Here is a 57,671-nt window from a genome sequence, read left to right as displayed (position 1 = left end):
TGCCAAGACGCCGCTTGTCGGCGGCCAATGGCGGCTGAAACAGGGCGGCAAGGGGTATGATCTCGTTATCGTCGAGAATGCCACGGCACCCAACATACCGACCGGCGGGAAAATGGAGCCGATCGCCTGAGCGCGTCAGCTCTTGTCGGAAGAGCAGGGAGCCGTGGAGGCGGCTCCCTAAGTGGGAGAGGATTTATGCCAATATTGGAACTGGAAGGTGTCTCGAAGAAGTTCGGCGCGTTGACCGTCGCCCAACAGATTTCCTTTGCCGTGGACGACGGCGAGGCGCTCGGCATCATCGGCCCCAACGGCGCCGGCAAGTCGACCCTGTTCAATCTGATCACTGGCAACATCTCGCCAGAGAGCGGCGCGATCCATTTCATAGGCTCCGACGTGACCAATACCCCGCCGATGGCGCGGTGCTTGGCCGGAATGGGCCGGACATTCCAGATTCCGCAGCCCTTTGATCAACTCACCGTGTTTGAGAACCTGCTTGTGGCCGGATCGTTTGGCGCGCGGAAGCGGGAAGGGGAGGTCGCCGATCGCTGTGCAGAAATCCTGATCGATACAGGACTGATTGACAAAGCCAATGCAATGGCCGGCAGCCTCACGCTGCTGCAGCGCAAGCGGTTGGAACTGGCGCGTGCGATGGCAACCGATCCGAAGCTCCTGCTGCTCGACGAGATTGCCGGTGGGCTGACGGAAGGCGAATGCCGGGCGCTGGTAGCGACTATCCGCGGCCTCCACGGCAAGGGCATTACGGTGATCTGGATCGAGCATGTCCTGCATGCGTTAAACGCCGTGGTCGGACGTCTGCTCGTCCTGCACTTCGGTCGCGTGATCGGCATCGGTAAGCCCGACGAGATCATGAACTCGAAGCAGGTCCGCGAAATCTACCTGGGGATCGATGTGTGATGCCGCTTCTCGAAACCCATGCACTGACGGCTTCCTACGGTGACTTCCAGGCGCTGTTTGGCATCGATATCAGGCTCGAAGAGGGCGAGACGCTGGCGATCATCGGCGCGAATGGAGCCGGCAAGACGACGCTGATGCGGTCGCTGTCGGGTGTCCTCAAAAACGAGCCCGGTTCCATCAGCTATCGGGGAGAGGCGATCGGCGCGCTGGACGCCCCCGATGTGATGTCGCGCGGAATTGCCATGGTGCCGGAGGGCCGGCGGTTGTTTCCATCGTTGAGCGTCGAGGAGAACCTGCTGATCGGTTCCTACGGTCGCAAGGCCACGGGTAGCTGGACGCTCGAGAGCATCTATGCGCTGTTTCCCGTCCTTAAGGAGCGTCGGCGAAACTCTGCCACGGCACTTTCGGGCGGGCAGCAGCAGATGGTGGCGATCGGCCGGGCGTTGATGTCGAACCCGGACGTGCTGCTTTGCGATGAGATCAGCCTCGGACTGGCGCCGGTCGTGGTGCGCGATATCTACGCCGCTTTCCCGCGCATCCGCGAAACCGGCGCGGCGATCATCATCGTTGAGCAGGACATCGCTCAGGCACTCAAGGTCTCCAATCGGATCTATTGCATGATGGAGGGCCGCATCACGCTTGCCGGAAAGCCATGCGATCTCGACCGCGATGCCATTCACAAGGCCTATTTCGGAGCAGATGGTCATGAACTGGCTTGATACGATAACGCAGGGCATCCTGCTTGGCGGGCTCTATGCGCTTTTTGCCGCGGGGCTGAGCCTGGTCTTCGGCATCATGCGGCTGGTCAACCTTGCGCATGGCGACCTGATCGTCTTCGCCGCCTTTGTGATCCTGTTGCTTGTTTCATGGCTGGGGCTCCATCCTTTCGTTGCGGCGTTCATCGCGGCGCCTCTGATGTTCGCAGCCGGTTGGGTCCTTCAATACCACTTGCTCAACCGCACGCTCGGAAAGGATATCCTGCCGCCGCTGCTCGTCACGTTCGGTCTTTCGATCGTCATCCAGAACGGTTTGCTGGAAGGCTTTACGGCCGACAGCCGTCGGATATCGGCAGGTGCGCTCGAGACCGCCTCCGTTTCGCTCGGACCGATCAATGTCGGTGTCATGCCGATGCTGACCTTTGGCTCAGCGATCCTCGCCATCGTTACGCTGAACCAGTTGATCTATCGCACCTCGATCGGCCGCGCGTTTCGTGCCACATCCGACGATGTCACCACGGCGGGCCTGATGGGCATCCGGCCGCAACGCATTTTCGCTATGGCAACAGGCCTTGCCATGGTGGTCGTGACGATCGCGGCGCTCTTCCTCGGAACACGTGCCAATTTTGATCCCACGTCGGGCCCGGCCCGGCTGATCTACGCCTTCGAAGCCGTCATCATTGGCGGGCTGGGCTCGCTTTGGGGAACGCTGGCCGGCGGAATCATACTTGGTGTCGCGCAGACGATCGGGGCGGCCATCAATCCGGAATGGCAGATTCTAGCCGGGCATCTCGCGTTCCTTCTCGTCCTCCTGTTCAAGCCGCGCGGCCTCTTTCCGCGCGCAGTGGATTGAAACGTCATGGAACAGTTGCTCTCACCAACCTTCAAAGTCGAGACTCGTACAGGCGCATCCGCGGCATTCGCCCTCATGGTTGCGATCGTCGTGATCCTCGCATTCCTGGCGCCGCTTCTGGTGTCGCGCGGCGCAGTCCAGGACCTGTTCTTCATCCTCACCATGCTGGTGTTGGCACAATGCTGGAATCTGCTTGCCGGATATGCTGGCCTGATTTCGGTCGGCCAGCAGCTTTTCGTCGGTTGCGGGGCTTATGCCATGTTTGCTCTCGTCAGCCTGTTGGGGCTCGATCCTGTCGCGGCCGTTCTGGTCGCCGGCGTCTTTGCGGCGATCGTCGCCGTGCCGACGGCGTTCTTCACTTTTCGCCTCTACGGTCCTTATTTCGCCATTGGCACATGGGTGATCGCCGAGGTCGGCCGCTTGCTCTTTGCCCAGTGGAAAGCACTCGGCGGCGGTACCGGTACATCATTGCCGCGTGACGCGACCCGCGACATGATCGGCATCGACCTGTTGAAATCCTTGTTTCGGATGAAATCGGCGGAGGCGGGTGACGCGCTGACCTATTGGCTCGCTCTGGTACTCGCTCTGATCACGATCGGGGCCATCTACTGGTTGCTGCGATCGCGCAACGGGCTGGGTCTTGCCGCGGTCCGTGACAACGAGCAGGCGGCACGCGCCGTCGGCGTTGATGCCCGGCGCATGAAGACCATGGTCTACCTGACCGCGGCATTTCTGACAGGCTGCTGTGGCGCGCTGATCTACGTCCAGAAGCAGCGTATCTCGCCGGATGCTGCCTTCTCGGTGATCGACTGGACGGCCTACGTGATCTTCATCGTCGTCATCGGCGGCATCGGCACGGTCGAAGGGCCGATCATCGGCGTCATCGTCTTCTTTGTGCTGCAGAACCTGCTTGCCGGCTATGGCTCCTGGTATCTTTTGATACTCGGCCTGGTCGCCATCGTCACGATGCTGTTTGCGCCGCGCGGGCTTTGGGGCCTGTTTTCCGACCGCACCGGCATCCAGCTTTTTCCGGTTCGCCGAATTCTCAAAGGTGGACCCCTCGAACACAAGCAAATGGGAGGGCCAAATGGCTGATATCACAACGGATGTACTCATCATCGGAACCGGCCCCGCGGGTTCGGCGTCTGCTGCGCTGCTGTCGACCTACGGCGTCGAGAACATGATGATTAATCGCTACCGGTGGCTTGCCAACACGCCGCGAGCACACATCACCAACCAGCGCACGATGGAGGTGTTGCGCGATCTCGGCCGCGATATCGAGGACGAAGCCTACATGTTTGCCGCCGAGCAGGACCTGATGGGTGAGAATGTGTTCTGCACCTCTTTGACGGGCGAAGAAATCGGCCGCATGAAAAGTTGGGGCAAGCATCCGCTGTCTCGCGCCGAGCATCAACTCTCCTCGCCGAGCCTGATGAACGACCTGCCGCAGACCTTCATGGAGCCGCTGCTTTTCAAGACGGCCTGTTCGCGCGGCACACAGGCGCGGATGTCATGCGCGTATATCAGCCACGAGCAGGATGCCGATGGCGTCACGACCATCTGCCTCGATCGATTGACAGGCAAGGAATTTAGCGTCCGCTCCAAGTTCCTGATTGGCGCCGATGGTGGCAATTCGCGGGTAGCCGAACAGGCACAACTGCCATTCGAGGGCAAGATGGGTGTCGGCGGCTCGATGAACATCCTGTTCGAGGCCGATCTGTCGCGGCATGTCGCCCACCGTCCCTCGGTGCTCTATTGGGTGTTGCAGCCCGGTGCCGATGTCGGCGGCATCGGCATGGGGCTGGTGCGCATGGTCCGGCCCTGGCACGAATGGCTGATCGTCTGGGGCTACGACATCAACCAGCCAGCACCCGACGTGACCGAGGATTTCGCCATCAAGGTGGTGCGGGATCTCGTCGGCGACCAGGAGCTCCAGCCAAAGATCAAATCGGTATCGACCTGGACCGTGAACAACATGTATGCGACACAGATGTCCAACGGCCGTGTCTTCTGTATGGGCGATGCAACGCATCGTCATCCGCCGTCGAACGGACTGGGTTCAAACACCTCGATCCAGGATGCCTTCAACCTCGCCTGGAAGCTGTCCATGGTGCTGAAAGGTCAGGCCGGACAAGGCCTGCTCGACAGCTACAATGCGGAGCGCGCGCCAATTGCGAAGCAGATCGTTACACGCGCGAACAAGTCGATCGAAGAGTTCGGTCCGATCTTCAAGGCGCTAGGCCTTCTGGATTCTGTTGATCCGGTCAAGATGCAAGAAAACATGGACGCCCGCTGCAACGATACGCCGGAGGCCGAAAGGCAGCGCAGAGCGATCCGGGATGCGATCGCCTACAAGGTCTATGAGTTCGATGCCCATGGCGTCGAAATGAACCAGCGCTACAGATCGGATGCGATCATCAACGACGCTCAGCCGGAGCCAGCCTTCGCAAAGGATCCGGAACTTCACTACCACGCGACAACGTGGCCCGGCGCGCGCCTGCCGCACGCTTGGCTCTTCAATCACAGCGGCGACAAGGTCTCGACCCTCGATCTCACCGGCCACGGCGTCTTCACTGTCCTGACCGGCATCGGCGGCGCCGGTTGGGTGGCGGCGGCCAAGGCGCTAGCAAGGGAGTTCAACATCCGGATCACCACGCACACGATCGGACCGCGCCAGGAATGGCAGGATCTGGTTGGCGACTGGGCCAACGCGCGCGAGGTTCGGGATTCCGGAGCCGTTCTTGTGCGGCCGGACCATCACGTTGCCTGGCGCGCAGATTCAATGGTCTCCAATCCGGAAGCCGAACTGCGCCGGGTCCTGACATCCATTCTTGATAAGTGAGAGCATCATGCAAGCACATGAAAGGGGCTTCTTCACGGAAGAAGATTCGGTCGCGGTGGTGACTGGCCGCAACAGGAACGCCAAGGACGAACGCCTGAAGCAGGTGATGGAAGTCATCACCCGAAAGCTCCACGAAGCGGTAAAGGAGATCGAGCCCACACAGGATGAGTGGATGCAGGCTATCTTCTTCCTGACGCACACGGGCCAAATCTGCAATGAGTGGCGGCAGGAGTTCATTCTCCTTTCCGATGTCCTTGGCGTGTCGATGCTGGTCGATGCGATCAACAACCGCAAACCCTCGGGGGCCTCGGAAAGCACCGTGCTTGGGCCGTTTCATGTTGCCGACGCGCCGGAGCTGCCAATGGGTGCAAACATCTGCCTGGATCAGAAGGGCGAGGATATGTTCATCGAAGGACGGATACTCGACACCGATGGCGAGCCTATTGCCGATGCACTGATCGATATCTGGCAGGCGAATGATGAGGGTTTTTACGACGTCCAGCAGAAGGGCATTCAACCGGATTTCAATTTGCGGGGCGTGTTTCGGACTGGTCCTGATGGGCGCTATTGGTTCCGGGCCGTGAAGCCGAAATATTATCCGATCCCGGATGACGGTCCGGTTGGACAATTGCTGAAGGCCCTTGGCCGCCATCCCTACCGGCCGGCCCATCTCCATTACATCATCAAGGCCGACGGTTTCGAAACTCTGACAACCCACATCTTCGATCCCGATGATCCCTATATCGGTTCCGATGCGGTTTTCGGGGTGAAGGAAAGCCTGCTTGCGGAATTCCGCCGCACGAGCGATCCCGGACGGTCGCGACAATATCAGTTTGCGGGCGATTTCTGGGATGTAAGGCACGACTTCGTCCTTGCCCGCAGGAAGCGCTGAGGCTTCAGACGAGAATCCCTGCACGGCCGCGGCAGTGTTGATACGCGCCCTGCAACGATTAATTTCCGCGCCGACTTTATAGGCTGCGCAGAGGGTGGGAACGGGCGTGCGAATGGGACCATCCGTATCTTCATCGCAGCAGGTGACACTCGGCGCGGGTTGACCGCAAGCTTTCGCGCGACCGCCACTGCAGCGCTTGAAGCCCAGCAGCTCACGCAGCTTAAGCCCCCAGTTTTTCAGACTGCTCTCGTTCCTGGCACCGGTTCTCGTGAGGATGACCGAGCGCGCCAGACGATCGAGCCGTACGACGACAAGCGTGTCTCCGGCTTTTCACGCAGGAGCTTCGCCAGAGCAGGGCGCACAAGCGATGCGCCGGAACCATGTTCTTGCACGATGGCGTCGCAACGGTGGAGCGCAGCTCAATCTCCTGGGCCTCCGTTGCTTACTCGTCCGTTGAGACGCGTGCATAGCCTATAAGCCGGCCGCGTGCCTGTCTCATGCCAGTCTTGCTCGCTTGTCGGGCAGACACCACATGTCGTTGCGAGCGACATTTCCGGAAAACGTGTCGATAAAATCGAAAAATCGCGATATGTGACCCTCGGCGCCCTCCAGCATCCCCGTGCTGGAGGGGGCGTAGTCAATGTAGGCGTTTTGAAATCCGGCCTGGATGCCGTCGATGCTCCCCGCTATCTCTCAAGCCAGTTTTCAAGGTTGAGGCCGCGAATACGCTGGAACTCGCGCGTATTGTCCGTCACGAGTGTCAAGTCTAGCGCACAGGCATGCGCGGCGATCAATAGATCGTTGAGGCCAATGGTCTGTCCCGCCGATTCCAATTCCGCACGGATGCCGCCGTACTTGATGTCGGTCGGAATATCCAGCGGCAAAACCGGAACCGTCTCGAGCACGCTTTCGACCCTGGCCAGTAACTTGGCTGATCCTTTCTTTGCGCAGCCGTACCGCAATTCAGCCGCGACGACGATGCTTGTGCAAATCTCTTTGGGGTCGATCTCTTCGACCTGGCGCGCAGCCGGTCCGAAGGGATTGCGTATGATGTCGCTGATGATGTTGGTATCGAGCAAATACCCGTTCAAAAAATGTTCTCCGGCTTGGCAGGCATATCCTCAATATCAGGGAAGTGGTCTTCAGGCCCAAGCGGAGCCTCGTTCTGCCATTTGGCAATAAGCTCGACGATATTGGTCGGCCTGGTTACAGGCTCGATGATGAGCTTATTCCCTTCGCGGCGGATCACTACGCGATCTCCTGGCAACTCGAACTCCGCAGGGATACGCACGGCCTGGCTACGATTGTTACGGAACAGCTTTGCTTCTTTGGGTCTTGATGAGGGTAATGGAACAGGCATATGGCCGCCTCCTTTGTATATGCCATAATGTATATGCTTTGGCCCGCCGATTCAAGGCGAGGGCGCTTGGTCTTTGTTGCATGGACCTAGCCCCGATCGGTAGGCGGGCAGGATTCCCACGAGAGCGAATTTCTGACTCAATGAGGCATGGCCTCTTCGCCCTCTTATTCTTTGGACAGCTTGTCGCTCACGGAACTGCGGTCGCTTGTTGCCGAGGTGGTTGAAGAGGTTCAATCATCGTTTCCGGCGATGCTGGCTAGTTCCGTGTCGGCAGCCGTGCCCTATGTTGGGTACATGCCGAGCGCCTGGTGCACAAGTTGATGCCCGTAACACGCCGGCAGGAACGAGCAGTCAAGGCGACCCGCGATCTCATCCGGCGGTTCTATCGAATTCTGAAGGGCTGGAAGAGCAAACCTTCTCCTCAGCTGGCGCGTGGTCTCATGCGGCGTTTCGACCGGATCTTCACTCTCGTGACCGCTATGAGCCCCTCGACAAGTTGCTCCGGCGACTGCATCGCCGCAAGTCGGAACTGTTGCGGGTTCTTGACTACCCCGACATTTCCGCTCCACAGACAATGCGTCTGAAAACGATATTCGCGCCTGCGTTACCAAGCGCAAGATCTCTGGCGGCACGATGAGCGAACGCGGCCGCCGCGCGCGACGTTCTTGGCCTGATGAAGACCTGCATGAAGCTCGGCGTCTCGTTCCTCAGTTATCTCGGCGATCGCCTCGGCCGTGGCTCCACGGCAACTCCCCCAACTCGTGGCCGGTCGACGTTAGATCGGTTCATCGCTTGGCAAGGGCTATAGTCGCAGATGTCTTCGCCGCGGTCGGGGCATTCGTCTTGCGTAGAAAGCCCGGCGACACATTCCAATGACGTCCGTCGCCACTGATAACCGTTACAGATCTCTTGTTGTATCGAGTCAGCGTCCCCTCGATTGTTTGACCTAGCTGGTCTTCAAACGCCACACGGTCCCCGATCGAGAAATTGAGCATCGTCTTGTGCGCGCGCATCTGGTGAATAAATCGCAGCCGTTCGACGATTCGATTGTTGAGATCGATCAATTCTGCTTCGCTCAGCTTGTCGATGTCAATTGTCATGGGTTCCCTCGCGTATTCGAGATCACCTCAGTCTATTGCCAGCCAGCCGCAGCACTCAAGACCACGCCCTCGCTATCACCATGGATTTGTTCTGCGCGGAAACTTGCCCCGGTTACATCCAGGCCTGTTGCGGCCGATGTCGGACGCTGCATCGCGCTGGCGCGGCTGCGGCCCGCGCCTTACAGAGATTTCCGGCCATCGTTAGTAGACGCTATCAGGATGTGTCGATGCCTTCAGATCGGCCAGGCCGCGGTTTGCATCCTTGCTGCCGGTCGCCGCGGCGGCCGTGAAGATCCGCTCCGCGTCGCCGTACATCTTCATGCTCAAGTAGGCGTATCCGCGAAGGACCATCAAGTCGATCGGTTCCTGCTGGAGCTGCGCGCGCTGATCAAGGAATATCAAGGCCTCTCGATAACGCTTGGCGTCGAAGGCGGCCAAGGCCCTGTCGGCCAAGATTGCGACCTGCAGTTCGGTTGCGCGCTGTTGTGGCTGCGGCGCCCTTGTGGCTGCAACGGCGGCATTGTTGGATAGGCCGGCGCGCAGATAGGCGAGGCTCTGGCCGTAGGCTGCATCTTCGCGCGTCTTGCGGTTTGGACTGGCCAGCGCTGCCTCGAACGCCTTTACCGCCTCCATCGGGCGATTGAGGTCCATCAGGCACCAGCCGCGTGATAACGCCGTTTCCGGATCGAGCAATTGGGCATTGATCGTGGTCGTGCACCCGCGCACCTGCCTTGCACTGCGGCGAACCGTCACCGTTTGCATCGCAGGCTGGCGCGAGGCCTCGACGCGGGCCGGTGGGCTTACGCTCTCAGTGGGTTCCGTCGGTGCCCTGACGATTTCAGGGGGCGAGGCCACTGCGCCTTGCGGCACCGTCTGCCCAGGAGCGGGCAGGGGAGGTTGTGTGGCTTGCCGGTTGGCGGTCTCGCCTAACTGCGCGATACGCTCGGATTTGCCCGCCCATAGCCGTTGGATCTCGGCCACGCCCGCGCGGTCGTGCAACTGCTCGCGCGTGATGGCCAATCCGTAGGCGGATGGTTCGTCATCCGGTTTCCAGCGCAACGCCGTCTCGAACCAGCGAGCCGCCGTCTGCGGTTGGTTTAAAGTGCGGGCGAACCAGCCGAATTGTTGCGCCGTCGGCACATATTTTTGCGCAATGACCTCGGCGGCGATACGCGAAAGCACCTCTTCACTAAGGTTCGCCGGCGGCTGCAGGGCCATCAGGTTTGCCGTCGCTGCAAGATAGGTCGCGGTCGCGTCCTTGGAGGTACCGCGCCACTTGTACATGACGTCCTCAGCCTCCTGAGGCTTCTTCCCGGCGATCAATACCAGCGCCAGCCCCTGGGAAGCAATTGCCGTGTCTTCCTTGTTATGCGCTGCCCGGAACCATTTTTCGGCATCCGCATAGTTTCCCCGGCGAAGCTGGTACCAGCCGAGAAGAAGCGCGTCGGATGCCAGGCCCTCGGTGTCGGCAAGTCGTTGAACAATCGAAAGGTAAGCCGGCGCCACAGCAAGATCGGGGTCGTCGTTGCCAGCTGCGACAAAGCGACGGGCAAGGTCATTGCGGATGCTGTCGAACTCGCGACCGCCGTTGCCATCGGGGCGTTCGAGCGCCAGGAGATCCTGCATCGTTGCGTAAGACAGCAAAGCGGACGCTTTTTGAATGGTCGCCAGGCGCTCCTGCGGATTCGTGCAATTCTTCAAAATATAGACATAGGCATCCCGGGCGCGAGGTGCGCGATCCGTCCTCGCGAAGGCTTCGGCAACCCGCCAGAGCACATCGATGTCGCTGCATGTCAAAAGGCTCGGCGTGTTGGCGCCGATCTGGACGACAGTTGAGTATTGCTTCAGGTCGGACGCATTGACGAGGCGTGCACGGGCTTCCGCGACATCCAGTCGGTCAAGCAAGTCGGGTGGCGGCTGCCATCCCGGTTCGGAGGCCTGCCGATCGGCAATGGCCTTGCGAAGCTCCGCGTAGCGTGCCTCCGAATACAACTGCCACATCTGTTCCAGTTGCCTGTCGCCGCTCTGCGGAACGGCCAGAGGGTCGGCGGGCGGCACCCAGTTCGGGTAGAGGGCCTGGAGGCGCGCGATCTCGGCCTGCAGTCGCGCCTTGTCGCCACGTCTGGCGAAATAGCGCAATGCACTCTCATCGACTTTCGGCTGGGCCGGCTTGGCTGGCTGAGAAGCAGGAGGCTGCGCTTGCGGTGCCTGTGCGACCGTTAGGGGTTCTTCGACCTCGTCACCGGCCGTCTCGCTCTCCTGAGGCAGCGGCGGGACTGTCGATGCGGCTTGCAGCCGATCGGCAATCGCCTGCACGTCGATCTGAGGCTTGGGGCTGATCTCTGGCCCCGTGACACGCCCCATCAGCATGAACTGTGGCGCGGGTGCATGACCCGATCCGCCGAAGCCGAGCATCTCGTGAAGTGCCACACGATCCTTCAGGGCGGTCACCAGACCGGCCACCGCCACCGCGACAACAATTGCAACGGATGAGGATCTCACAGACACTCCGGATGCTTCTCCCCGACAAATGCCAACCCAAGAAGATGAAGGGTCGATGGATAGTAGAGCGATGGCTCAAACTGCCGCGACGACTCAGGCAGCTTCGTTCCGTCTGTCACACAGGCCACGACATCGTTAACAATTCGATAACCCGGGTCCGACAGCAGCGTCTTTGGCTTACCGGACGCAAGGCTGATCGTCGCCAAAGTGCCGTCCTCGGCGGTCATTCCCTGGCGCAATCTTGACAGCAGAGCCTTGTCGGAAATTCCCGCGCGAACGAGGTAGAGCGGTATGCGCAGGCTGTTGTATCCGAACTCGGCATCGAAGCCCTTGGCGGGCTCCGGCATGCGATTGAGGCTCACCCAATCGCCGGGCAGCTTTCGTGGTCCGAATTTCATCGACCGCAACAGTGACAGACCGTCATCCGACAGTTTCTGCCAGGCGTTGGACGGCGCCAGGAGCGCCATGATCGGGATCGCCTCGTAGACCCAATAGGATGGATTGATGATCGGGCCGTCCTTCCGATCCGGGGAATCAAAACCGCTGGCACCAGGCAAAAGCAGCGTGCGTCCGCCTGAACTGACCACGACATGCGAAAGAAGCGCCTGGGCCATCTTCGCGGCGGACTCGATATAGTCACTTCTGTTCCAGGCAGACCCAGCAAGGGCCAGCGCATAGGCAATCAACAGATCGCCGTCCGACGCGTTGTTGATATCGGTGACATGCGGCGTAACGGCGGGATCCCATTTCCAGGCCGCCAGGCCATCGTCGCGCAGCAACAGTTCAGTGCGCGTGAAGTACCATATCTGCTCGAAGTCTGCGGGGCTGTTGGCAAGGTAGGCAAGCAGCAGACCATACCCTTGGCCCTCGCTGTGGCTGATATTGCCGTTTGCATCATCGACGATGCGGCCGCTGGCATCCAAGAACTTCGCCTTATAGGCGCCCCATGCCTGCGGGTTGATCCCCGAACCTTGCGCCTGTGCGGACTGGCAGGCGGCGGCGACCGCGAAGCTTGCGGCGCAGATCAGTTTCAACAGTCTCTTCATTCGCGCCTGCCCAGCCTGGAAAGCATGGCTGCCGTGGCAACACCGATTAGAAGCGAAAGGACGACCAGAAGGAAGGCGTAGGACAAGATGTTCGTCGACAACCAGTTCGCAGCGATCAGGCGATAATTTGAGATTGACCACGGCTGAGAGGCAACGAAATCGAAGCGACCGACCGGGATGCTTTCGACCTTGCCGGTCTTGCTGGAATAGGTGGTGATATGACCCGCGACCTGCGGCCAGTTGACCTGTGCGGTAACTGCCTCGGCGCCCTCGCGCAGGTCCTTGGCGGAAGGAGCCGTGACGATGGTCCAGGACGATCCCCCGGCGGCGCTTTTGCCCTGAGCGATCAAGAAGCTGTCGTCGTTCGAGGGCGTGAAGGCCTCTTCCGATCCAGGCACGAACTGCAGCGAACTCAGCGAAATGTCGAAGTTGCGGCGAAGCCACTCCTGAAATGACGTGATCTGCCCGCGCCATACTCCGCCGCCAACTTTCGAGCGCCAATCATCAAAGGTCACGGCGCGTTCGGTCTGGTTTGATTGTGCCGCGGCGGGGGGACGCCAAGAGGCCTGACTGCTCGTCGCTATGTTCAGCTGCGTCAGCACTGCCGGCGGCATCTGCGAGATCGATCCAATGAAAATGGCGTCTCGCTCGCCGATGGCGCCCGGTGTCGCAGCCGGCTCAACGTCGATCGGGCGGCCGGCAACGATCGCCATTTGTCCGAGCAGCGTAGCAGTCGCCGACAGCGTATAGCTATCGATCCGGTCGATGAAGAGAGGCGTTGGCTGCGTCGCACGATTATAGGGATAGCCGGTTCCAGATAGGCCGGCCAGATTCGGCCGCTGCCCGATCCGGGCAAAGTCGGGAATGTGAAGCTCGCTGGTGTCGAAGAGCGCAAAGCGCGGTGCTGCGCCGGCCGTCGTGCCGGGCACGCAGACCTCGTCCTCCTTCGTCATGAGGATGGCTTCGAGCGACAGCGTGTTCAAGCCCGGCCTGAAATGCCGCATCGTGACGCGAATGGGCAAATGCCGGAAGATGCCTCCACCCGTTGACGATATAGGCACTGTTGAAGCGATATTGCCGTTGACATAGATGTCGATATGGCTGCCGGGCAGGACGTTCTGCGTAAAGGCTGCGTCGAGCAGTACAGTGGCTTCGCCATAGGCGTTCGCGTAGAAATCGGACGGCACGGCGATATTGAAACTGGTACGGAAGCGTCGTCCCGAAAACTCCGTCGTCGCCACGCCCAGCTGCGCAAACGTCAGGTTCGCGGCCGACAGAATGAGCGGCGCGTCCGGGGCGCTCCAGCGCTCCGTCACCAGCGTGTCGCGAACGGCCGTCGCTGGGCGATCGGTTGTCGAAACGATCGTGTCGATTGCAGACGAGATTGCTGGCCAGGACGGGCCGCTGATCAAAAGAACGGGTGTCCCAGACTTCGGATCCGTCACGAACGAGGCCAGCGGCGCCGCTTGCGCGGCCGGCGGCGTCGCAATGACTGATTGAAGCTCGGTCGGCGTTCCAACGACGACAGTCATACGACCCGCACCCGCTTGCGGCAACGTGTCAGGCGTGAATGAGAAGGTCTGGTTCGGCATGCCGCTTAGGACCGCGAGGCCCTGGGCAAGGCGTAAGAGAGGCTTTGTCGTGCCCGGCTGCTCGAGCGCCGGCACGACGAAATTGAACTGCGTTCTGCCGGTTTCATCGACGCCGATCGCGCGAATGGCGTCTGTACTGGAAAACCTCGCGGCCTCTTGCCCACTAAAGCTCAGATAGGTCTTTGCCGGGTCAATGTCCGTCCAAAGTTCATAGGTCGATTGAACGGTGCAGTCGGTGCGGTGGCGTTGGGTGGCTTCGAATGTCAGAAGATTCGCGCCCGGTTGCAGCAGTCCCGCGGGCACGTCGAAGGAGACATTCGATGGCGCGTCTGATGAGGCGATCGGCTGTTGGCCGACGATCCGGTTGTTCAGAAGAACCGTCAGTTGCGACGCCTCCGGGGCAACGACGACAGCATTTTGGTAGGAGAAGTTGAACTTTGCTGGCGCGGCAGCCTGCTCTGGCGTGATGTAGATCGACCACGACTTGCGATCATACTCGCCATCGAGACCCAACTTCGCGAAAGGGATGACATACCTCAGGACTGAGCTTTGACTAGCTCGCCGGATGGCCGGTTGCGCAGGGCGTTGCGCCTGTGCCGGAGCAACTGGTGGGGCAGGCTGCGGTCGAGCAACGTCGGCCGGGGTCTGCGGTTGCGATGGTGGCGTTGCCGAGGCTGACGGTGAAGCGGGGGGCATGGAGAAAGGGGGGGTGGGCGCGGCAGGCGTCGCGGGGGCCATCGGTGTCGCTGCCGGCGCTGGCGTGGCCGGCAATGTCAGTCTCGGCACCATCGGCGTACTGCCCTGCTCACGCTCACCCGACATGTCGAAAGGCGCCGTTTGCGCATAGGCAACCGCGCAAGCGGCGAGGAAAAACGCAAAGATCGATGTGATCTTCTTCATCAGTTGCCTGCCTTCGCGACCTGATGCTGCCGCTCGCGTTCGGGCCGCATGCTGCGGAAAAGGTACACGAGACCGCGGCTTGTCTGGTAGAGCGATAGACCGAGAAACCAGATCGTCCCGCGAATAAGGCCTGGGTTGTGGCGACGCGCCTGCTGGAACTGCGTCCACTGATCGGAATTCGCAAACATCAGGTCGGCGATCAGGCGGTGATCGAGGGCGCTCTTCGGACTATATTGGCAGCCAACGGCCAAAATCTCGCCAGAAGGCTGGATATTGCGGACGATAAGCGGCAGCGTTTCGATGCTTGCGCCGCTGTGAGGCTGGAAGCGTATCTCGCCTTCGGCGCCAATTACCATCGGATCCAGCTGCTTATTGAACACATGCAGCCGTGCGCCGTGTACTGAGACATCCTCGACGGATGCCGTGTGCCACTTGCCGTTGACCCCGAATTCGCAGCGGCGGTTCACGCGCACGCGCCGAGACGCGGCCCGCTCGCCACGTTCGGAAACGACGCCTAGGGCGCAGCCGGCCATGATCAGGTTGATCATGTTCCAGCCGCCGACAACCAAGGTCACGTCGGCCTTATAGGGCTCGGCATAGATACGATAGATGGTCACTGCCAGAGCAATCAGCAGTACGGCAAAGATGACGAAGAACGGTCGGCTGATTTCCGAAAGACGGCTGAGCGCGATCGACTCGTCCTTCGCCGTAACCTTGAACGTTGGCTTTTGCGGATTGAGCATGACCGAGACCACTGCCGGGAGCAGGTGAACCGTCTGAACATACTCGTAGAGTTCCGATATCCACGGCCAGCGAAAAGACCCATAGAGGTAGTTCTGCATCATCAGGTTCACGAGCATGTATGCCAGCGTATAGGCAAGGAACTCGCCGCCCGATGCGGTGAAGATCTCCAGATCGAAGAAGAGGTAGAAAAGCGGTGCGAACAGAAAGATCGTGCGGGGAAACGGGAAGAGCCAAAAGAGCGTCGACGACATGTAGCAAAGGCGTTGCGGCAGTGTCAGCCCCCGCTTCAGCAAGGGGAAGCGGAAGCGCAAGATTTGCATCATTCCCTGTGCCCATCGGCTGCGCTGGCCGATGAAGCTTGCAAAGGTCGCTGGCTGCAGCCCGGCGATCAGGGGCTTGTCCACATAGATGCTGTTCCATCCGTTGCCGTGAAGCGCAAGGGCAGTTTCGCAGTCCTCGGTGATGCTGATGCCGCTGAAGCCACCCTGGGATTCCAGCGCTCTTCGGCTAAGGACGGCGGCCGAGCCGCAGAAGAACGCTGCGTTCCATTTGTCGAGACCGCGCTGGATGATGCCGTAAAACATCTCGTTCTCGCTCGGCATTCTCTCGAAGGTTCGAAGATTTCGTTCCAGGGGATCCGGGTTGATGAAGAAATGCGGTGTCTGGACAAGGAACAGCTTCGGATCGTCGTCGAAGTAGCCGACGGTTTCGAGCAGGAAGTCGCGGGCCGGTGCGTGGTCGGCATCGAATACGGCGATCAGCTCGCCGCGCGAATGCTTCATTGCGGCGTTGAGGTTGCCAGCCTTGGCATGCTCGTTTCGGTCGCGCGTTAGGTAGCGTACGTCGAGATCCTCGCAGAGCTTCTTGAGCTCGTTGTGGCGCGCCACTGCTGCCTGGGCTTCGAGAAGCTTGTTGGAATTGCGCTTCTGCAACGTGCCGCCATCGTCCAGCAGCCAGACATGCAGCCTTTCAGCGGGATAATCCATGGCCTTTGCGGCGGCCAGCGTGTTGGCCAGGAGGTGCGAGTCCTCATTGTAGGAGGGAACGAACACGTCGACATGGGGAAAGCGTTCTTCCTTGCTCGCGCGCGAAGGGCGCGAAGGTAAGGGCGTGGCGACGATGAACAGGCTGAGCGCCAGCATTGCCACGCTGTACATTTCCGCGAGATAGAGCAGCAGGCCGGGGATGAAGTTTTCTGGCTGATTGATCGGCGGCAGCGTGCTGGTCGTGCGCCAGTAGACATAGCGAAGAACAATGGAGGTGCCGAAAGCAAGCGCAATCAGCCTCCAGGTGCCTTCGGCCTTCAGCCCCTTGATGATCGCCATTCCAGCGACAACGACAATGCTCGCAATCAGCTGGGTCTGAAGGTTCACTGGCAGTGTGATCAGCGCGATCACACACAGAGAAACGATGGCCCACGTAACGATGCTTCGGGCTTTATGCATCAACATCCCTTTGACAATGCAGACCGGGTGCTCGGGAACACTTACAGCCTTCTCACGTCTATCTTCGGCACGCGGCCGTCATGGCCGAGTCCCCTATACACTCTGGCGACGGCACCGCCAGACCGCTCGCCGTCGCGGTTTTCGGTTGCGGCTGTTGGTTCGAAGGCACGGCTGACATGCCTAGTTGCGGCAAATCGCTCGTCGTGTCCGGCAGCGGGACGCGAGGACCTGTCGGCTGCGGTAACTGCGCAGGCGCCTCCTCAGCTTTCGGCTGAACGCTGCGTACGCGAACGACACGGGATTGGATTTCCGGGCGGGCAGGTTCATAGCCAAAGGCCATCGGCATGCTCCTGTAGCCGCCCTCGTCCGGATAAATCGCATTGCCGGGGCGCCCGAGCGTCGGATCAATGCCCTGCGCAGATCCAAATGGATTCCAGATTTCTCCGTCCAGCATCCCGACGATCGTGTAGCCGTACATTATTCCGAGCAACTGTCTTTCGGTTGCCCGCGCATCGCAGAGGCGCAACCGTACCTGGATCATTCCGAAGTTGCGCGCTTGCGTATGAGCGGATCTGCTCGAACGGATCTGCTGCCAGCCATAAAGACAGGTATCGCCTGAACCACTCTGGCCAGAGGCATAGCCGAACGGTCCATAGCTGTTTTGCAGATAGGTCGTGGATCGCGTCATTTGCACGCCGGGAACGGCGGCAAATGCCTCGCGGATTATCCCGTTTTCGCTGATCATTTGATACGAGGCGTTTCCGATACCGGGATTGGAGCCTGATGCCCCAAGGAACTGCACCTTGAGAAAATTCTGCCCGGATACGGAAGACGACGTGTAGAGCGAAATCATCTGCTCGGTGCCGTTGCCGCGCTTGTGCTCTACGACGCTGACGATCGAGGGGCCACCGGGCGGAGGCAAGGCCAGCGCCTGCTCTGCAGGTACCGTTTCGGGAATATTTGGGGCCCTGACGTTTCCCGACGACTGGCATCCGACCACGAGCCCGCAAAGCAATGCCAAGCATGACGCCTTCAGCAAACTGAACGTTTCGGGTCGCCGCAATCGTCTTTCCTCACATCCATGCGCATGGTTTCGCGGTGGACTTCCGAATCAACGACCCTTGAGGCCGCCACCCATGGTAAACGACGATTATGGTTAACCCCAAGTTAATGCGTGGGGTCAGGATAGCTCTCGTGGAGAAACGGTTCGGGCAGCCATTTCAGCGCTTCATTTTCCGGCCTTCTGCCCCAGCCACTTCGCTTCGACATATTTGACCAGCAGCAGGGGCGGTACTTGGGGTCCGCAAGCCCCTCATGGAGCACGTTCATGATGACGAAGCAGGTGTCAAGGCTGATGAAGCGGCCGCATCGAGCGCGCCCTGTTCATCATCGAATGGTATTCGTGACCTCCCAGATTCACTCGATTACACGTGGAGTGACGATGCGGTCCTGAGGCGCAGGAAGTCGAATCAAGAAATGCTTGAGTACTGGGTAACTTCAATTAGAAATATCTAATAGAGCTCGCGCTTATCGTGTGGTATAAATCGAATATCGCTGGGAATTATGTTCGAAGATATTGAGCGAGGGCCTAACATGAGCTCGATTGTATTTGTTCCTCCCATAGGTTTTCAGATAGTCACTCGCGAGGACGGCAATGAGGTGGCCATTGGCGTCTCGGCCACGGGAGAGACACCCTCGGAGAGCCCCTTAAACAAGTATCCTCCCGACACACCGGTTGTGGTAAGAAAGCCACCCCCTACTGACCGTGGGCCAATCGTAGCTGCTACCCGAGTAGATGAAATGTTTCCCCTTCCGGGGGGGCCGGAGTTTCTCACTCTTCGCTCTCTAATGGACAACCTGTCCACCATACTTGGCGAAAACCAGTCTGTAACATTGCGAACGGAGGGGCTATTGGAAACGGGTGCGCTGCTGGCCGCTATGGCGGAGCGTGCTCCACCTTCCACGCAACTCACTGTGTTTCTTGACCCAAGATCCACTCACTTCCCGTTGGGATTTGAGCAAATGGTGGGATGAGATGACTGACGCCGCTGCGGTTGGGGACGATAAAGCGACCGGAGCTGCGCCGGTTGGGGAGGCTAAAACGACTGGCGCTGCGCCGGTTGGTGACGATGTCGTTAAGCGCAACAGTGAAGTGCGTTCCAACATACGTGATATGGCTCGCTGGCTCATCGTCGGCCTCGGTGCAATTGTAACCTTTGCAATCGGCGGGAGCAGCCTGACCCAACTGGGGTCAATGGGGTTTGGCTCGCGATTTTGGTTTGCCACCTTCTCATTGGTGCTGGGGTTGGCCGCGTGTGTATTGCCTTTGGTCAGGGCCATCGACCTCATGACCATGCGCATCTATGCGCGCGACGAGGTGTTCACGAACCAGCGTTTCGAGAGAGCACGTAGCGAGGTAGAACGCCTCATTCTTCGAGACAAGCTGTACGAACCCTATCGGAAATTTGGAACGCTCAACGACTTGTTCGAAGAGATCACTGCTGAGATCAAGGACCAGATGACCCGCGGCGAGGACCCGGACTACACGGCCTACGATGCCGTAGAACCTAACGTGCGGCAGGCAGTCGAGTACGCGCTCACCCAATACACTCGCGATCGCTTTGATGCGTTGCTCAGCAACATGAAGTGGGTTCTTCCCATATTTGGAGCGCTTATTCTGGTTTTTCTGATCCTAGCCAATCCAGGAAAGGAGGATCCCAATAAGCAAGTGCCACCGTTCCCTCTAAAGATCGCCTGGAACGCGTCCGATGAGGCGGTTCTGAAAGCGGCAGGAATAGGCCAGGGATGCACGAAGGTTAGTCAGTCTGCACTCTACGTGCTTACCGAGGGACTTCGTCCAGAGGTTCTCGCGGTTCCGCCTGATCTGCAGACGGGCTCTTGCAAGGTCGTTCGAGTTACCCTCGACAGCGACCGACATCTTGCGTTGCCGTAAGCCAGAGTGTCTTTTACGTCTGTCGCAAGTCGATGCGGCTCTCGATCCAGACGACGAGAGCGGTCAGTTCTTCACTTTGATTATGATCGTGACGCGTCGACGGCAGCTCCTTCGCGCGAGCTTCGGCCGCGGCGATATCATCTTTCTCCCCGTGGGCCAGGTCCGCCTCGTTCGGCAGCGCCGTTGATGCCGTCGAGTGCACTCGGCGCTTCAAGGGCGGATATCGTAGCGATAGGCTACCCCTTGGCCGACCTCCTTGCAGACTCCGTAAAATCACGACGGCAATGTGAATGCGCTAAATTAGCGGGCTTGCGGAACGATACGCGCTATATCCAGATTTTGACGCCGATCCAGCCGGCAATTCTGGCGGACCTGTTGTGGACCGAGATGGCGGCTGATGACAGGTCTTAAATGGATTTGAACTTTGAATGCCCTCAAAGGGGTAACCTACACCGGCCTGCTTGGCGCAAAAAGCTGATCAGAAAGGCTGATCCTGTATCGAAAAATAAGGGTCGACCACGCCTTCGAACGCACCGGAATATAGTGCTGATTTTCCCAACACCGTCGAGGATGTTGGAGCCTTGGCGGTCTTTTTGCTCTCCGACAAGGCAGCCGCGTTGAGCGGAAGCGAAATTATCGCCGACCAAGGCATGTCGAGCAGGCTAGGAGCATTCTGAAGCACGTTGGCACGGGCAGTGCGGTGAAACGATAATTCCGTGCGCGGCCGCATTTTCGCCGCCACAAGTGGCGCAAGCTTTCCTTTCCTTTCAATCATCAGCGGGCAATGACCGTTGTCGTCTCCACAGACCAGCAAGATTCTCGCCCCCATTTTGGTCGTTGCGGTTAGCCGCTGGATCACGCTTCGCTGCTTAACGCTTGCTCGTGGGCCAATGTGGGGCCATTCTCAGGGGTGATCCTGGCGGTACGCCGAAGCGAGAGGTCAGGCCTGTAACGCTTGATCTTAGCCTCGGCAGCGCCCAACGCGGGCTCGACTTCAAAAGCACTTGTCGTGGTGCCTTTTCTCGACGGATCGCCGCGGTGAGGAGGTTTTCCATGTCTGCGTGCCATGTCGAACATTTGTTGCAACCGGGAGACCAAGCCCCGAATTTTGTGCTGGATGCGATTTCGCGCCAAGGGAAGATCGCACTTGATGACTTTCGCGGCCGCAGCCCGTTATTGATCGGTCTGTTTCGGGGCCTGCACTGTCCGTTCTGCCGCCGCCATGTCGCGGCGATGGCACAGCTCAACCCGGCCCTGCGCGAGAAAGGCATCGAATCCCTGGTCGTTGTAAGCACCCCGGTCGAACGCGCACGGCTCTATTTCCGTTACCAGCCGATACCCAATCTTCTTGCCGCATCCGACCCGGAACGGGCTTTGCATCGCGCCTTCGGCTTGCCCGTGCTCGAGTTCACCCACAATGAGACCGACTGGCCATACAAGGTCGGAATGGACGTGGTCATGGCAATGCGGGTCGATCGACCGGGAGAGTTACCTGAACCGATGCCCCCGCCCACAGCAGGTGATCTTCTCAACAAGAAGGACCGGTACGAAATTTTAGAAGCCGATCGGCAGGTGAGCCTGGCCGGACATATGCAGCTTGTCGGTCACTTCTTGCTCGATCGAGAAGGTGTGGTACGCTGGAGCTTCACGGAAGTCGAAGACGAGGGGCGAAATGTGTGCCAGGCGCTCAATCCCGAAGAATTGCTGTCGGCAGCTTCCCAACTCGCCGAATAACGACGAAGAACGAGAGCTGATGCTACCGAAGTCGTTCGTTGCTCTGCGCCACAAGCGGCCCCGCCTTGTCGTGTAGCGCCTCGGAGCCCGAAAACTAAATGTTGTTCTCAATCTGAATGGTGGATAGCCACAGCAAGAAGCGGGTCAACCCAGGAGGCGCCAAACCGACCTTCAGGTGCGGTTCGCTTTCCACCAGCGTAATGTAACATCCAGAAACCTATTTTGAGACGACATCGCGTTTGGTTTCGATAAAGTTACCCTCGAGGGGAGTAATCATCATGGATGCAGGGGCTCGCGACGACGCGCATCAAATCGACTGGCATAGCTTCGCCATGGTACTAACAATGCCGATGGCGATTGCCGCGGTTTCATTTGGATGCCAGTTCTTTTTGTAATAGGGCACGCTCTGCTAAGCCGTGCCCGGGCTGCATGCACTGGTTGAGGCTCATAAGGAATTATTCCGCGCCGTCGTGCTGATCGCCTCGGATGGTCCGGCCCTTCCGCCGCGCGGCCGACCGTCTTTCTGGGATCTCGCGGCGCGATTAGCTTTGACATTTGGGTCGATGCGCGCAAAGGCGGCCATCATTCCGGCAACTGGGACGGTCTTCTCTCCGATCCTGCAATCCAGCTTGCCCATGCGATCGCCAGTATCACTGAGCCCTCCGGTATGGCTCCCGGTGAGTATCCCGGACGCGAAGGACTCGCGTTGATGGCCGGGCTTTATTGGGACCTCGGAGAGCGAAACGTTCCGGGAGTATCAACTGGCGATCTGGCTCGTAAGTGAGCGCGCGGATGGTGGCAGTTTCTACATAGGAGCGGAATTATCTGCCCTCTCTCACTTTACAGCAGACGATGTCTGCCGCCGCTTCGACAAGCGACAAGCGACAAGCGACAAGCGACAAGCGACAAGGAGGTGGTGGCGGATTGAGGAACGCAACGACCTCCGGAGAAGGATCGTCCAGAAACGCTTCTGCAAAGCCCTGCTACCCCGAGGCATAGACGCCAACAGTAGCTCCATTCATGCGTTCAATATACGCTGTCACACCCATTTCAGTCCGGCTCCCAGCCTTGGGATCGGCTCGATGTGCGGCTTCGGTCGCGAGCGGTCGTTTCCCACGGACTGAAGAGCCTTCCAGGCGCAATGTTCAGAGCGTCCGTCGGGTCTCAGTCACCGCTCGGGACGCGGGTTTATTGCTGGCACCCAACTACTGCGCCGCCCGAAGCGGGCCGAGCGTCACGTCGGTTGTGTAGTTCTCGCGCATGAAGTTGATGAAGTTATCCTGGAACTGGCGGGTATGGGCGTGGGCCAGCTCGTCGGCCAAATCAACGTTTCTGTCCCGGATCGCTTCCAGCATCTGATTGTGTTCGTCGGTTAGAAGATAACCCTCGTGCGTCCTCTCTAGGTATTCGAAATGCAGATGAAGCATGCGCTGCCCTTGGGAGAGGAGCTTCTCGTAAAAGGACGCGAGGTACTGATTTTTGCCGGCATAGGCGATCGCCATGTGAAACTCTTTGTTCGCCTCCGACATCGCAAGGTGGTTTCCCGTTTTAACCGCAGCTGCAAACGCTTTATCGCGCTTGGCGATGACCTTCAGGTCGGCCTCGGTGCGTAGCGCGGCGGCCAGGCGCGTATTCATGCGTTGGGCGATATCGAGCGCCTCAACATATTTCGGGAAGGTCGCAACCTCGATCGGCGCGACGATCGTGCTCCGGTTTGAGAGTGTGACGACCAGTTCATCGGCGCCAAGCCTGATGAGCGCTTCGCGGACGGGAGAGCGCGACATGTCGAAGCGTTCGGCAAGCGTCATCTCGTCGAGAAGCTGACCGGGCGGAAGTGTCAGGGCAAGAATCTCGTTTCGAAGCGTCTCGTAGACGCTTTTCCAGCCCGTTCCCCGGATCCGTTTCACTTCAGTTTCGTCAGACACTTAGATCCCTTTCATTCGCGATGGCGTCATTGGGCCAGAAAAACAGCATGTCGGCAATGTAATTTTTCTTCTTGACTTTGTCGACACGGTGTTGACTGATATCAACCAGTCGACACGCAGCCGACACATAAAATCAGAAACGGCTAGAGCCGACGAGTGGAACAACGCGCTTCGCGCACAGCAAAGAGGAATGCCGATGCTTACGAAGATGATAACGTCCGCCTTGCGGACGCTGCCTGCGCTCGCCCTTATGGGTGGCCTGTCAATCACAGCGGCTCATGCCCAGACTGCCGAGGGATACTGGCAGGGCGTTCAGAAGGCGGGCGTTTTGAAATGCGGCGCGGCAGTTGCTCCGCCCTACATCATGCGTGACCCGGCAACCGGCGACTATTCCGGTTTCTATGCAGACCTTTGCCGCGAGTTCGCCGACGTCCTCAAAGTGAAGCCGGAATTCGTCGACACGACCTGGGACAACATCGTGGCAGGCCTTCAGGCCGGGAAATGGGATGTCTCACTCGCTCTCAACCGCACGCCTGCGCGCGCCATGGCCGTCCAGTTCTCGATCCCGGCGATGGAATACCAGATCTCTCTTGTCTACAATAAAATCAACCCGAAGATTCCGGAGGGTGCCGCATCTGTTGCCGACATCGACAAGGCCGGCGTGACGATCGCGGTCATGTCCGGCACGGCCCAGGACAAGGCGATCTCGGCAGTCGTGAAGAATGCCACCGTCATGCGTCTGCCCGGCAACGACGAAACGCGTCTCGCCCTGACCTCCAAGCGCGCTGACATATTGGTCGACGCCTCCGATACCAACCAGCTTCTCACGCAAGCCAATCCCGACTGGGCCGTCGCCTTGAACCCGACGCCGGCACTTGCCAAGCAGGGCGTGTCGTTCGGTCTGCCGCACGGTCTGTCTGCCGCCGACGTCGAAGTCGTCAACATCTTCCTCGAAGAGAAGGTCGCGACCGGTCACGTGGACGAGTTGATCCGCAAGGCCGTCGATCAGGTCCTCAAGGGTTCGAATTGATCCCGTCGGGCGTCGGCGGCTGAGCGCCGACGCCACCCCTCGCTTTTCAGACGAACCGAGATCGGCCATGACCATGTCTTTCAGCCTTCCCCTCGTGAAAATGCAGGCGCTCCACAAAAGCTATGGTGATGGAGCAATCCAGGTGCTGAAAGGCATCGACATCGAAATGAAGCCAGGCGAGCGGGTCGTCGTCATCGGCCCTAGCGGCGGCGGCAAAAGCACGTTGCTACGGGTCATGATGGGGCTGGAGAAGATCGACAGCGGGTCGATCAGCTTCGACGGGAAGGCCTACATTTCATCGCAAGGCGTTGGCAAGAAGACCGTAATCGACACCAATGTCCGCCGATCGATCGGCATGGTCTTTCAGCACTACACACTGTTTCCGCATCTGAACGTCACGCAGAACCTCATCCTTGCACCCTGCAAGGTCCGCAAGGAGCCCAAGGCGAAAGCTGTGGCGCGCGCACAAACGCTCCTCGAACGCTTTGGACTTGCGGCCAAGGCGAAAGCCTATCCGGCCCAGCTTTCGGGAGGGCAGAAGCAGCGCGTCGCGATCGCTCGTGCCCTGATGCTCGACCCAAAGCTGATGCTCTTCGACGAAGTCACGTCGGCCCTCGACCCCGAACTGGTCAGTGAAGTCGAACAGGTTATCCTTCAACTGGCGTCCCAGGACATGCCGATGATGATCGTCACTCACGACATGTGGTTCGCCAAGAACATCGCCTCACGCGTGATCTTCTGTGCAGGCGGCGTGGTCGTCGAGGACGGCCCGCCGGAGCAGGTACTGGGCTCGCCAAAGGAGGAGCGCACCAAGGACTTCATCGACCGCGTCTTCCACATCAAGCAATAGGAGGCGGTTGTGAACTATACGTTCGACTTCAATGCGGTGTCGATCTCGCCGCTCCTGCAAGGGCTCTGGGTTTCCCTCGAGTTGACCGCAGCGGCCAATGTCATCGGCGTCGTCCTCGGTTTTGTGCTGGCCCTTTTCCTCATGAGCCCTTATCGGATGATCCGGCTTCCCTTCATGCTGTTCGTAGAGTTCTTCCGCTGCACGCCGGCGATCGTCCAGGTCGTCTGGATCTTCTACTGCGTGCCGATGATCTTCGACGTCTTCCTCGACCCGATCACGATGGGCGTCTTAGCCCTCGGCTTGAACCTCATGGCCTTCAATGCAGAGGCTTATCGCGCCGCGATCCAGGCCGTTCCGCGCGAGCAGCTCGATGCCGGGATTGCGCTCGGCCTCTCGCCTCTGCAGCGTATCCTCTACATCGTCTTTCCGACCGCCTTCCGGGCCTCGATACCTGTTCTCTTGACGAACGGCATCGTCATCTTCCAGCAGAGCGCGCTGGTGGCGATCGTCGCGATCCAGGATCTCATGTACCAGGGCAAAACGCTTGCCACCGAAACCTATCGTCCCATCGAGACGTTCACGGTCGTGGCTCTCATCTATTTTGCCGTGTCATTCCCGATAACGCAGATCGTCGGCCTCCTTGAACGCCGCCGGCAACTTCTCGCCAGTTAGGAGGCCAAGGATGGCACTCGACTTTTCGATCCTTCTGCGCTTCGAGCATGCGCTTCTGCTCGGCCTTTGGACCACCGTCAAGCTGACCGTGATCTGCATCGTGCTCGGATGCTCCCTCGGCTTCCTCGTCGGTCTCGCCAGAACGTCTCGCAGCATGGCGCTGCGGGCAATAGCGGGAGTCTATGTCGAGTTCTTTCGCGGCACGCCCGTCCTTATCCAGCTCTTCTGGATATTCTTCTGCCTGCCGCTGATCCTCGGCGTTGAACTCTCGAACCTTGCATCAGGCGTTATCGCTCTGACGCTCTACATGGGTGCAATAACCAGCGAGACGTTTCGCGCCAGCCTTAAGTCGATCGGGCACGAGCAGATGGATGCCTGCGTTGCTCTGGGGCTGTCGCGCAAGGTCCAGGTCGTCAACGTGGTGCTGCCGCAGGCGGTGCTGCGTGCAATCCCGACGCTTTTGTCGAACTGCGTCAGTCTCTTCAAGGAGAGCGCTCTGGTCTCGGCCGTCGGCATGGCTGACCTGATGTTCGTAGGCCAGAACATTTCGAACAACACGGCGCGGCCGGTCGAGGTCCTGACAGTCGTTGCCCTGATCTATTTCGTCATCGCGTTCCCGCTGACGAGGGCAGTCTCGCTCATCGAGGGCCGCATCCTCAAGAAGCTCGCCATCTAGTCGTACCCATTCGAATAAACAGGAGAAACCCATGAACATGAAATTGTCCGGCGTCATGCCTGCGCTGATCACCCCATTCGACGCGAACGGCAAGGTCGACTTCAAGGCCTTCGAGAAACATCTGACGGCGCTGCGCGCCGCAGGCGTGACCGGATGGGCGCCGATGGGATCGACGGGCGAATACCCCGCGCTCTCGAACGCTGAGCGCGACGAGGTCCTGACGTTCGTCAAGGATTTCGCCAATGAAGGTGAGGCCCTTATCGCCGGAACCAACGCTCCGGCAACCCGGGAGGTCATCGAGAACACGCTTCGAGCCAAGGAGATCGGCTACGACACGGTGCTGCTCGCAACGCCGTTTTACACCCGCCCGACGCAGGAAGAGCTTCTGGCGCATTTCCAGAAAGTGCTTAACGAGACCAACGTCAATCTCGTCCTTTACAGCTACCCCTACAAGGACGGCCTCGAGATCGGCTTCGATATTCTGGACGCGCTCGCTGACGATCCCCGCGTCCTCGGCATCAAGGAAAGCTCTGGATCACTGCAGCGCGCGATCGACATCCACGCTCGCTACGACGGCCGCATCGACCTCATTTCGGGATCGGACGACCTCGCGCTCGACTTTATGTTCTGGGGCGCGGATGCTTGGATCTGCGGACCGGCAAACTGCATGGCGAAGGCATGCGTCGATCTGGACCGGACCTTCCGTTCAGGCGACTTCGCCAAGGCGCGCGAAAAGATGATTGTGCTCTATCGTGCAATGAACATCCTCGAAAGCGGCAAGTTCGTGCAGAAGGTCAAATATGGCTGCGAGCTACAGGGATCGTCGGTCGGCAGCTGCCGTGCGCCGCTCGGTGAGCTGACCGCTGAGGAAAAGGCCGAGTTCAAGGCTGCAATGCAGCCGATCCTCAACTGGTAAGAGCTTGGAGCGGTTTGGCTGCTCCATATTCCAAATTCTATGAGGTCGTCGTGGCATCTACCGTGGTCGTCGGAGCCGGCATCATCGGCGTGGCAATCGCTTACGAACTGCAGCGTCGCGGCAAGCAGGTCACCTTGCTTGACAGGAGTGCGCCAGGATCTGGCGCCTCCTTCGGCAACATGGCGAGCATTGCCGTCACCGAATTCATGCCTGCCTCTCGGCCGGGCATCTGGGCGCAGATGCCGAAGTGGATGCTCGATCCGGAAGGACCGGTGCGTGTGCGGCCGGGCTACATGCCGAAGCTCGTCCCTTGGTTCCTGCGTTTCCTGGCGGCAAGTCGTCCCTCGAAGCTTCGTGAGCTTGAGGCTTCGGGCGCGGTACTGTGCCGGCGGGTTCACGAAGACCTTGACGCTCTTCTCAAAGAGACGGGACTGCGACACATGCTGAGCGCTGAGGGTTGCCTCAGCCTTTATGCGGACGACGCGGAATTTCGCGCGGATCGGGAGCACATCGAAATCCTGGAACGCTTCGGCTTTCGCCATGACGTTCTTGGCAAAAATGCCATCCGCGAGCTTGAGCCGGCGGTGACCAAGAAGATCGGCAAGGCAGTGCTGTTTCCCGACAACCGGTCGGTTGCTGATCCTTACAGGCTCGTTGTCGCCCTTGCCGAGAAATTCCGGTTGCTCGGCGGCCTGATCGAGGAGGGCGAAGTCGTTGCATTTGACCATAGCGACCCTGGTGTCGCGGCACTGCGGCTGGCCGACGGGCGAAGAATTCCCGTCAAAGAAATCGTGCTTGCCGCGGGCGCGTTTACAGGACGGCTCTCTGCGCTTCTTAAAGAAAACATCCCGCTTGAAACAGAGCGCGGCTACCACACGCAGATCATGGATCCCGGCATTTCAATGCGGCACTCGATTATCTGGCCGGCGCGCGCCTTCATGGTGACGCCGACCGCGGGCGGTATCCGGGTCGGCGGTACCGTCGAAATGGCCGGCCTCGATGCACCGCCCGATTTTAGGCGTGCAAGGGTATTGGTAAAACGGGCCAAGGAAGCTCTTCCAGAACTGCAAGCCCGCCAGACGACGGAGTGGATGGGACATCGCCCGGCTCTGCCGGACACCGTTCCCGTCATGGGACCGTCGGCCAAGCGCAAGAATGTCTGGTACGCAACGGGCCACGGGCATCTTGGTCTCACCTACGCGGCAACCACCGGCCGCTTGATGGCCGACCTCATCACGGGCGTCGAGCCGCCCGTGGACATGAAACCCTATCGCGTCGACCGGTTCTAGAACCGGCCGCGTGGCTACAAAAGAGGGAACGATATGCGAAACGAACTGTACATCGATGGCAAGTGGACGAGGCCGGTGAAGGGTGGCACCTGCGACGTCATCAACCCTGCGACCGAAGAGGTCATTCAGGTGATTGGCGCCGCAACCGCCGAGGACGTCGACATCGCCGTCAAGGCGGCGCGACGGGCCTTCGACAAGGACGGATGGCCGAAGCTTACGGGCGCTGAGCGGGCCAAGTACCTGCGCGCGATCGCAGATGGTATCCGTTCCCGGCAGGCGGAGATTGCCCGTCTCGAGGTCCTCGACAACGGCAAGCCCTTGCCGGAGGCCGACTGGGACGTCGCTGACGCTGCCGGATGCTTCGACTTCTACGCAAGTCTGGCCGAGCAGCGCGACAACAACCCGGAAGAGCCGATCACTCTCGCCGATGATCGCTTCACCTCGAAAGCGGTCAAGGAGCCGATCGGCGTGGCGGGCGCCATTATTCCATGGAACTATCCCCTTTTGATGGCCGCCTGGAAGGTGGCGCCGGCCCTTGCCGCCGGATGCACGGTCGTGCTCAAGCCCGCCGAGCTGACGTCGCTCACCGCGCTTGAGCTTGCGGCCATCGCCGATGAGGCGGGGCTTCCTGCAGGTGTCTTGAACATCCTCACGGGCGCAGGTTCCGTTGCTGGTCAGGCGATCATCGACCACAAGGGGGTCGACAAGTTGGCGTTCACGGGATCCGGTCCGGTGGGCTCAAAGATCATGGCTGCGGCCGCCCGCGACATCAAACGCGTCAGCCTTGAGCTTGGCGGCAAGTCGCCATTCGTGGTGTTTGAAGATGCCGATATCGACGATGCTGTCGAATGGATCATGTTCGGCATCTTCTGGAACCAGGGTCAGGTCTGTTCTGCAACCTCCCGCGTACTTGTCCAGGACACCATCTGCGACCGCCTCCTGGCACGTCTTGTCGAGGAAACAAACAAGATCACGATTGGCAATGGTCTCAACGAGGGCGTTCTTCTCGGACCGCTCGTCTCGAAGCGCCAGTATGAGCAGGTTATTGGCGCGATCGAAGGCGCCCGGCTTGCCGGTGCGACGATCGCGTGCGGCGGAACACGACCCGAAGGGTTCGACAAGGGCTACTACCTGCGGCCGACGGTGCTGACCGACGTTCCCCTCGACAGCGACGCCTGGGTCGAGGAGATCTTCGGTCCCGTCGTCTGCATCCGGCCTTTCAAGACCGAGGAGGAGGCCATCGAACTCGCGAACGACTCGCGTTTCGGTCTCGCCGCTGCGGTCATGTCGAAGGATGATGCCCGCGCCGAACGCGTTGCCGCCGCCTTCAGGGCGGGCATCGTCTGGATCAACTGCTCGCAACCGACGTTCACCGAGGCGCCTTGGGGTGGGTATAAGGAATCCGGGATCGGCCGCGAACTCGGCCGTTGGGGTCTGGAGAACTATCTCGAAACCAAACAGATCACGAAATACGTCACCGACAAGCCCTGGGGCTGGTACATCAAATAGGGGGCCGCAGGATGCGCTTTGATCGATCCCTCGAACTGCTGCTCGTCCATTGCCAGGGTGAACTCGGGCATGTCCTGGTCAGTGGCGCTCCGGAAATCCCCGGTGCGACCATGCTCGATAAGATGAACCACATCAACACGGTCGATGACAGTCTGCGTCGGTTCGTCACTTTTGAACCGCGCGCCAACGTTGCCATGTCGGTAAACCTGCTTGTCGCGCCGACGCGTCCCGATGCCGATGCCGGGTTCATCGTCCTTCAGGCCGACCGCGCGCACCCGATGTCGGGCAGCAACTGCATCTGCGTCGTGACAGCGCTCCTTGAAAGCGGCCGCGTGCCGATGCAGGAGCCGGAGACGACGGTCCGACTGGATACGCCAGCGGGCCTGATCATCGCTCGAGCCCGGTGTAACAACGGCCGCTGCGTAAGCGTCAGTCTCGACAACGTGCCAAGCTTCGCGGAACTCCTCGATCACGAGATCGACACGCCGGCATGGGGTCGGATCAAGGTCGATATCGCTTTCGGGGGTGTGTACTACGCGCTCGTTGATGTGGCCGAGGTCGGCGGCCTGACCATCGAGCCGGCGAATGCTCGCGAGCTTGCAGAGGCGGGCATCGAGCTGAAGCGCCATCTCGCCGAGCAAGTAAAGGTGGCGCATCCGACGCTGCCGGGCGTCGACGAGATCGCCTATGTCATGTTCCGCGACCAGGAGCAGGGCGGTACTGTCCGGACGTGCACCACCCTGCAACCCGGTCGCGTCGACCGTTCGCCTTGCGGCACCGGCAGTTCCGCTCATCTGGCAACGCTCTACGCACGAGGCCTTGTTGCGGTCGGCGATACGCAGACCTCGCGTTCCATTATCGGCGGGGAATTCCTTGCCGAGGCGATCGGCGAGACGGAGATCGGCGGTCGGAAGGCAATCCTTCCCCGTATCACTGGACGCGCTTACGTTTACGGACGCTCGAAGCTGAGGCTTGCAGAAGACGATCCCTTCTCCGGCGGCTTCGCGCTCTCTGATACATGGGGACCGCAGGTCGGTCTATTGAAGGGAGGAACGAGGCATGACCAAGCCGCTTGAAGGACAGGTCATCCTAGTCACCGGGGCAACAGGCGGTATCGGGGCGGCGATCGTCGAGCGCCTCGCCATGGAAGGCGCTCGACCGATCATTCACTTTGGGCGAGACCGACATGGAGCCGAGGCACTGTTGGCCAGGATCGGGGGACACGGCTGGCTTATTGAGGCCGACCTATCCGCGCCAGAAGGCTCGTTTGAGCTCTGGCGGAAGGCTGTCGAGGCGGTCGGACGTGTTCACGGGCTCGTCAATAACGCGGGAATCCGCACAGAGATCTTGATCGACGCATCGGCGGAAGAATGGCGGTCCGCCTGGCAGAGGGAGTTCCAGATCAATTTCTTCGCCGCGGCAGATCTTTCCAAGGAGGCGATCCGCCACTTCAGGGCAAATGGCGGCGGCCGCATCGTCAATATGGCGAGCCGCGCCGGACAGCGCGGATATGCGGCGGACGCCATGCCTTACGGTGCTACGAAGGCGGCCCTCCTCAACCTGACAAAATCGATAGCCCGAAGCTTCGGTGCTGACGGTGTGGTGGCGGTTGCGATCGCTCCCGGTTGGGTAAGGACGGAGATGGCGGAGGATTTCATCGCGACCCACGGGAAGGCTCAGGCCGTCGCCGATATCCCGATCGGCGAGATGGCATCACCGTCCGAGGTCGCCGAACTGGTCGCCTTTGTTTTGCGCCCGAGCCAGACGTCGCTCAATGGGGCGACATTGGATGTCAACGGCGGAAGCTACATTCGATAAAGGGAAGGAAGTTTCCATGAGACGGTTTGAAGGCAACGTCGCCATTGTTACCGGTGCTGGTGGCGGGATCGGTTCGGCAATTGCGCGTCGGCTGGCATCGGAGGGCGCATTCGTCGTCGTCACCGACGTAAACGCCAAGGCTGCCGCGCAGGTCGCAAGCAGCATCGAGGTTGACGGGGGCGGCGCCACGACGATCGCGGCGGACATCTCGAAAAAGGAGGAATGTTTCGGGCTCGTGGCGAGGGTGTTCGAACTGAAAGGCCGGCTGGACGTTCTCGTGAACAACGCCGGCATCAATCGGCGTGGAAACTTGCTGTCACTCTCCGACGAGGATTGGGACTTAAGCTTCAAGGTCAATCTGGATTCGATGTTCCATCTGTGCCGCGCAGCACTTCCTCACATGATTGCGGCAGGCGGCGGCGCGATCGTCAACACAGCCTCGCAATGGGGGCTCTATCCGGCGCCGAACCACATCGCCTACAACACGACCAAGGCTGCGGTTGCAGCATTCACCCAGAACCTGGCTCGTGACTACGCGCCCGACAAGGTCCGCGTGAACGCTGTCTGTCCAGGCGAAATTCACACACCGATGTTGGAGGCGGGAGTGAGACGTTCCGGGAAGACGATAGCGGATCTCGACAAGCTGGTACCATTCGGCCGTATTGGCAAGCCTGAGGAAGTCGCTGCACTGGTCGCATTTCTGGCCTCAGATGAGGCGGCTTTTATGTGCGGATCGCTGGTCGAGATCACTGGTGCGCAGGCGGTTGCGTGAGCAACAAAGAATTCAAGCGCGACCAGTGTGTCGGATCACCGAACGGGGCGAGGGCGACTTCCGGGGGCTGTCGGCGCTGCCGAAGGGAAATAAGCCGACAGGGGTGACCCTGTCGCGGGCGGCAACCAACGGCACGCCGGTTTGTTTGCCGGTTGCGATCCAGTCGCGATTGCTTTCGGCGACTAAGTGCTGACCAGCAGAAGGATGTAGGCGATCACAGTGACCATCAATGCCCGGAACGCGTAGCTCACGCAGCGGTATTTTCCACGCGCTATGGTCGAAAGGATATCCGCATTCTCGACATACTGCTCGAACAGATAGCCCTTATCGCGTTTCGTTGCCGCCTCGCGAAAATGACCACGATGCTTGGGCCAAGCTCCCCAGAACAGGGAGGTCGAGGAGTTCACGTGACGCGGCAGAACCACCAGAATCGCTGAGAGGATAGAAACGATTGACGCCAGTGCCAAAGCGCCAGAGAGAAGTATGCCCTGTGGCGAGCCTTGGGCATAGCGACCCCAGGTAAAGACCTCACGTCCCTCGCTGGACGTTACTAAAAAGGCGAGCATAAAAGTAAAGATATAGGCGGCCTTCTGATCAGAAAGTTTGATTTGGTCGTAAAATATGTCGTTTATCTTCTTGATGTGGTCAAGATATTCCGACCCCACATCTTCAGTCGAAGGTACGCTGAACAAATAATCCGAGGAATTCTCAAAATCACTCACGCCGCACCCCCGTGCCAAAGTGTTTCCTTGATATTACACCTGCCATGCAAAGCAAGTCTGCCTTCTGATGTCCACTTGACTTTTCAAGTATAGGTAGACAAATCCTTGCGATATGAGGGGTAGATTTGCGAGATACGCGTGCGGGGGCACGGCGATCGTGGTGGCCGCGTTGTGCCTGGCGCAGCCGGCCGTGGCGGAGCCACTTCGGCGCACTGCGCGGGCTGCAGGCTCGGTCATTGACCGCAAGGCGGGCGAAGAAGTCCGCTTCATCGATCTTTCCAGCTGGCAGAACGTCGCCCTGCATCAAGACCTGCTTGGCGGCGACGTGCTTCGCACCAATGCCAATGGGCAGCTGGCGATCTTGTTTGCAGACCACACGCAGGTTCGCCTGGGCCGCAATTCCGCGCTGCAGGTGAAACAGATGGCTGCCGATGGCGAGACGGTTCTCAATCTGCAATCCGGCACGATGTGGGCACGCGCGCAGCGCGGCGGTCAGGGACTGACAGTGGAGACGCCGGCAGCAGCCGCCGCCATTCGCGGGACCGACTGGACGCTGACGGTCAAGGGCGACCAGACCTCGCTGATCGTGCTCGAGGGGCGGGTCGAGCTCAAGAACGAGCATGGCAGTGTCGAGGTCGCACAGGGGGAAGGGGCGGTCGCGACGATTGGGCAGGCACCGCGCAAGCTGGTCATCGTTGCCCCTGACGATCGCCAGCAGATGCTGTTTTATCTGACACTGCGCAGCGGCTTTACGTTCATGCCCGCTTCGCCGCTGCCGATGCAAAAAATGCGATCCGAACGCAGCCGCATCGAAGCCAAGGCACCGGAAGCAAGAACGTCAGAGGACTGGCTGACACTTGCCGAAGTGCAGATGTCGTTCGATGGGCGTCAGCAAGCGCTCAAGTCGTTGGCGAGAGCTCGGGCACTCAAGCTCTCAGCCAGCCAACGCGCCCGGGCCGATTTGATCGAAGCCCTGATCGCGGGCGCAGAAAAACGCTACGACGATGCGGCAAAACTGTTTTCGCGGGCTGAGCCGGCACTCGATCCTGCGCGTCGCAGCATTGCCGCCTATGGAGGCTACTATTCGCGCTCGCTACGCGATCCCGATCATGTGGAGAAGCCGCCAGCGACCATTACCGGTCCCTACGCCGCGGTGATGAAGGCCTATACCGCCGGCTTCCTCGAGGACATTCCCGCCGCCATCAAAATCATGAAAGAGGCGGAAGCGCGTTATCCGAGCGATTCGTCGCTGCCGGCTCTGCGCGCACAGCTTGCCATCTTGATCAACGACCAGGTCCAGATGCGCGAGGCGATCGAGCGTTCGCTTTTGATCGATCCCACGGATCCTGATGGGTTGCAGGCCCGTGCTCGCGTGCGCGCCGGCTTCGAGGGAAACCTCGACGGCGCACTTGAAGACCTGAACAACGCCATCAAAGTGGCGCCGGGCTCGTCGATGGCATGGAACGATCTCGGTCTGCTTCAGGATGCCCGGGGGGCCAGCCGTGAGGCGGAGGCTGCCCTCAAGAAGGCGATTGAACTCGATCCGGACGACCCGATCAGCCACGCCAATCTTGCCATCCTTTATCTTGATCAATCACGCATGAAGGAAGCAAAACGCGAGATCGACCTGGCATTGGCCGCCGATCCAGCCTTTGACGTCGCCCTTCTTGCCCGTGGACGCTACTATCTCCAATCGGGCGAACGGGACAAGGCGATCGAGGACCTTCTCGCCGCATCGACGGCCAATCCGGGCTATTCGCAAGCGCAGCTCATGCTGGCGGCAGGCCATTATGAACGAGGCGATCGGGATCCTTCAAATCAGGCTGTCGAGAATGCCGATCGACTGGACAAGAACGATCCCGTCATCTCGGCATTTCGAACCGCAGTTGCCATTGATGACTACGACGCTGATGGAGCGATCGCAAACGCCCAGGAGTTTTTAAGGCGGGCACGCGCTCGCGGGGGAGATTTCAGTGCACTCGGTGCCAACCAGGATGCCGGCTCTACGCTCAACAACGCCTTTCGTCTGCAGGGGCTCGATGCCTGGGGGCGATATTATGGCGATGCGGTTTTTGATCCGTTCGAAGGCAGCGGCTTTGTGGATCAGGCGCTTAAGGGCAGTATTAATCCGTTCAAGAATGCAATCACCTTCGGCGACAGCGTGATCGAAAACACGAGCAATGCAACGAGCTTTTCGTCGCTTTTTCAAGGACTTCTGCTCGACCCGCACATGTTGTCAGGCCGGTCGAGATCGGCCACGTTGCTGCGCACACCGTTTATTGAAGGCTCTGTTGGCGGCGGCATAAATAGCGTCGGCGGTCACACGGGACGCATTGGTGAGGCCGAGGTCCAGGGCTTTGCCAACCAGACAATACCGATCAGCTTCCTCGGCAATTTCGAGTGGGAGGAAATACCCGCTGAGGGAAGCTATCCCAACTCTGGCAGTTTTTCGACCGAGACCAAACTGCTGAACGCCAACGGATACCTCACGGCCACTCTCACCCCAGAGGATCGGGTGGTCGCCTTCGTCAACCAGACCCGCAGCGATTTTGACCTGAATTCGTTGACGCTCGATCCATCGCCGTCGATCCGGCTGAACGCCGAGCTCTTCATCCCTCTCTTCGGGGTGCCGCTCGCGCCATCGGAACTGCCGCTTTATCGCAGTCAGCACAACAGTCTGGATAACCTCAACAGCGGCATAGGCTGGAGCCACACCTTCGGCTACCGAAATATCGTGAACGCGGCGCTTCTTTATTCAGACGTGAACTCGGAGAGCACGAGTGACTTCGAATTCGATCAATCACCGATATTCGGGGCCACCACTCCAGACCTGCTGCCGTTCGGACAAACGCGGCAAAGCCTGTCCTCCAAAAGTTACGTTGCCGCCGTCAGCCACAGCCTGGGCACGGACGACGGCCTGACTTGGCGATACGGTATCGAGGCAGGATGGATTGATACTCACAGCAGCACGTTCAACGAGCTTTACGAGCTGGTCCCGGTGTTTGTGCCCGATATCACGGACGGCCCGAACGACGCGTCCAGTCGAACAAATCTGGCCCGTGCTTACGTAGACCTGCTGCACGAGATTGCGCCAAACCTGACCGCAGAATATGCCCTGCATGCCACGCGGCTGGATGGAGATGGTGTTGACGTCAGTCGTCTGGAGCCACGATTGGGTGTCGCTTGGGCTCCGGTCGAGGATCAGTGGCTGCGCGCTGCGTTCATGCGCCAGAGCGTCGAAACAGGCGTACCGACACTTGCCCCGATCGGCATTGTCGGACTGCAGCCAAATCAGATTGCCGTCGGGATCGATGGCTATGTCGATACCGTGGCCTTGCAATGGGATTCCCAATGGACCGATAAGTTCTTCACGTCCATGAGCTATCAGCACCAGGAATTGCATGATCTGACGATCGGGCTGCCGCTGACGGCGCTGCCCGCGATTGATAGCCTACCCCTGGACAGGGGGAGCATTGATCGGGCAAGCATCACGGCAAATTTTGCGCTGGGGAATGGGTTCGGTCTTTCAGCAACATACGCCCGCATGGAATCGGAAAACAAGGATGAAACAAGCGCCAACTTTGGCGGGGCACTTCCGTTCATTCCGCGCAACTCAGGCCAAGTGGCGCTCACCTGGGTCAATGAAGCAAAGGTGAAAGCGACAATCGCCGCCAATTATTTCGGCAAGCGAGACGGCGACGACATCGGGACAGAGCTTGATGACTTTTGGACGCTTGATGCCAACATGATTTGGGAACCGTTCGACAAGCGCTTTGCTCTTGAAGTGGCAGCGTTCAACCTGCTCGACGAGGATTTTGAAGTAACCCCGGGTGTTCCTGGCTGGGGTCGTGCCGTAAAGGGCACGTTCAAAGTTCGATTCTGATGAACAAGGCCCAGACCCCTGGTCAATCTAGAGAATCTCCCGGCTGGCCATTCAGCAGCCGGAGCCTCCGACTGCTTGTCCTCATACTGGTGACCCTCATCGGAATCTCCCTGCTTTCGCGCCTGCCGGCGTGGCCGCTGCTGGAGCTGAAGTCCTTCGACTATTTGTCGACGGTCGACGACCTGCCGCCGCCGGAGGATGGGCCTGTCATTGTCGCGATCGACGAGCCTTCCCTTGCGGCAATCAATGCGCAGTGGCCTTGGCCGCGCAGCCTGCATGCCGAATTGATCCGGCAACTACGAGCAGCCGGCGCAAAGGTGATCGGCCTCGATATCATCATGGCGGAGCCCTCGTCAGTCGAAAACGATGCGGCGATCACTGCTGCAGTGGGCCCGGATGTGATACTTGCCGGCGACGAGACGCTCATCCAGACCCCGCAAGCCGATCAGTTGGTGAGAGCGACCCCACTGCCTCAACTGACGGCAGCCGGTGCTCGCACGGGCATAGCCTCGATCGAGCTTGGTGGGGACGGCGTCTTCCGGACGATTCCCCCTTACGAAGACGGCTTTGCCGTCACGCTTCTGCGGGCTGCCGGCAATGCTGTTGACACGATCCCGTCGAACTCAATGATCCAGACATTCGGCCCGGCGCGTAGCTATCCAACCGTCTCGTACTATCAGGCCCTCGACCCGAAGAACTTCCTTCCTGAGGGCACTTTCAAGGATCGCATTGTCCTGGTCGGCCTCAGCCTCCAGAATGCGCCGGAGATCGACAAGGGGGGCGCTGACGCCTTTGCCACACCGTACACGATGCATACGGGCAAGCTTACCGCTGGCGTCGAAATCCAGGCAACGATCTATGATAATCTTCGCCAGCGGATGTCTATCACCCGCACGGGCAGCGTGCCTTTTGTCGGCTTCGTCCTGTTTGCGGCCGCGCTGGCTGCAGCAACTGTTTGGAAATCCACCGGTTGGCTGACACTATTAGCAACCGTCGTCGCGATCTGCGCATTCGCGCTGCTCTCCTATGCGGGTCTACGCTTCGACCATTTTTTCGTATCACCGTTAGGGCCGACCATCGCATTTGTCTCGGTTGCCTTCGGACAAGCGGCTTTCGACTTTGCGGAGGAGCGCAGGAACAAGCAACGCATTACCCGAGCGTTTTCGCAGTACATTTCGCCCGATCTCGTCAAAAAGCTCTCTGACGATCCGTCGCAACTGAAGCTCGGCGGAGAAAGACGAACGCTGTCGGTCCTCTTCTCCGACGTCCGTGGCTTCACGACGATTGCCGAAACGATGAAGGACGATCCGGAAAGGCTGACGGGCTTGATCAACCGACTGCTGACGCCGCTCTCCGATATCGTCATGGATCACGGAGGTACGATCGACAAATACATGGGCGACTGCATCATGGCGTTTTGGAACGCTCCGCTCGATGACCCCAAGCACGCGCTCCATGCCGTTCAAGCATCGCTTGCAATGCAGACCGCTATTGGAAAGCTTAACAAGGAGCTTGAAGAGGAAGCCAAAGCAAGCGGCGCACCTCTGCATGTGCTGAAGATGGGCGTTGGCATCAACACGGGTGAATGTGTCGTCGGCAACATGGGGTCGAACCGGCGCTTCGACTACTCCTGCCTCGGTGACTCGGTCAATCTCGCCTCACGGCTTGAAGGAGCATCGAAGAACTACGGCGTGGCTATTCTGCTCGGGGAGGAGACCGCGCGGCTTGTCCACGGGCGTTACACCGTGGTCGAGCTTGACCGTATTGTCGTAAAGGGCAGAACGGTACCGTCGCCTGTCTATACGATCGTTGAAGATGCTCGGCCCGAGGACCTCGATGTGCACACCGATTTTCTCTGGGGCAAATACAATAAAACCTTGGGCGCTCTGGATAATATTTTCGACAGGTTGGAAACAGCCATTCCTTCTCTCCGACTCTACTATTCAATCGTGCGGGCAGAACTTTCTCGCTCAAACGATGAATAATTATAAGATCACCCCGAAGAGACCGCCTCTAGAATAATATCGTTACGTTTGGCAGTAGTGTGCGTAGCGTAGTCACTCGCTGGAAAGTTGATTTATCAGCTTGCCTGATGCATGGTTCTCGCTGAATTAGCGATTGCGCAACAAATGCGATACACGGTAGTTGACGGTTCTGATGTCTGTATAGTCGCCCGCTTCTTGGCAGAAGCAGAGTGCGAGCGCCAATTTTTCTCTACGCGATAGGCCGAGAAATGTGCGGATTATCAGCATTAATGACGATTCCGATGCAACAGCGCGATTGCACAGGCAGTTGGCAATGAGGAACCTTCGAGACGATATGTGAGGATCTCAGCGCCGTGAGGCCGTCGGCGCGCTCGATAGCGACGGTCCATTCAACGTCAACCATTCCTATCACGGTGACAACGTTTGCTTCCGCGACCTGTATGCCGGCCTGAAGCATAACTTCGCTCTGGATTGTACGTGACAATGCAGGATGCGTCGCAATCGCATTCGTCCTCCTTCTCCTCGTTGTGACACGAGCGCAGTTCTTCAATCCAGACGTTGAACGCATGTTTTATGATCTGAAGGCACCATTTCGATTGTCGCAATATGTATCTGGTGGATTGAATTGCCTCGTGATATTCAGGCGCCTCTAGTTTAGAACGTAAGTAAATTTGGAATGCGCAAAATGCGACAAATAAATGATGGGGAAGCTGTCCTCAATTTGATTGGCGATCGAGTCTGGAATACCGAGCTGGCCTTCCAATACCTCAAGGCTGTCGGCATGGCCGATACAAAGCGCACTGCCGAGCGACGGTTGCATGAGCTGGGTATTCTGCCGGCGGCTCTGATAGCCGAGGATTTGCGGGATGAAGTCGGAGAGAAGCCCATACAGAGTGTTTTGAATTCCGATTTAGAACGGCAGCGCTCCAAGCGAACACTTGTTCTATTCGTGCAGATTTTCGAGCGAGCGCAGTCCGCGTGCCTGCATGCCAACGACGCGCGGGGATCGCGTATCTGGGTGCCCATGGCAACGCCGGTTAGCTCAGCCGAAGTTGAGACTGCATTGGGAAAACTGCGGAAGCATGTCGGCAAGCCGATCGCCGTCTTTCCGCATGCGGCTCTCACAAGGTTCTGCCGCGAAATCCGTTCCAACGAAGAAATCGGCGTCCAGCTGCTGAGCTATTCGTCGCCCCTACCGGCCGCTGCGCCTATTCACGCTGTGTCATCAATGTCCGATCACCTAAAACGGCTTGAGTCCGAGAGCATCTTCATCATCCGAGAAGCCTATGCTGAGGCGCGCAATCCCGTCTTATTATACTCATTGGGAAAAGACAGCTCGGTACTCCTTCATCTGGTGCGCAAGGCTTTCTTTCCAGCGCCCCTTCCATTTCCACTCCTGCACGTGGATACGCGGTGGAAGTTTCGTGAAATGTACCAGTTCAGGGACAGTGTCCGGGCGAAAAGCGGCGCAGAGCTTATCGTCCACGTCAACCCCGAGGCGATCGAAAAAGATATTAATCCATTCGATCATGGGGTGGAACTCCACACAGCCATCACGAAAACCGAAGGGCTGAAGCAGGCCCTCGATCTTCATAGGTTCGATATCGTTTTCGGCGGCGCGCGCCGCGACGAAGAGAAATCGAGGGCAAAGGAGCGTGTATTCTCCTTCCGTGCTCGCAATCACGCTTGGGATCCGAAGAACCAGCGGCCGGAAGTCTGGAACCTCTACAATACCCGAAAGCGACCGGACGAAAGCATTCGCGTGTTCCCGCTTTCAAACTGGACCGAGCTCGACATATGGCAATACATCCATGAGCAGGCTATCCCCATCGTGCCGCTTTACTTCGCTAAAGAGCGACCGGTCGTGAACCGAAACGGCATGCTTTTGGTCGTCGATGATGATCGCATGCAGCTCTTGCCCAACGAACAAATTTCCGCCCGTAAAGTGCGCTTTCGAACGCTTGGTTGCTACCCGCTGACCGGGGCGATCGAGTCGGACGCATCGACTGTTCCCGAGATAATAGCGGAGTTGTTGCAATCTCGCTCGAGCGAAAGACAAGGACGCTTGATTGATACCAGCTCCAGTTCGAGCATGGAAAAAAAGAAGGCCGAGGGATATTTTTGATGCGACGCGCAATCCGAAATCAAGCCGCGCCGGCTAGAACGACCCAAGAAGTACTCGAAGCCTTCGACTCTCAACAGCGTTCGCAGGATCTATTGCGCTTTATCACCTGTGGTAGCGTCGATGATGGAAAGAGTACGCTTCTCGGGCGTCTGCTTTGGGAATCGCAGGTCTTGGCGGACGATCAGCTTGACGCGTTGAAGGCGGATTCGAAGCGATACGGAACTCAAGGCGAAAACATCGACTTCGCACTGCTTGTCGACGGCCTGTCGGCCGAGCGCGAACAAGGCATCACCATCGATGTTGCGTACCGATTCTTCTCTACATCACGACGGAAATTTATCGTCGCCGATGCGCCTGGTCACGAGCAGTACACGCGCAACATGGTGACCGCCGCCTCGACAGCGGATTTGGCGATTTTGCTGATGGACGTCCGAAAAGGATTGCTTACGCAAACCAAACGGCACGCTTACCTGGCATCCTTGCTCGGTGTTCGTCATCTGGTGCTGGCGATCAACAAGATGGACACTGTCGAATACGACCGCCAAATTTCATCGCAGCTGTCGGAGGCCATGGCTGACTTTGCAGCGACTCTGAATTTCGAAACATTTATGCCCATTCCGATCAGTGCCTTAAAGGGTGAGAACATAACGCACCGATCATCGAAAATGGCATGGTATGACGGCCCAACGTTGCTGGGGCATCTGGAGACGGTCCACGTGCAGCAGGCACCCTCAGACCGTTTCATCTTCCCCGTTCAGTGGATCAATCGGCCCGACGCCGGCTTCAGAGGCATCTGTGGAACGCTCTTGGAGGGCATGGCGCGCGTAGGTAGCAAAATAAGAAACACCGCGTCTGGCGAAGTCTCGGAAATCGCCGAGATAGTCACCATGGATGGACGCCAGGCGGAGGCTGCTGAAAGAAGCGCGATTACGCTCTGCCTCGAACGCGATATCGACGTGTCCCGAGGAGACGTGCTTTCGTTGGCCGACAACCCGCTGGAGATGACCGATCATTTCGAAGCGACGATTGTCTGGATGGATCTGGATCCGGGCCTTGTCGGACGGAGTTATGATATCAAGCTGTCCACTCAGTCCGCGACCGCTTCGATTTCCGGCATCAAATATCGTGTCGACATCAATACGCTCGGGCATGAGGCTGCACGGCAGCTAGCATTGAACGACATCGGGGTCTGCAATGTTTCCGTCAGCCGCCCGCTCGTTTTCGATACCTATTCCCGGTCGAAAGCGCTTGGAAGTTTTATCCTAATCGATCGTTTCAGCAACGCGACCGTCGCCGCCGGGATGATTCGGCACAATCTCAGGCGCGCTCAAAATGTCCATCGCCAAGCCTTATCCATCACCAGGGCTGATCGTGAGCGTTTGAACGGTCACACCGGCAAGGTGATTTGGTTTACCGGCCTATCTGGATCGGGAAAGTCGACGATCGCCAACGCACTCGAGCGCGAACTCCATAGATCCGGCCGGAGAACCTATATTCTCGATGGCGACAACGTGAGACAAGGATTGAACAAGGATCTCGGATTCACCGACGCCGACCGCGTTGAGAACATACGCCGGATCGCGGAAGTGGCAAAGCTGATGATGGACGCCGGAATTCTAGTCCTGACGGCGTTTATCTCGCCTTTCAAACGTGAACGCCAAATGGCGAAGGAATTGATAGGAGAAGAGAATTTCATCGAGGTTTACGTTGATACGCCGCTACAGGTCTGCGAAGACCGAGACCCCAAGGGATTGTACCGAAAGGCCCGGAGCGGACAGATTCCGAACATGACGGGCATAAACAGTCCGTATGAGCCGCCCGAGCAACCGGAAGTGAAGGTGAATGGTTCCACGAGTGATATTGACGATACCGTGAAGTATCTCCTCGCGATCCTCGACGTCCCCGACCGCAACTGAAGCAGAGCGTGTCCGCTTCCAAGATGTTGATGGTGTTGTGTTTCAAAACGCCATCCAGTAAAGGCGACGAGTTGATTAACAAATTCGGCTTCGAATGGGCATGAGAGACGACGTTGCCATCTTGATGGGCACTTTTCAGGGAGCGCGATTTCTTCCCGAGCAGTTGGAATCTATTCGCGGCCAAACCTACAGCAACTGGTCACTATGGGTTTCGGATGACGGGTCCACCGATACAACGCTCGATCTCGTGCGGTCGTTTGAAAAAAGTGTCCGGTCGCCCGTTCACGTTGTGAACGGGCCTCGTCGGGGTTTCATCCGCAATTTTTTGACGCTAGCCTGCAATCCGGCCATTGACGCAGCCTATTACGCTTTTTCTGATCAGGACGACATCTGGCATGCCGACAAGCTGGAACGCGCTGTCGCTTGGTTGAAGGAGCAGCCATCCGGTCTTCCGGCGCTTTACTGTTCGCGAACGCATACGGTGGATGAAACGGGTGTGTCGACCGGAAATTCTCCGCTTTTCACGCGCGCGCCGTCCTTCTCGAACGCGCTGGTACAAAGCATCGGCGGCGGCAATACGATGGTCATGAACCGCGCGGCGCGCGGGCTTCTGATTGAGGGCGGCGCCGAAGCAGATATTCCAAGCCACGACTGGTGGGCCTATATTCTGGTATCGGGCGCCGGGGGGCGCGTTCGATATGATGCTGAGCCGCGCATCGACTATCGGCAGCATGCAAGCAATCTCGTCGGGTCCAATTCCGGTTGGCAAGCTCGGCTTAAACGCGCGCGTATGCTGACGCAAAGCAGATTTTTGAAATGGAATGGCCAGCACGTCGCGGCGCTGCGAAGGGTCGAGCATCTCCTGACGCCGGGAAATCAAGCTCTCCTTGCAGACTTTCGCAGGATGAGGACAGAAGCACTTCCTATGCGACTCCGGATACTTTACAGGTCCGGGCTGCATCGGCAGACATTGGCAGGCAACTTTGGTTTGCTTGCAGCTGTAATCCTGAAACAGATTTAGACAATGGGTGTAGGCAAATGACGGTACTTGTGTCGGGTGGGGCAGGGTTCATTGGCGGCAATTTCGTTCTCGATTGGATTGCTCAGTCGGGCGAACGGATCGTAAACGTCGACAAGCTGACTTATGCCGGCAACCTCGACACGCTGAAATCGCTGCGGGGAGATGATAGGCATGTCTTCGCGCATGGTGACATCGGCGATAGAGAATTTATTGAAAGCTTGCTGCGGACTCACCATCCGCGGGCGATTATAAATTTTGCCGCTGAGAGCCATGTTGACAGGTCAATTCACGGCCCTGCCGCGTTTATCGAGACGAATGTTGTGGGCACGTTTAACCTGCTCGAAGCGGCTCGCGCGTTCTGGCAGGAGTTGAACGGCGACGAAAAATCAGCCTTCCGCTTTCTGCATGTCTCCACGGACGAAGTCTATGGCAGCCTCGGCGCCACCGACGCTCCCTTTAGTGAAAACAATCGTTACGAGCCCAACAGCCCTTATTCCGCAAGCAAGGCGGCGTCGGACCACTTGGTGAGAGCATGGCACCATACTTATGGCCTCCCGGTGCTCACCACCAATTGCAGCAACAACTACGGGCCGTATCACTTCCCAGAAAAGCTAATACCGCTGGTGATATTGAACGCACTCGCCGGCAAGCCTCTGCCAATTTACGGCGATGGCCAGCAGATCCGGGACTGGCTCTACGTGAAGGATCACTGCAGTGCGATCCGTACGGTCTTGGCCGATGGCCAAGTTGGCGAGGTCTACAATGTCGGCGGCTGGAACGAGAAGCCCAATTTGGCGGTGGTGCACACAATCTGCGACACGCTCGACGCGCTGAAGCCGCAGCAAGGGGGCGGGTCGTACCGCGATCAAATTGCCTTTGTTAAAGATCGTCCGGGTCATGACAGGCGATATGCAATCGACGCGCGCAAAATCGAGCGGGATTTAGGCTGGAAGCCTGCCGAGACTTTTGAAAGCGGCATACAGAAGACCATTTCCTGGTATCTCGACAACCAGGATTGGGTGGCGAATGTGACAAGCGGCGCTTATCGAGATTGGCTCACTAAGCAGTACGAGAGTTGACAATGCGTCCATTGTTGATCACCGGTGCCGATGGTCAGGTCGGCTTTGAATTGCGGCGCTCCCTTGTGTCACTTGGCGACGTGGTCGCATGCAGTCGTGCCGAGCTTGATCTGGAGAAGGAGGTAGATATTCTCGCTTCGCTGGAAGCCACAAGGCCTGCCGTCATATTCAACGCGGCGGCATATACGGCAGTCGACCGGGCGGAAGAAGATGTTGCGCGCGCGATCGCCGTCAACGGCGTTGCACCAGGCGTAATGGCGCGCTGGGCGGCGGATAATGACTGCGTGCTGATCCACTATTCAACGGACTACGTCTTTGACGGAACGAAAGATTCTCCCTACGTCGAGACCGATGACACGAACCCGCGATCTGTCTACGGGAAAAGCAAGCTGCAGGGCGAGGAGGCGGTGCGCGCGGCCGCAGGGCGGCATCTGATTATCCGCACCAGTTGGGTTTACGGCCACCATGGCCACAATTTTCTGAAGACCATCCTAAGGCTCGCCGGGGAGCGGGAAGCACTCCGCATCGTTGCTGATCAGGTAGGTGCGCCGACATCGGCAGCCCTTATCGCGGATACATCGGCGCATATCACAGAGAAGATTCTGTCGAACCAGAATGTTGGTTCGGGGATATACCACCTAACCGCGCAAGGCAGTGCCTCCTGGTATGATTACGCCTGCCACATTGTCGATAATGCGACCCAGCGCGGCTTTGGGGGACTGCTGCCGGCGAACAAGATCGAGCCCATATCAACGAGCGACTATCCTACGCCTGCAGCGCGCCCGCTCAACTCACGGCTAAATTGTGCCAAATTGATGGATTGTTTTGACTTGCAGCTGTCGCCATGGCAGGACGGCGTCGAAAAGGTCATCGGCCAGCTTGCGAAGGCAAATTAGGAGCAGTCGAGTTTGCCGGCATGGCGAAATCGTTGGCGCTGAGATCAAAGCAGCCGGAACTCAGTTTCCGAAACAAGGTTTTTGAAATGGCTAAGGCACGTAAGGGAATTATTCTTGCCGGTGGATCTGGGACGCGCCTGTACCCAGCGACATTGGCGGTCAGCAAGCAACTGCTGCCGATCTACGACAAGCCGATGATTTATTATCCGCTGACCACGCTCATGTTGGCCGGCATCCGCGACATACTTGTCATCTCCACGCCGCAGGACACGCCTCGGTTCGAGCAATTGCTTCAAGATGGAAGCCAGTGGGGGATCAATCTTGAATACGCTGTGCAGCCGAGCCCGGACGGCCTGGCGCAGGCTTTCCTGATCGGCGATGGCTTTCTGAACGATGCGCCGTCCGCCTTGGTGCTGGGCGACAACATATTCTATGGGCACGATTTCGCGAAGCTGTTGCATGGCGCAAATGCCGTGGCCCAGGGCGCGACGGTATTCGCATACCATGTCCAGGACCCTCAGCGTTATGGCGTGGTAGAGTTCGACGAGAACGGCCGCGCAATAAGCCTCGAAGAAAAACCCAAGCTGCCGAAAAGCAATTATGCGGTCACGGGCCTTTATTTCTACGACAATCAGGTCGTCGATATCGCCAAATCGATCAAGCCCTCGCCGAGAGGCGAGCTAGAAATAACGGACTTGAACGCCGTCTATCTCGGTAGGCGCCAGCTGGATGTTCAGACGATGGGCCGTGGCTATGCCTGGCTGGATACCGGCACGCACGAATCGATGCTTGAAGCCGGCCACTATATAGCGACGATGGAAAGCCGTCAGGGTTTGAAGGTTGCATGCCCCGAGGAGATTGCCTTTCGAGGTGGCTGGATCGACGGGGGACAACTCGAAGCCTTGGCCGAACCGCTGAAGAAGAACTCTTACGGCCAATACCTTCTGCGCATACTTCACGAGAAGGTATTCTAGTCCGATCCGGGATCGCTTCCTCGTGTAAATATGAAAAGAGAGCCATGAAGGTTATCGACACCAGCATACCGGACGTCAAGATCATCGAGCCGACGGTATTCGCCGACGATCGTGGATTTTTCTTCGAGAGTTTCAACCAAAAAACATTCGAAGCAGCAATTGGCCGATCCGTTTCCTTTGTCCAGGACAACCATAGCCGGTCCATGCTGGGCGTCCTGCGAGGCCTGCACTATCAGCTTGAGCCGCACGCGCAGGCCAAGCTTGTTCGTGTATCGATCGGGGCCGTGTTCGACGTTGCAGTGGATATTCGACGGTCGTCACCGACATTTGGCCGATGGTTCGGAGTCGAGCTGTCGGCTGAAAACAAGCGTCAATTCTGGATCCCGGAAGGATTCGCTCACGGATTCGTCACACTCACGGAGCATGCCGAATTCCTATATAAGACGACCAATTATTATGCACCCGAGAGTGATCGCGGGATCAAATGGGATGACCCGACAATCGGGGTAGACTGGCAGGGCTTTAGCGAGCCCATCCTTTCGGCCAAAGACAGTCAGCAGCCGCTGCTTTCAGACGCGGAGACGTTTAACTAATGCAGGCATTTCGTGCCACGCCCATTGAAATGGTGGCAAGCGCTTGGCGCAATCGCGGGCTGATATCCGCTCTTACACGCAGAGAGGTCATTGGGCGATACAGGGGCTCGGTACTGGGAATACTTTGGTCGCTGTTCAATCCAATCTTCATGCTCGCCGTCTACACGTTCGTATTTGGCGTGGTTTTCAAGGCGCGGTGGGGCGATGCTGACGAAACCAAGGCGGAATTTGCATTGGTCTTATTCGCCGGCATGATTGTTTTTAACTTTTTTGCTGAATGTGCGCTCAAGGCGCCGGCGCTCATTCTCGGAAACGTAAACTACGTAAAGAAAGTCGTATTCCCGCTTGAGATTTTGTCCTGGGTAAATGTCGGGTCTGCCTTGTTTCACACCCTAATCAGCATCTGTGTCTGGATTGCTTTCTACTGCATCGAGATAGGGCTTCCTCACCCAACGCTGTTGCTTTTTCCCTTTGCTCTGTTGCCGCTCGTTTTTCTTGCAGCGGGCTTGGGTTGGCTACTGAGCTCTCTTGGCGTCTTTCTCAGAGACATCGGCCAGATTGTCGGGATACTGACGACCGTGACGATGTTCTTGTCGCCGATCTTTTTTCCCGCATCGGCGTTGCCGGAGGCTTATCGACCCCTCCTCGGCATCAATCCTTTGGCACCAGCAATCGCACAGATGCGTGATGTCCTGTATTGGGGAAACCTACTATATCTGCCGTCCTATCTCGTATATTTATTCTTCTGCATTGCCTTTGCTTGTCTAGCATTTTCGTGGTTCCAGAAGACGCGAAAGGGCTTTGCAGATGTCCTCTGATATAGCGTTGCGCGTGAACGACCTTGCAAAGTGCTATCAGATCTACAGCAAGCCTCGCGATCGCCTCATGCAGATGTTCGCCGGTAGGCGACGGCAGTTTTTCAAAGAATTCTGGGCTCTTAAAAATGTCTCCTTCGAGATTCGCAAAGGAGAGACGGTAGGTATTATCGGCCGTAACGGTTCCGGAAAGTCGACTTTGCTGCAGATGATTTGTGGCACATTAAATCCTACAGCCGGTTCGATCTCGACAAATGGTCGTATCGCTGCTTTGTTGGAACTCGGAGCCGGGTTCAATCCTGAATTTAGCGGCCTCGAGAACGTCTATCTAAATGCTGCTGTCTTGGGCTTAACAAAGGAAGAAACAGATCATCGCCTTGAGAGCATTCTTCGGTTTGCCGAGATTGGCGAGTTCATCGATCAGCCAGTCAAAACATATTCCAGCGGTATGCTCGTACGTTTGGCCTTCTCGGTCGCAATTAACGTGGATCCACAAATCCTGATTGTCGACGAAGCTCTCTCGGTTGGGGATGAACTCTTTCAACGAAAATGCTTCTCTCGCATAGAAGCGATCAAGCAAAGCGGTGCGACAATCCTTTTTGTCTCACATTCCGCAGCGGCTATCGTTGATTTATGCGATAGGGCGATCCTTCTCGATGCAGGCGAGCTGATCGCCTCGGGCGTGCCGAAGCAAATTGTTGGAAATTATCAAAAGCTGCTTTACGCGCCCGCGGATCAACGCGCAGAGATAAGAAGCCGAATACAGAGCGGTCTCTCGAGCGTGGCAGATAAGATTGGAGTGGAAATCGACGAAAATCCTCCAGGCAAAAGCGAAACCGATGAAGTATTTGATCCAGGTTTGCGGCCTTCGAGCACAATCGAGTATTCGAGCAATGGTGCTGAAATTGAAGCGCCTGGGATATATACGCACTCCGGTCGGCGGGTGAACAATCTGATAGGAGGGCGTCGATATGTCTACAGATATGATGTCCGGTTTAATACAACCGCGACCAACGTCCGTTTTGGCATGTTGATCAAGACGATTACCGGTACGGAAATCGGCGGCGCTCACTCTGCCAACAGGGCACATGAAGGCCTTCCGATTGCAAAGGCTGGCGAAGTTTACGCCGTCTCGTTCGAGTTCGATTGCCGGCTCAATCCTGGTGTCTATTTTCTAAATGCCGGTGTTCTCGGTGCAATCACCGAAGAAGATATCTATCTTCATCGGCTGCTGGATATCGATATGTTTCGCGTCTTACCTGACGCCTCCAGTCTGGCGACGTCGATCGTCGACCTCAATTGCCTGCCGAGTATAGAGCATCTGTCATGATTGAAAAAAAACTGGTCATCGTTTTGGGCATGCATCGCAGTGGAACCAGTGCCATCACCAGTGCGCTAAGACTACTTGATGTCGATTTAGGGGAAAATCTCCACAAGGCAGGTCCTGACAATCCCAAGGGGTTTTGGGAAGACGAGGATTGTCTGGAGATCAACGAAGCTCTGCTTAAGCACCTGGGTTCCTCCTATGATGGCCTCGCTTTTTCCTGGAGTGACTTAGGCCAATCGTCCAAGCTGGATGAGCTGCGGCAAAGAGCGGTGGAAATCGTCAAGCAAAGACTGGCGACAAGCGGTAGCGGATGGGGATTTAAGGATCCCCGCACGTGCAGACTGCTTGCGTTTTGGCAGGAAGTCTTTCGTCTGTGCGAATGCAGTGTCCATTATGTCATTGCATTGCGCAACCCGCTGAGCGTCGTGCAGTCACTCGAAAAGCGAAATGGCATCCCGGCCGAGAAGACCTATCTCCTTTGGTTGCAGCACACGATGCCATCTTTGTTGTTGACGCGGGGTGCACCAAGGCTTGTCGTCGATTACGACCGCTTCATGGAGCAACCTTACGAACAACTGAATCGTATCGCCAAGATGCTCGACACGGCGATACCACCACGCGACGCGCGGGCCGTCTTGGATTTCGAAAAGCATTTCTTGGACCGGGATCTTCGAAATTCGCATTTTGGACAAGCTGAGCTCGCTTTAGACAAGCGTGCTCTTCCGGCGGTCAAAACTGTCTACGATTTAGCTTCACTTGCCGCAACAGATAAGACCGCGATCGACGATCCGGCTTTTCTGGAAAAAATTCAGCTTCAGAATAATTTATTGATGCAAGCCTCTCCGATAATTGACTACGCCAACGCCTTGGAACACGAACGGTCGGATTTGTGGGCGTCCGCGATACTACATGGTCAGGAATTGGAAGATGCCGAGCGTCGGCATGCTGAAGAGTTGGAGAATGTCGCCCGACAATATCAAGGCAGCATAGGGCAACTTGAAGCAACCATAGGCGCTCTTACGCAAGGCCTAGCGGATGCAAAGCAGGAACTTCGAGTGGTTTTGGAAAGCACATCCTGGAAAGGTTCAGCACCAGTTCGCGTTCTCCAGCGTTTATGGTCAGCTAAGAGACACAGGGCCGTTCGGCTTTATCTTGAAACGGAACTTAGAAAGCTGTGGCACCGATTGCCGATCCGTGTCGAATTCAAGCTACGCCTCAAAGAAAGCCTTTTTCGCCGCTTTCCGTCAGCGTTTAAACGGAGTGATGCCTATCGGGCGTGGTATCGGCTGAACGGACCTGCTCTAGACACAGGAAACGCTGGATTCACCAATACATCCGGCTCGCCTGTCGACGATGACGGCCTGTATGTCCCCCTGACGCACGTTCCAATTCCCGACTCACTCGCGGCCAAGGTCATAGCGTTCTACCTGCCTCAGTTTCATCCTATCAAGCAGAATGACGAGTGGTGGGGTGAAGGCTTCACGGAGTGGACGAATGTCAAACCCGCCCTACCTCAATTCGAAGGGCATTATCAGCCCCACGTGCCGGACGAGCTCGGGTATTACAGCCTGCTGGATAAACAGGTGCAGCGCCGACAGATCGAATTGGCAAAGCTCTATGGTGTAAGCGGCTTTTGCTTCTATTACTATTGGTTCGCAGGAACGCGGTTATTGGAGCAACCGATCGAGAATTATCTCCAGGATGAGAGTCTCGATCATCCTTTCTGTCTTTGCTGGGCAAACGAGAACTGGAGCCGTCGCTGGGACGGAAAAGACAGCCAGATTCTCATTTCACAGGAACATTCGCCCTCCGATGATATTGCCGTTGCCGAAGATCTCTCCCGATATGTAAAAGATCGGCGCTACATCCGCATTGATGGGCGGCCGCTCATTCTTGTCTATCGCCCAAGCCTGTTGCCATCGGCGAAGGAAACGGCGGCGCGCTGGAGGCAGTGGTTCCGAGACCAGGGCATTGGCGAAATCTACCTCGCCTACACGCAGTCGTTCGAAGCCGTGGATCCAGCGGCATATGGCTTTGATGCTGCAATCGAATTTCCGCCGAACAATTCCGCACCGCCGAATATCACGCATGAAGTCAACTCCGAAGGTACCGGCTTCCAAGGCATGGTCTACGACTGGTCGATCTTTCCCAAGCGCGCTTCGAAATACAATAAGGTAGGCTACAAGGTATTCCGAAGTGTTTGCCCGTCATGGGACAACACGGCCCGCCGGAAGAGCAAGGGAACTGTCTTTCTTAACAGCACGCCAGATGCATATCGGCAATGGCTCGAAGCGGCAGTTGTGGAAACGGTCAAGAGTGCGTCCTCCCCGGACGAAAAGCTAATTTTCGTCAATGCTTGGAATGAGTGGGCCGAAGGGGCGCATCTCGAGCCGGATCAGAAATATGGATACGCTTGGCTGGATGCCACCCGACGAGCGCTAACTGGCGAACAGAGCGATTATAGCAGACGGCGTATGGCGGTCATATCGCACGATGCCCATCCTCACGGTGCGCAGTTTCTTGCGCTGGGAATGGCACGTTCTCTGGCAAATGACTTGAAATTCGACGTTGACGTAATCCTGCTCGGCGACGGTCGTTTGCGACCGGATTTCGCAAGGTATGCAACCGTGCATGATCTGCTGCCTGGTGACCAATTTGCAGAGTCTGCTGGCAAGATAGCAGACATGCTTTGGGCTAAGGGTGTCAGACACGCTATCGTCAATACAACGGTAGCCGGTTCCATCATAGAAACCTTAGCCGCTAGAGGGATTTATTGCATCAGCCTTATCCACGAAATGCCGGGAGTGATAGCAGCAAACAATCTTGAGGACTCTGCTCGGTCAATCGCCGAATCGGCTGATCGTGTGGTCTTTCCCGCGCCATTGGTTGAAGATGGATTCCGTCAATTTGCGAAGCTTGCAGCTGAGAAGCGCGTACTGCGACCGCAAGGGCTGTGGCGTAGAAACCACTATCGTGCCCAGCGGAGCGAGATCAGAGCCGAGATTCGCCGTACACTTGGTGTTCCTTCTGAAGCACCGCTCATCCTTGCGGTCGGTTATGCTGACCGCAGGAAAGGTGTCGATCTATTTGTCCGCGCTGGATTGAAGATCGTGGAGCGGCACCCGAATGCCGTCTTTGTATGGATTGGGCATTGGGACGAGACGTGCAAAGAGGATATCGAGCAACTCACAAAAGACTCTTCCAAGTCGTTCTTCTTCCTTGGCTATGAGCCTCGCACTGCCCGCTATCACGCGGCAGCAGATGTATATGCGCTGACGTCGCGAGAGGATCCTTTCCCAAACGTCGTTCTTGAGTCATTCGATGCCGGAGTACCCGTGGTCGCTTTCGCCGGAACAGGCGGCGGCGCAGATTTAGTCGCGAATACCGGCGGACGTGTTGCCGAGCGGGAGAACGCGGCTGCGTTTGCGGAAGCCGTTATTGATCTTCTCGACGATCGGTCGCTGGCTCGATCATTGGGTGAAGAGGGGGCCAATCTGGTGGATGCGAATTATGCATTCCGAGATTATCTCTTCGATCTCTGTGCTCTTGCCAATATCCGGCTGCCGCGAATTTCCGTCGTGGTGCCAAACTATAATTACGCCCATCACATCCGCGAGAGATTGAATTCAATTGTCGGTCAGACACTGCCAATTTTTGAGCTGATAATTCTTGATGACGCTTCAACCGATGATAGCGTCGCAGTCATAACGGCCTGGATGGAAGAAAATAACGTTGAATGCCGGCTTCTCGTCAACAGCCGAAATTCCGGGAGCGTGTTTGACCAGTGGGCTCGAGGTGTCGAGCTAGCGCGCGGTGAGTTTGTGTGGATAGCGGAAGCAGACGACCTCAGCAGCTCGCAATTCCTCGAAACGGTGATTGCACCGATGGAACGCGACCCAGATGTGAACCTCAGCTACTGCGAGAGCCAACAGATCGACGAGCACGGCTCCAAGCTTGCGCGCAGTTACGGCAATTACCTAAATGGTTTTGGTGACGGCCATTGGGATGCACCCTACGTCGAAGAGGGCACCGACGAGTTGGCTCAATACTTGGCGGTGCAAAATACTATCCCAAACGTGAGCGGCGTGCTTTTTCGTCGCGAGGCAATTGCGAAAGTGCTCCGCGAGCATATTGACGAAATACGCGCCTTGCGGCGCGCAGGCGATTGGTTGGCCTATTTCAATGTGCTGAGAAGCGGGAAGATTGCTTTCAGCCCCCGCGCACTAAATCTTCACCGGCGTCATCGAAAGAGTGTCGTCGGCGGAAGCAACGCCGCGAGCCTTGTTGATGAGATCGCGGCTGTTCAGAAAATCGTCGCGAAATCGTCGCCCATTGGCCCGGAGACGGCCGAGCGGGCTTCCGCCTACTTGCAGCAGTTAAGAGAGCAGTTTCGACTTTGACAGTATCGTTGAATAAACCAAAAATGACAGAGGCCCGTGATCTTTCGAACGAAAGATGCGTTGTACTCGGTGCGTCTGGCTTCATCGGTAGGAACCTGTGCCGCGCGCTCCGCGTACATAGCTCATCCATCAAGGCCTTTTCGCGGGAGTCGGTGCAGATCGACGGCGTCACTTGGCAGTACGGCGACTTTCTGAACGATCTAGACGTAGATCACGCGGTAGCAGGTGCTGAGACCGTGTTCCATCTTGTATCAACGACTGTTCCGGCAAGTTCGAACGCAAATCCTCATTCTGATGCGCAGCAGAATATCCTCCAGACCATTCGGCTTCTCGACGCGTGCCGCGATCATGGTGTGAAGCGAGTCATTTTCGCGTCTTCAGGTGGAACTGTCTATGGTGAGGTCCGCGAAACTCCCATCCCCGAAACCCACCCCACTCTGCCCATATCCGGTTATGGCATCAGCAAGCTAACCTGCGAACGGTATCTGCATCTTTACGAAAAGATGCACGGCATCAAGGGGATCTCTTTGCGCATCGCCAATCCCTATGGCCCCTTTCAGGAAAGCCGAAAGAAGCAGGGGGTCATAGGCCATTTTATCAATAGCGCTCTAATGCAACAGCCTGTGGAGATATGGGGGGACGGCTCGGTCATCAGAGACTATCTTTATATTGACGATGTCGTGGAAGCGATGATCCTAGCTGCTGGGTATGACGGAGCTGAGCGGGTATTCAATATAGGCAGTGGTATTGGCCATAGTCTGAACGACATCGCACTCTTGATCTCGGAGGCATTAGGCCTTGATTTAGAAGTTGTTTACAAGGAGTTTCGCTCGGCGGACGTATCCAAGAATGTTCTTGATTGCTCTCGCGCTGAGCGCGAGTTGAACTGGCATTCGCGCCACAGTATCCAAGTTGGCATTAAAAAAACGGTCGCTTGGTATCGAGATAAACTTGTACGGGCTAAGGCGAGCGAATAGTTGGCGAGCGGCGCCCTTCACGGACGGTAACAAACGGATTAACATAATGATTTCGGACGAAGAATGGTATGCCACAATTTGCCGAAGCTACAAGAATCCGCCGGTGTTTCTCAACGACCAGAAACTACCGGGCTTCCCATCTGATACCACCCAGATTAATACCACCGGTCAGGCAGGACCAGCTACCCTGAGAGAGGCATTCGTATTTTACGCTGATTGCGCTCGTGTTTTCGCAGTAAGCACCCGATTGGCGCCGCCTGCCGAATAGCGCCTTGATGGCCTAAGACACGTCATTAACGACGTCGTTAGCGACGTATCTTAGGCGAGGTATGGGATGCGTGTGGAAATTCTTGGTCAGGAACGTCGTCGGCGTTGGGGTGACGAGAAGAAGCTCGACGTTGTCATGTCGGTGGGGCTCGACGGTGCGACGGTTACTGAGGTTGCCCATCGGCACGATGTGACCCGGCAGCAGATTTACGCCTGGCGGCATGAGCTGAAGAAGAAGGGTTTGTTGCCGCCCACGGCCGATACGGTCTTCCTGCGCGTAGATACGTCCGCCATGGACGACGCCGCGCTCGGGCGTGAGGAGGTTGCGCGCGAGCGTAAGCACCCGATTGGCGCCGCCTGCCGAATAGCGCCTTGATGGCCTAAGACACGTCATTGACGACGTCGTTAGCGACGTATCTTAGGCGAGGTATGGGATGCGTGTGGAAATTCTTGGTCAGGAACGTCGTCGGCGTTGGGGTGACGAGAAGAAGCTCGACGTTGTCATGTCGGTGGGGCTCGACGGTGCGACGGTTACTGAGGTTGCCCATCGGCACGATGTGACCCGGCAGCAGATTTACGCCTGGCGGCATGAGCTGAAGAAGAGTGAGCGCGACGAACAGCCCACCTTTTCTTTTGTGATGGGGGCCGCGAGATAAGCTCCTTGATCGATAGGAGCGGAACGGGATGGTTGGAGATCGCACTGATGCCATGCTTGAAGTCATGGATGAAGGCATGCATGAAGCCAGGCATGAGGGAAAGTATCGTCGGATCGAGGTGATCACCGGTCGGCGCCAGCGGCGGAATTGGACTGATGAGGAGAAGGCGCGGATCCTTGCGGAAAGCGCAGAACCTGACGTGAACATCTCGGCCGTTGCCCGGCGCTGGGGCGTCAATCGCGGCTTGCTGAACGTCTGGCGTCGGGACGCTGGACTGACCTCTCAACGAACCGCAAAGACCTGCGCGCAGCAGGCGATGTTCGTGCCGGTGACGGTGGTTGGCGATCGAACGCCTCCTGGGAGCTCGCTGTCGGATGTCGCCCCCTTCTCCGCGGGTCGGATTGAGATCGAGATGGCTGGCGCGCGCATGACGGTTATCGGCTCGGTAGCGCCTGAGTTGGCACAAGCGATGGTGGCGGCATTGCGAGGGCGCCGGTGATCGGAGTTTCGGCAAATGGCGTGAAGATCATGGTTGCGACGCAACCTGTCGACTTCCGGCGCGGCATGAATGGCCTGGTGGCTTTGGTGGCGTCAGCGCTTGCGGCCGATCCCTATTGTGGCGACGTGTTCGTGTTCCGCGCCAAGCGTCTGGATCGACTTCGCTGCATTTACTGGGACGGATCAGGCATGATCCTGGCAACGAAATGGCTGGAGTCGGGCAAGTTTGTTTGGCCGCCGATCCGCGATGGCGCGATGCAGATGAGTGCCCAGGAGTTCTCGCTTTTGCTTGATGGTATTGACTGGACGCGCGTCAAACGAAACGCGGTGAGGAGGCCCTCAAAAGCAGGCTGATCCTATTGGTTTTGCTTGAAGATTCAGGCTCATATGGTAGGGTCAGTCATGCCGCTTCGACCCGATCCCTTGCCCCAGGATGCTGTGCAATTGACCCGGATCATTCTCTCGCTCGACGAGGAGAATGCCGAT

At 57.9% G+C, this 57,671-nt stretch carries 48 protein-coding genes and 5 pseudogenes (1 of these 53 running past the window's edge); 39 read left to right on the top strand and 14 right to left on the bottom strand.

The genetic code is table 11. The annotated features are described in order from the left end of the window. From FHX09_RS05930 to FHX09_RS05900, 7 genes are all read left to right on the top strand, one after another. A protein-coding gene (locus FHX09_RS05930) for an ABC transporter substrate-binding protein (protein ID WP_132589034.1) crosses the window boundary here: on the top strand, window positions 1-130 show its 3' end. The gene continues 1,154 nt to the left of window position 1, outside the view; the window shows 130 of its 1,284 coding nt (coding positions 1,155-1,284); its start codon lies off the left edge, out of view; it ends in the stop codon at window positions 128-130. 65 nt (window positions 131-195) lie between these two features. Then, entirely contained in the window at window positions 196-915 is a 720-nt protein-coding gene (locus tag FHX09_RS05925; protein ID WP_132589035.1) for an ABC transporter ATP-binding protein, read from the top strand. Beyond that, a complete protein-coding gene (locus FHX09_RS05920; RefSeq protein ID WP_132589036.1) occupies window positions 915-1,634 on the top strand; it encodes an ABC transporter ATP-binding protein in 720 nt (239 codons plus the stop codon). The genes FHX09_RS05925 and FHX09_RS05920 overlap by 1 nt, the downstream gene beginning before the upstream one ends. Continuing rightward, window positions 1,621-2,484 (top strand): branched-chain amino acid ABC transporter permease, encoded by an 864-nt coding sequence (locus FHX09_RS05915; protein ID WP_132589037.1) that lies wholly within the window; start codon window positions 1,621-1,623, stop codon window positions 2,482-2,484. Before FHX09_RS05920 ends, FHX09_RS05915 begins: the two co-directional genes overlap by 14 nt. Before the next feature lie 6 nt (window positions 2,485-2,490). After that, window positions 2,491-3,579 carry a branched-chain amino acid ABC transporter permease gene (locus tag FHX09_RS05910; RefSeq protein WP_184449475.1) on the top strand — a complete coding sequence of 363 codons (1,089 nt, stop codon included), beginning with the start codon at window positions 2,491-2,493 and terminating at the stop codon, window positions 3,577-3,579. After that, complete coding sequence (locus FHX09_RS05905) at window positions 3,572-5,326, top strand: FAD-dependent monooxygenase (protein WP_184449473.1); 1,755 nt, start codon at window positions 3,572-3,574, stop codon at window positions 5,324-5,326. Before FHX09_RS05910 ends, FHX09_RS05905 begins: the two co-directional genes overlap by 8 nt. A 7-nt stretch (window positions 5,327-5,333) precedes the next feature. Continuing rightward, complete coding sequence (locus FHX09_RS05900; protein ID WP_184449471.1) at window positions 5,334-6,218, top strand: intradiol ring-cleavage dioxygenase; 885 nt, start codon at window positions 5,334-5,336, stop codon at window positions 6,216-6,218. 276 nt (window positions 6,219-6,494) lie between these two features. Here the strand turns inward: FHX09_RS05900 and FHX09_RS29655 are convergent. From FHX09_RS29655 to FHX09_RS29650, 10 genes and pseudogenes are all read right to left on the bottom strand, one after another. Next, window positions 6,495-6,717: pseudogene (locus FHX09_RS29655) on the bottom strand (recombinase family protein); the annotation flags it as partial. 187 nt (window positions 6,718-6,904) lie between these two features. After that, the gene (locus FHX09_RS05895; protein WP_184449469.1) at window positions 6,905-7,309 is read right to left on the bottom strand and encodes a type II toxin-antitoxin system VapC family toxin; all 405 of its coding nucleotides are present in this window, start codon (window positions 7,307-7,309) and stop codon (window positions 6,905-6,907) included. Next, the gene (locus tag FHX09_RS05890; RefSeq protein WP_184449467.1) at window positions 7,306-7,578 is read right to left on the bottom strand and encodes an antitoxin; all 273 of its coding nucleotides are present in this window, start codon (window positions 7,576-7,578) and stop codon (window positions 7,306-7,308) included. The genes FHX09_RS05895 and FHX09_RS05890 overlap by 4 nt, the downstream gene beginning before the upstream one ends. Window positions 7,579-8,363: 785 nt before the next feature. After that, complete coding sequence (locus FHX09_RS05885) at window positions 8,364-8,678, bottom strand: hypothetical protein (RefSeq protein WP_184449465.1); 315 nt, start codon at window positions 8,676-8,678, stop codon at window positions 8,364-8,366. A gap of 201 nt (window positions 8,679-8,879) precedes the next feature. Continuing rightward, complete coding sequence (locus FHX09_RS05880) at window positions 8,880-11,180, bottom strand: cellulose synthase (RefSeq protein ID WP_184449463.1); 2,301 nt, start codon at window positions 11,178-11,180, stop codon at window positions 8,880-8,882. Continuing rightward, a complete protein-coding gene (locus tag FHX09_RS05875; protein WP_184449461.1) occupies window positions 11,177-12,226 on the bottom strand; it encodes a glycosyl hydrolase family 8 in 1,050 nt (349 codons plus the stop codon). The genes FHX09_RS05880 and FHX09_RS05875 overlap by 4 nt, the downstream gene beginning before the upstream one ends. Then, on the bottom strand, window positions 12,223-14,718 hold the full coding sequence (locus tag FHX09_RS05870) for a cellulose biosynthesis cyclic di-GMP-binding regulatory protein BcsB (protein WP_184449459.1): 2,496 nt from the start codon (window positions 14,716-14,718) through the stop codon (window positions 12,223-12,225). Before FHX09_RS05870 ends, FHX09_RS05875 begins: the two co-directional genes overlap by 4 nt. Beyond that, window positions 14,718-16,907, bottom strand: coding sequence for a UDP-forming cellulose synthase catalytic subunit (gene bcsA, locus FHX09_RS05865; protein WP_183719384.1), 2,190 nt, complete (start codon window positions 16,905-16,907; stop codon window positions 14,718-14,720). The genes FHX09_RS05870 and bcsA overlap by 1 nt, the downstream gene beginning before the upstream one ends. Window positions 16,908-16,965: 58 nt before the next feature. Further along, window positions 16,966-17,928 carry a cellulose biosynthesis protein BcsN gene (gene bcsN / locus FHX09_RS05860; RefSeq protein WP_246699393.1) on the bottom strand — a complete coding sequence of 321 codons (963 nt, stop codon included), beginning with the start codon at window positions 17,926-17,928 and terminating at the stop codon, window positions 16,966-16,968. 207 nt (window positions 17,929-18,135) lie between these two features. After that, a pseudogene (locus FHX09_RS29650) lies at window positions 18,136-18,266 on the bottom strand (3-hydroxyacyl-CoA dehydrogenase family protein); the annotation flags it as partial. A 676-nt stretch (window positions 18,267-18,942) separates the two neighbouring features. Between FHX09_RS29650 and FHX09_RS05850 the strand changes: the two are divergent. Further along, complete coding sequence (locus tag FHX09_RS05850; RefSeq protein ID WP_132594764.1) at window positions 18,943-19,860, top strand: hypothetical protein; 918 nt, start codon at window positions 18,943-18,945, stop codon at window positions 19,858-19,860. A gap of 13 nt (window positions 19,861-19,873) precedes the next feature. Here the strand turns inward: FHX09_RS05850 and FHX09_RS05845 are convergent, their stop codons facing one another. Next, window positions 19,874-20,062, bottom strand: a complete 189-nt coding sequence (locus FHX09_RS05845) for a hypothetical protein (RefSeq protein ID WP_210301512.1) — start codon at window positions 20,060-20,062, stop codon at window positions 19,874-19,876. Between the two features lie 17 nt (window positions 20,063-20,079). Between FHX09_RS05845 and FHX09_RS29645 the strand changes: the two are divergent. Then, window positions 20,080-20,252 (top strand): annotated as a pseudogene (locus FHX09_RS29645) (serine protease); the annotation flags it as partial. Window positions 20,253-20,338: 86 nt separating this feature from the next. Here the strand turns inward: FHX09_RS29645 and FHX09_RS05840 are convergent. Next, on the bottom strand, window positions 20,339-20,719 hold the full coding sequence (locus tag FHX09_RS05840) for a hypothetical protein (protein WP_183719390.1): 381 nt from the start codon (window positions 20,717-20,719) through the stop codon (window positions 20,339-20,341). Between the two features lie 194 nt (window positions 20,720-20,913). On the opposite strand from FHX09_RS05840, the gene FHX09_RS05835 reads away from it, so the two are divergent. Continuing rightward, complete coding sequence (locus FHX09_RS05835; RefSeq protein WP_132594768.1) at window positions 20,914-21,594, top strand: peroxiredoxin-like family protein; 681 nt, start codon at window positions 20,914-20,916, stop codon at window positions 21,592-21,594. A 446-nt stretch (window positions 21,595-22,040) separates the two neighbouring features. Then, a pseudogene (locus FHX09_RS29640) lies at window positions 22,041-22,261 on the top strand (M20 peptidase family dipeptidase); the annotation flags it as partial. 538 nt (window positions 22,262-22,799) lie between these two features. Here FHX09_RS29640 and FHX09_RS05830 read toward each other — a convergent pair. Continuing rightward, window positions 22,800-23,519: a GntR family transcriptional regulator gene (locus FHX09_RS05830; protein ID WP_132594770.1), complete on the bottom strand. Its 720-nt coding sequence runs from the start codon at window positions 23,517-23,519 to the stop codon at window positions 22,800-22,802. Between the two features lie 196 nt (window positions 23,520-23,715). Here FHX09_RS05830 and FHX09_RS05825 point away from each other — a divergent pair, with 196 nt between their 5' ends. The 10 genes from FHX09_RS05825 (at window position 23,716) to FHX09_RS05780 (ending at window position 33,051) form a co-directional block, all read left to right on the top strand. Then, entirely contained in the window at window positions 23,716-24,549 is an 834-nt protein-coding gene (locus tag FHX09_RS05825) for a transporter substrate-binding domain-containing protein (protein WP_183719394.1), read from the top strand. Between the two features lie 67 nt (window positions 24,550-24,616). After that, entirely contained in the window at window positions 24,617-25,399 is a 783-nt protein-coding gene (locus tag FHX09_RS05820) for an amino acid ABC transporter ATP-binding protein (protein WP_184449452.1), read from the top strand. A gap of 9 nt (window positions 25,400-25,408) precedes the next feature. Further along, entirely contained in the window at window positions 25,409-26,071 is a 663-nt protein-coding gene (locus tag FHX09_RS05815) for an amino acid ABC transporter permease (RefSeq protein ID WP_184449450.1), read from the top strand. Window positions 26,072-26,081: 10 nt separating this feature from the next. Then, window positions 26,082-26,747, top strand: coding sequence for an amino acid ABC transporter permease (locus FHX09_RS05810; protein ID WP_184449448.1), 666 nt, complete (start codon window positions 26,082-26,084; stop codon window positions 26,745-26,747). Between the two features lie 37 nt (window positions 26,748-26,784). Next, window positions 26,785-27,663, top strand: coding sequence for a 4-hydroxy-tetrahydrodipicolinate synthase (dapA, locus tag FHX09_RS05805; RefSeq protein WP_184449613.1), 879 nt, complete (start codon window positions 26,785-26,787; stop codon window positions 27,661-27,663). A gap of 50 nt (window positions 27,664-27,713) precedes the next feature. Next, window positions 27,714-28,952, top strand: coding sequence for an FAD-binding oxidoreductase (locus FHX09_RS05800; protein WP_183719397.1), 1,239 nt, complete (start codon window positions 27,714-27,716; stop codon window positions 28,950-28,952). Window positions 28,953-28,985: 33 nt separating this feature from the next. Further along, window positions 28,986-30,461, top strand: a complete 1,476-nt coding sequence (locus tag FHX09_RS05795) for an aldehyde dehydrogenase family protein (RefSeq protein ID WP_132594782.1) — start codon at window positions 28,986-28,988, stop codon at window positions 30,459-30,461. An 11-nt stretch (window positions 30,462-30,472) separates the two neighbouring features. Next, window positions 30,473-31,537 (top strand): proline racemase family protein, encoded by a 1,065-nt coding sequence (locus tag FHX09_RS05790; RefSeq protein WP_184449446.1) that lies wholly within the window; start codon window positions 30,473-30,475, stop codon window positions 31,535-31,537. Beyond that, window positions 31,521-32,279 (top strand): SDR family oxidoreductase, encoded by a 759-nt coding sequence (locus FHX09_RS05785; protein WP_132594786.1) that lies wholly within the window; start codon window positions 31,521-31,523, stop codon window positions 32,277-32,279. Before FHX09_RS05790 ends, FHX09_RS05785 begins: the two co-directional genes overlap by 17 nt. A gap of 16 nt (window positions 32,280-32,295) precedes the next feature. Next, complete coding sequence (locus tag FHX09_RS05780; RefSeq protein ID WP_184449444.1) at window positions 32,296-33,051, top strand: SDR family oxidoreductase; 756 nt, start codon at window positions 32,296-32,298, stop codon at window positions 33,049-33,051. Window positions 33,052-33,233: 182 nt separating this feature from the next. Here FHX09_RS05780 and FHX09_RS05775 read toward each other — a convergent pair whose 3' ends face one another. Continuing rightward, window positions 33,234-33,773, bottom strand: coding sequence for a Pycsar system effector family protein (locus tag FHX09_RS05775; RefSeq protein WP_132594790.1), 540 nt, complete (start codon window positions 33,771-33,773; stop codon window positions 33,234-33,236). A 112-nt stretch (window positions 33,774-33,885) separates the two neighbouring features. Between FHX09_RS05775 and FHX09_RS05770 the strand changes: the two genes are divergently transcribed. The 18 genes and pseudogenes from FHX09_RS05770 (at window position 33,886) to tnpB (ending at window position 57,539) form a co-directional block, all read left to right on the top strand. Then, window positions 33,886-37,656, top strand: coding sequence for a FecR domain-containing protein (locus tag FHX09_RS05770; RefSeq protein WP_184449442.1), 3,771 nt, complete (start codon window positions 33,886-33,888; stop codon window positions 37,654-37,656). Continuing rightward, window positions 37,656-39,641 (top strand): adenylate/guanylate cyclase domain-containing protein, encoded by a 1,986-nt coding sequence (locus FHX09_RS05765; RefSeq protein ID WP_184449439.1) that lies wholly within the window; start codon window positions 37,656-37,658, stop codon window positions 39,639-39,641. The genes FHX09_RS05770 and FHX09_RS05765 overlap by 1 nt, the downstream gene beginning before the upstream one ends. A gap of 1,219 nt (window positions 39,642-40,860) precedes the next feature. Beyond that, on the top strand, window positions 40,861-41,766 hold the full coding sequence (gene cysD / locus FHX09_RS29430; protein ID WP_348649160.1) for a sulfate adenylyltransferase subunit CysD: 906 nt from the start codon (window positions 40,861-40,863) through the stop codon (window positions 41,764-41,766). Then, window positions 41,766-43,682 (top strand): sulfate adenylyltransferase subunit CysN, encoded by a 1,917-nt coding sequence (gene cysN, locus FHX09_RS05755; protein ID WP_184449435.1) that lies wholly within the window; start codon window positions 41,766-41,768, stop codon window positions 43,680-43,682. The genes cysD and cysN overlap by 1 nt, the downstream gene beginning before the upstream one ends. Window positions 43,683-43,776: 94 nt before the next feature. Next, a pseudogene (locus tag FHX09_RS30425) lies at window positions 43,777-44,115 on the top strand (glycosyltransferase); the annotation flags it as partial. Between the two features lie 48 nt (window positions 44,116-44,163). Then, window positions 44,164-44,703: a hypothetical protein gene (locus tag FHX09_RS30420; protein ID WP_348649161.1), complete on the top strand. Its 540-nt coding sequence runs from the start codon at window positions 44,164-44,166 to the stop codon at window positions 44,701-44,703. 17 nt (window positions 44,704-44,720) lie between these two features. Next, the gene (gene rfbB / locus FHX09_RS05745) at window positions 44,721-45,782 is read left to right on the top strand and encodes a dTDP-glucose 4,6-dehydratase (RefSeq protein WP_184449431.1); all 1,062 of its coding nucleotides are present in this window, start codon (window positions 44,721-44,723) and stop codon (window positions 45,780-45,782) included. Window positions 45,783-45,784: 2 nt separating this feature from the next. Then, window positions 45,785-46,678 carry a dTDP-4-dehydrorhamnose reductase gene (rfbD, locus tag FHX09_RS05740; protein ID WP_184449429.1) on the top strand — a complete coding sequence of 298 codons (894 nt, stop codon included), beginning with the start codon at window positions 45,785-45,787 and terminating at the stop codon, window positions 46,676-46,678. A gap of 86 nt (window positions 46,679-46,764) precedes the next feature. Further along, entirely contained in the window at window positions 46,765-47,652 is an 888-nt protein-coding gene (gene rfbA, locus FHX09_RS05735) for a glucose-1-phosphate thymidylyltransferase RfbA (RefSeq protein WP_184449427.1), read from the top strand. 44 nt (window positions 47,653-47,696) lie between these two features. Continuing rightward, a complete protein-coding gene (gene rfbC / locus FHX09_RS05730; RefSeq protein ID WP_184449425.1) occupies window positions 47,697-48,245 on the top strand; it encodes a dTDP-4-dehydrorhamnose 3,5-epimerase in 549 nt (182 codons plus the stop codon). Then, the gene (locus FHX09_RS05725; RefSeq protein ID WP_184449423.1) at window positions 48,245-49,063 is read left to right on the top strand and encodes an ABC transporter permease; all 819 of its coding nucleotides are present in this window, start codon (window positions 48,245-48,247) and stop codon (window positions 49,061-49,063) included. Before rfbC ends, FHX09_RS05725 begins: the two co-directional genes overlap by 1 nt. After that, window positions 49,053-50,390, top strand: a complete 1,338-nt coding sequence (locus FHX09_RS05720) for an ABC transporter ATP-binding protein (RefSeq protein WP_184449421.1) — start codon at window positions 49,053-49,055, stop codon at window positions 50,388-50,390. Before FHX09_RS05725 ends, FHX09_RS05720 begins: the two co-directional genes overlap by 11 nt. Beyond that, the gene (locus FHX09_RS05715; protein WP_184449419.1) at window positions 50,387-54,787 is read left to right on the top strand and encodes a glycoside hydrolase family 99-like domain-containing protein; all 4,401 of its coding nucleotides are present in this window, start codon (window positions 50,387-50,389) and stop codon (window positions 54,785-54,787) included. The genes FHX09_RS05720 and FHX09_RS05715 overlap by 4 nt, the downstream gene beginning before the upstream one ends. Window positions 54,788-54,810: 23 nt before the next feature. Further along, on the top strand, window positions 54,811-55,764 hold the full coding sequence (locus tag FHX09_RS05710) for an NAD-dependent epimerase/dehydratase family protein (protein ID WP_184449417.1): 954 nt from the start codon (window positions 54,811-54,813) through the stop codon (window positions 55,762-55,764). 334 nt (window positions 55,765-56,098) lie between these two features. After that, window positions 56,099-56,407, top strand: a complete 309-nt coding sequence (locus FHX09_RS05705; protein ID WP_184449415.1) for a transposase — start codon at window positions 56,099-56,101, stop codon at window positions 56,405-56,407. A gap of 58 nt (window positions 56,408-56,465) precedes the next feature. Further along, window positions 56,466-56,687: a transposase gene (locus tag FHX09_RS05700; protein ID WP_184449413.1), complete on the top strand. Its 222-nt coding sequence runs from the start codon at window positions 56,466-56,468 to the stop codon at window positions 56,685-56,687. 28 nt (window positions 56,688-56,715) lie between these two features. Then, the gene (locus FHX09_RS05695; RefSeq protein WP_184449411.1) at window positions 56,716-57,186 is read left to right on the top strand and encodes a transposase; all 471 of its coding nucleotides are present in this window, start codon (window positions 56,716-56,718) and stop codon (window positions 57,184-57,186) included. Beyond that, window positions 57,183-57,539: an IS66 family insertion sequence element accessory protein TnpB gene (gene tnpB, locus FHX09_RS05690; protein WP_184449409.1), complete on the top strand. Its 357-nt coding sequence runs from the start codon at window positions 57,183-57,185 to the stop codon at window positions 57,537-57,539. Before FHX09_RS05695 ends, tnpB begins: the two co-directional genes overlap by 4 nt. Window positions 57,540-57,671 lie beyond the last annotated feature (132 nt).

Origin of the sequence: Rhizobium sp. BK538 (assembly GCF_014197575.1) — a bacterium.
Classification (GTDB): Bacteria; Pseudomonadota; Alphaproteobacteria; order Rhizobiales; family Rhizobiaceae; genus Rhizobium.
Note: the sequence above shows the minus strand (reverse complement) of the source record. Positions and strands in the feature narration are given on the sequence as shown.

Bases quoted from the DNA above. Each gene is read 5' to 3' on its own strand.
- bcsA (WP_183719384.1), bottom strand. From the start codon at position 16,907: ATGCATAAAGCCCGAAGCATCGTTACGTGGGCCATCGTTTCTCTGTGT.
- rfbC (WP_184449425.1), top strand. From the start codon at position 47,697: ATGAAGGTTATCGACACCAGCATACCGGACGTCAAGATCATCGAGCCG.
- FHX09_RS05915 (WP_132589037.1), top strand. From the start codon at position 1,621: ATGAACTGGCTTGATACGATAACGCAGGGCATCCTGCTTGGCGGGCTC.
- FHX09_RS05795 (WP_132594782.1), top strand. From the start codon at position 28,986: ATGCGAAACGAACTGTACATCGATGGCAAGTGGACGAGGCCGGTGAAG.
- FHX09_RS05765 (WP_184449439.1), top strand. From the start codon at position 37,656: ATGAACAAGGCCCAGACCCCTGGTCAATCTAGAGAATCTCCCGGCTGG.
- FHX09_RS05920 (WP_132589036.1), top strand. From the start codon at position 915: ATGCCGCTTCTCGAAACCCATGCACTGACGGCTTCCTACGGTGACTTC.
- FHX09_RS05875 (WP_184449461.1), bottom strand. From the start codon at position 12,226: ATGAAGAGACTGTTGAAACTGATCTGCGCCGCAAGCTTCGCGGTCGCC.
- rfbA (WP_184449427.1), top strand. From the start codon at position 46,765: ATGGCTAAGGCACGTAAGGGAATTATTCTTGCCGGTGGATCTGGGACG.
- FHX09_RS05770 (WP_184449442.1), top strand. From the start codon at position 33,886: ATGAGGGGTAGATTTGCGAGATACGCGTGCGGGGGCACGGCGATCGTG.
- FHX09_RS05725 (WP_184449423.1), top strand. From the start codon at position 48,245: ATGCAGGCATTTCGTGCCACGCCCATTGAAATGGTGGCAAGCGCTTGG.
- rfbD (WP_184449429.1), top strand. From the start codon at position 45,785: ATGCGTCCATTGTTGATCACCGGTGCCGATGGTCAGGTCGGCTTTGAA.
- rfbB (WP_184449431.1), top strand. From the start codon at position 44,721: ATGACGGTACTTGTGTCGGGTGGGGCAGGGTTCATTGGCGGCAATTTC.
- FHX09_RS05710 (WP_184449417.1), top strand. From the start codon at position 54,811: ATGACAGAGGCCCGTGATCTTTCGAACGAAAGATGCGTTGTACTCGGT.
- FHX09_RS05885 (WP_184449465.1), bottom strand. From the start codon at position 8,678: ATGACAATTGACATCGACAAGCTGAGCGAAGCAGAATTGATCGATCTC.
- FHX09_RS05910 (WP_184449475.1), top strand. From the start codon at position 2,491: ATGGAACAGTTGCTCTCACCAACCTTCAAAGTCGAGACTCGTACAGGC.
- FHX09_RS05695 (WP_184449411.1), top strand. From the start codon at position 56,716: ATGGTTGGAGATCGCACTGATGCCATGCTTGAAGTCATGGATGAAGGC.
- FHX09_RS05835 (WP_132594768.1), top strand. From the start codon at position 20,914: ATGTCTGCGTGCCATGTCGAACATTTGTTGCAACCGGGAGACCAAGCC.
- FHX09_RS05720 (WP_184449421.1), top strand. From the start codon at position 49,053: ATGTCCTCTGATATAGCGTTGCGCGTGAACGACCTTGCAAAGTGCTAT.
- FHX09_RS05700 (WP_184449413.1), top strand. From the start codon at position 56,466: ATGCGTGTGGAAATTCTTGGTCAGGAACGTCGTCGGCGTTGGGGTGAC.
- FHX09_RS05715 (WP_184449419.1), top strand. From the start codon at position 50,387: ATGATTGAAAAAAAACTGGTCATCGTTTTGGGCATGCATCGCAGTGGA.
- FHX09_RS05780 (WP_184449444.1), top strand. From the start codon at position 32,296: ATGAGACGGTTTGAAGGCAACGTCGCCATTGTTACCGGTGCTGGTGGC.
- FHX09_RS05825 (WP_183719394.1), top strand. From the start codon at position 23,716: ATGCTTACGAAGATGATAACGTCCGCCTTGCGGACGCTGCCTGCGCTC.
- FHX09_RS05810 (WP_184449448.1), top strand. From the start codon at position 26,082: ATGGCACTCGACTTTTCGATCCTTCTGCGCTTCGAGCATGCGCTTCTG.
- cysN (WP_184449435.1), top strand. From the start codon at position 41,766: ATGCGACGCGCAATCCGAAATCAAGCCGCGCCGGCTAGAACGACCCAA.
- FHX09_RS05790 (WP_184449446.1), top strand. From the start codon at position 30,473: ATGCGCTTTGATCGATCCCTCGAACTGCTGCTCGTCCATTGCCAGGGT.
- FHX09_RS05925 (WP_132589035.1), top strand. From the start codon at position 196: ATGCCAATATTGGAACTGGAAGGTGTCTCGAAGAAGTTCGGCGCGTTG.
- FHX09_RS05785 (WP_132594786.1), top strand. From the start codon at position 31,521: ATGACCAAGCCGCTTGAAGGACAGGTCATCCTAGTCACCGGGGCAACA.
- FHX09_RS05900 (WP_184449471.1), top strand. From the start codon at position 5,334: ATGCAAGCACATGAAAGGGGCTTCTTCACGGAAGAAGATTCGGTCGCG.
- FHX09_RS05905 (WP_184449473.1), top strand. From the start codon at position 3,572: ATGGCTGATATCACAACGGATGTACTCATCATCGGAACCGGCCCCGCG.
- dapA (WP_184449613.1), top strand. From the start codon at position 26,785: ATGAAATTGTCCGGCGTCATGCCTGCGCTGATCACCCCATTCGACGCG.
- FHX09_RS05870 (WP_184449459.1), bottom strand. From the start codon at position 14,718: ATGAAGAAGATCACATCGATCTTTGCGTTTTTCCTCGCCGCTTGCGCG.
- FHX09_RS05850 (WP_132594764.1), top strand. From the start codon at position 18,943: ATGACTGACGCCGCTGCGGTTGGGGACGATAAAGCGACCGGAGCTGCG.
- FHX09_RS05890 (WP_184449467.1), bottom strand. From the start codon at position 7,578: ATGCCTGTTCCATTACCCTCATCAAGACCCAAAGAAGCAAAGCTGTTC.
- FHX09_RS05820 (WP_184449452.1), top strand. From the start codon at position 24,617: ATGACCATGTCTTTCAGCCTTCCCCTCGTGAAAATGCAGGCGCTCCAC.
- FHX09_RS05705 (WP_184449415.1), top strand. From the start codon at position 56,099: ATGCGTGTGGAAATTCTTGGTCAGGAACGTCGTCGGCGTTGGGGTGAC.